Genomic DNA, 56,222 nt, shown 5'->3' on the forward strand with positions numbered 1-56,222 from the left:
CGCCACCCTCTGGAGGGGGTTTCGCCTTCGGCGTTTCGGCCTCGGCGACATTCACTACGTTAGCGGATTCCTTCGCGTCCTGCGAATTCGTCCCCACTCGCCGTGCGATTCCACGCCAATGAATTCGAGGCACACAAGTGCGCCCGAAGCTCCGGGTGGTGTCGTTGTGGTGAGTGACCGCCGATCGAAGGACCCGGACGAACCGGGCGTTCCGTCTCAAGCGGCTTGGGCTACGTTACGCAAGTGCGGCGGCGGAGTCAAGCTCCGCCGCCGCTCAAACGTGGAGAACCGGTCGACGTCAGTCGCCGGCCACCTCGACCGCCGCCAAGCTCTTCTTGCCGCGCCGCAGTACGAGCCAGCGGCCGTGCAGGAGGTCGGCAGCCTCAGGGGTCGCGTCCTCGTCTTCGATCTTGACGTTGTTCACGTACGCGCCGCCCTCCTTGATGGTGCGGCGGGCCGCGGACTTGCTGGCCACGAGCCCCGCTTCGGCGAACAGGTCGGCGACGCCGGCCAGCTCGGCGACCCGTGCGTGCGGAAGCTCGCCAAGGGCCGCTTCGAGGGTCCGCTCGTCGAGTCCGGCGAGTTCGCCCTGGCCGAAAAGCGCCTTGGAAGCGGCAACGACCGCGGCACACTGCTCGGCGCCGTGGACGAGCGTGGTGAGCTCCTCGGCCAGGGCGCGCTGGGCCGCGCGTGCCTGCGGACGTTCCTCTGTGAGCCGCTCCAGTTCCTCGATCTCCTCCCGCGACCTGAAGCTGAAGATCCGCAGGAACTTCGACACGTCACGGTCGTCGGCGTTCAGCCAGAACTGGTAGAAGGCGTACGGCGTCGTCATCTCGGGGTCGAGCCAGACCGTGCCGGTCTCCGTCTTGCCGAACTTCGTGCCGTCCGCCTTGGTGATGAGCGGGGTGGCCAGGGCGTGCACGGAGGCGCCCTCGACGCGCCCGATCAGGTCGATGCCGGCGGTCAGGTTCCCCCACTGGTCGCTGCCGCCGGTCTGCATGGTGCAGCCGTAGCGGCGGTAGAGCTCCAGGAAGTCCATGCCCTGGAGGATCTGGTAGCTGAACTCGGTGTAGCTGATGCCGGCCTCGGAGTTGAGTCGACGGGCCACGGCCTCCTTGGCGATCATCTTGTTGACCCGGAAGTACTTGCCCACGTCGCGCAGGAACTCGATGGCCGACATGCCCGACGTCCAGTCGAGGTTGTTGACCATCACGGCGGCGTTCGGGCCCTCGAAGGAGAGGAAGGGCTCGATCTGGGCGCGGATCCGCTCGACCCAGCCGGCGACGACGTCGGCGTCGTTCAGTGTCCGCTCGGCGGTCGGCTTGGGGTCGCCGATCAGACCGGTGGCTCCGCCGACGAGGGCGAGCGGCCGGTTGCCGGCCAGTTGCAGCCGGCGGATGGTGAGGATCTGCACCAGGTTGCCGAGGTGGAGGCTGGGGGCGGTCGGGTCGAAGCCGCAATAAACCGTGACCGGGCCGTCCGCGAACGCCTTGCGCAGTGCGTCCTCGTCGGTGGAAACGGCGATCAGCCCTCGCCACCGCAGCTCGTCGACGATGTCCGTCACGGTTCTCGTGTCTCCTAGAGTCGGTCGGTGCCTCGTACCCGTTCGTACGGAGTCTTTCCGAGACTACGCGTTCCGATCGACTGCTTTTGCCCGGCCGGGGGGGGCGCGGCAGCGCGGTGCGGGGGCGCCGCGCGTGTCCTTGGGGGATCAGGCTCCGGCGGACGGCTCGGCTCTCGGACTCAGCCGGTACGCGGAGACGGTCGGGTCACCGGCGAGGTAGAAGCGGTGCTGCCAGTCGTGGGCTTTGCTCACGCCCACCCGAGGACCGATCCGGATGAGTGCGGCCGGCACCGGCTCGCCCTCGGACAGCGTGAGCGGGCCGCCTGCCAGCAGGTCGGTGCCGTTGTGCTCCGACGTGATGCCGAGCGCCTGGCAGAAGTTCCCCGGACCCCGCGCCAGACGCGGCCCCTCGACCTTCGCCCCCCGCCGCTCGCGCGCCACGTCCTCCCCTTCGGTGACCCTGCCGGCCCTGAGGAGGACGGCCGTGGCGACGCCGTCCGCCCCGGTGACGACGTTGGCGCACCAGTGCAGACCATGGGAGCGGTAGACGTACAGATGTCCCGCGGGCCCGAACATGACGGCGTTTCGTGGCGTCCTGCCCCGGTAGGCGTGGGAGGCGGGGTCGGCCGCACCCGCGTACGCCTCGGTCTCCGTGATGGTGACGTGCACGGTCCCCTCAGGGGCCTCGTGGGTGAGGACGGCGCCGAGCAGCATGGGGGCGACTTCTTCGGCGGGGCGCGCGAGATCAGCGATGTTCACGCCGACCGCCGTGGCGTGCCGTGGCAGGGGTGGCCTCGGCCCCGGTCGGCTGCGGCGCGACCGGGCGGTCCTGCGACCTGTGTACGAAGGTTCGCCCCAACGGGCAGGGGGCAGCCTCCGGCGCCTGCCGGTCGAAGGAGGACCTGCGGAGTGGGGTGCTTTCGGCAGGGGCGATCATGCGGTACGAGAGTAATGGAACCGTTCGGGGTGGGGCCGCGTTCGTAGTGACCGGGGCAACCGCCAGATGAGGGAGAGGGACATCGTGGGCTTCAAGAAGCTGCTTGCGAGCTTGGGCGCCGGTGGCGCGTCGGTCGAGACGGTGCTCAACGAGCCGAACGTGGTCCCTGGCGGCGTTGTCCAGGGCGAGGTGCGGATCCAGGGCGGGTCGGTGCCGCAGCAGATCGAGGGGCTCTCGGTGGGCCTGCAGGCCCGTGTCGAGGTCGAGGGCCAGGACACGGAGTACAAGCAGGACATCGAGTTCCACCGGCAGCAGCTGGGCGGGGCGTTCGAGGTGCAGGCGGGTGCGGTGCACGTGGTGCCGTTCGGGCTGGAGGTCCCCTGGGAGACCCCGGTCACGACGTTCCTGGGACGGCATCTGACCGGCATGAACGTCGGCGTCACCACGCAGCTGGCGATCGCCCGCGCGGTGGACTCCGGTGACCTGGACCCGATCAACGTGCACCCGGTGCCGGCGCAGCAGGCGATCCTCGACGCGTTCGGCCAGCTGGGCTTCGGCTTCAAGAACGCGGACCTGGAGCGCGGTCACATCCACGGCACCCGACAGCGGCTGCCCTTCTACCAGGAGATCGAGTTCTTCGCGCCGCAGCAGTACCGTGGGCTGCAGCAGGTGGAGCTGAGCTTCGTGTGCGACGGCCACGAGATGGACGTCGTCCTGGAGATGGACAAGAAGCCGGGGCTGTTCAGCGAGGGCAGCGACGCCTTCCGCTCGTTCACGGTGGACATGAACACCTTCCACACGACCGACTGGGCCGGATATCTCAACCAGTGGCTGGCCGAGGTCGGCGGTAAGCGGAACTGGTTCTAGGATCGGCGGGCGAAGCGCGTTACGCGATCAGCAGGAGGTACCAGAGGTGACCGAGCAGAAGCGGCGGCCGCTGCCCCACGATTTCCATCCGCCCGTGCCGTCGTTCACGCTGGTGAGCGACGACATCGAGCCGGGTGGCACGCTCAAGGACGCCCAGGTCTACGCCGAGGGCAATGTCTCGCCGCATCTGCGGTGGGAGGGTTTCCCCGAGGAGACCAGGAGCTTCGCCGTCACGTGTTACGACCCGGACGCGCCCACCGGCAGCGGTTTCTGGCACTGGGTGCTCATCGACATCCCCGCGACGGTGACGGAGCTGCCCGCGGGCGCCGGCAGTGACGGCTTCAAGGGCCTGCCCGAGGGTGCGGTGCACATCCGCAACGACTACGGCACCAGGGACTTCGGCGGTGCCGCGCCCCCGCCCGGGGACGGCCCGCATCGTTATGTGTTCACCGTGTACGCGGTGGACCAGGAGAAGCTCGGGCCTGACGCGGACGCGTCGCCCGCCGTCGTCGGCTTCAACCTGCGGTTCCACGCGACCGCACGGGCCAACCTGATCGGCGAGTACGAGAACCAGCAGTAGTTCCGGGGCCCCGGCCGAGCGGCCGGGGCCCCGAAATCCCGTTGCGCCCCGGCGCTCCCGCATCGCAGTGTGGTGTCTGCCTGGTGACCTGACCGTCACCGGGGGTCGGCACCGCAGTGGCGGGGGCGCCGGGGCGTTGCGCTGTGCGGTTCTCGCCGCGTGACCTGCCCGCCGTCCGCCGGAGCCCGGTCATGCGCCCGGGTGTCCACGCCGATCGCCGCCCTCCGGGCGCCCGGGACCCCTCGGGGCCGGGCGCCCGGAGCGGCCGGCGGCGAAGGACCCGTGCCGGGGCGCCACCTTTTTTGATCCCTTTTTCCTGCGTTCGCTGTCACGTGCGGAAATTGCGTTGTCCGCTTACCTATCGCCCGGTCAGAGTGGAGCCACCTCGCCACCGGGGCGGGGTGGACCCGAGGGGTGGGCGACGTGGGTGAGACGTTGGTGCTGAACGCGACCTTCGAGCCGCTGTCGACTGTGTCGCTGCGGCGCGCGGTGGTGCTGGTGATGCAGGACAAGGCTGTGGTCGAGCAGGCCCATCCCGGGCTGCGGATCCGCGCGGCGGCGGTGGAGGTGCCGGTGCCGCAGGTGATCCGGCTCTGCAGATACGTGAGGGTGCCCTTCCGACAACGGGCGGCGTGGTCGCGGCGGGGCGTGCTGGTGCGGGACCGGCACCGGTGCGCGTACTGCGGTCGGCGGGCGACGACCGTGGACCACGTGGTGCCGCGGTCGCGCGGTGGCGGGGACACGTGGCTGAACACGGTGGCGTCGTGCGCGGAGGACAACCACCGCAAGGCGGACCGTACGCCGGAGCAGGCGGGGATGCGGCTGCTGACCCAGCCGTTCGAGCCGACCCCGGCGGACGCCTTGCTGCTGGCCCTGAACCTGAAGGACCGTGAGGGCGTACCCGGCCGGCTCGGGCTGCCGGCGTGAGTGCCGGGCCCCGTGGCGGTCGTCCGGTCACCTCAACAGGAGCTGGGCGATCGCCGCGAGGCCCACGACGACGATGACGGCGCGCAGCGCGGCAGGCGGCAGGCGGCGGCCGATGCGGGCGCCGAGGACTCCGCCCAGGGCCGCCCCGGCGGCGATGAGGGCGACAGCGATCCAGTCGAAGTCCGCGACGAAGAGGAAGAAGACCGCGGCGACGCCGTTGACGATCAGCGCGAGGACGTTCTTCGCCGCATTGATCCGCTGCCAGGACTCCTCGAGGAGCACCGCCATGAGGGAGAGGTACATGACCCCCTGCGCGGCGCCGAAGTAGCCGCCGTACATGCCGGCGAGGAGGAGTCCGCCGAGCAGTACGGCGCCGCCGTGTTCGGGGACGTGGCCGCCGTTGCCGGACCGGCGCGCCTGCAGGGCCCGGGAGAGCCGGGGTTGGACGAGGACGAGGACGAGGGCGAGCCCGATGAGGACGGGCACGATCGTGTCGAAGGCCTGGGAGGGCAGCGTCAGCAGCAGGGCGGCTCCGGCGAGTCCGCCGGCGAGAGCGGACGCGCCCAGCCGCAGCAGGCGGGCGCCCTGTCCGGCGAGTTCGCGCCGGTAGCCGATGGCGCCGCTGACGGAGCCGGGGACGAGGCCGAGGGTGTTGGACACGTTGGCGGTGACCGGTGGCAGCCCGACAGCCAGCAGGACGGGGAAGGTGAGGAGGGTGCCGGAGCCGACGACGGTGTTGATGGTGCCGGCCCCGATTCCGGCCGCGAACACGGCCAGGGCTTCCCAGTAGGTCACAGGCGCCTCCATGGTCGGTGCGGCTCTCCTCCCCCCGAGGGGACCGGGGGGAGCCGGAGCGCACGGATCATGTCATACGCCAAGGCGGCGGCAGCCGCGCCGCTCAGTCCTTGTCGAGCCGGGGGGCTTCGCGGCGGGTGCCGCCGTCGACGTTGCCGGAGCCGCTGCCGGGGGCGCCGGGGAGGTTGACGATGCCGCCGAGGCCCTTGAGGGCGTCGTTGAGCTCGCTGGGGATGATCCAGAGCTTGTTGGAGTCGCCCTCGGCGATCTTCGGGAGCATCTGCAGGTACTGGTAGGCGAGCAGCTTCTGGTCGGGGTCGCCCGCGTGGATGGACTCGAAGACGGTGCGGATGGCCTGGGCCTCGCCCTCGGCCTTGAGGGCGGCGGCCTTGGCCTCGCCCTCGGCTCGCAGGATCGCGGACTGCTTCTCGCCCTCGGCGGTGAGGATCTGGGACTGGCGGATGCCCTCGGCTGTGAGGATGGCGGCGCGCTTGTCGCGGTCGGCGCGCATCTGCTTCTCCATCGAGTCCTGGATGGAGGTGGGCGGCTCGATGGCCTTGAGTTCCACACGGTTGACGCGGATGCCCCACTTGCCGGTGGCCTCGTCGAGTACACCGCGCAGCGCGTGGTTGATCTCCTCACGGGAGGTCAGGGTGCGCTCCAGGTCCATGCCGCCGATGATGTTGCGGAGCGTGGTGACCGTGAGCTGCTCGATCGCCTGGATGTAGCTGGCGACCTCGTAGGTGGCGGCCCGCGCGTCGGTGACCTGGTAGTAGATGACCGTGTCGATGTTGACGACCAGGTTGTCCTGGGTGATGACCGGCTGCGGAGGGAACGGCACGACCTGCTCGCGCAGGTCGATGCGGTTGCGGATGGTGTCGATGAACGGCACCACGATGTTGAGGCCCGCGCTCAGGGTCCTGGTGTAGCGGCCGAAGCGCTCGACGATCGCCGCGCTTGCCTGCGGGATGACCTGGACCGTCTTGATGAGCGCGATGAAGACGAGCACCACCAGGATGATCAGGACGATGATGATCGGCTGCACGTCCACTCCCCCGCCGATTGCTGTGGCTACCTGTACGAAGACATGATCAAGTCTGTCAGACCCCGCGGCGCGGCGGGCCGGGTTCGGTGAATTCCCGTGCCCTCCACGGCTGCGGGGGCGGCGTCACACCACGACGGCCGTCGCGCCCTCGATCTCGACGACGTCCACGCTCTCGCCGGGTTCGAAGGCCCGTCCCGCGTCGAGGGCGCGGGCCGACCAGATCTCGCCGTTGAGCTTGATCCGGCCGCCGTGCTCGTCGACCCGCTCCAGGACGACGGCCTGACGGCCCTTGAGCGCGTCGACGCCGCTGCGCAACTCCGGGCGCTGCGCACGGCTGCGGTTGGCCAGCGGGCGTACGACGGCGACACCCGCGACGGAGACGATGACGAAGGTCAGCACCTGTGCGGTGATGCCGAAGCCGACACCGGCCGCGATCGCGGCCGCGACGGCTCCGACCGCGAACATCCCGAACTCGGGCATCGCGGTCACGACAAGCGGAATACCCAGCCCCACGGCGGCGATCAGCCACCACAACCAGTCGTCCACAGGCCCATGGTAAGGGCCTGCAGTCGATCCGTGACAGGGTGCGACGATTCTGCCCGACGCTTTTGGTGCGGCTCCGTGTGCGCCGGGCGGCTCAGCAGGTCATCAGCAGGTCATCAGCAGGTCACTTCGGCCCGGTACTTCGGCAGGTCACTTCAGGGGCAGTCCGCTGGCCGTCCAGCGGTCGCCCCGGCGCTCGACGACGAGCGGGAGGCCGAAGCAGAGGGAAAGGTTGCGGGAGTTGAGCTCGGTCTCCATGGAACCGGCGGCGACCAGCTTGCCCTGGCGGATCATCAGGACGTGGGTGAAGCCGGGCGGGATCTCCTCGACATGGTGGGTGACCATGATCATCGAGGGGGCGATCGGGTCGCGGGCGAGCCGGCCGAGGCGGCGGACGAGGTCCTCGCGGCCGCCGAGGTCGAGTCCGGCGGCGGGCTCGTCCAGCAGGAGGAGTTCGGGGTCGCTCATCATGGCGCGCGCGATCAGGGTGCGCTTGCGCTCGCCCTCGGAGAGGGTGCCGAACTTGCGGTCGAGGAACTCGCTCATGCCCAGGCGGTCGAGGAAGGCGCGGGCGCGGTCCTCGTCGACCTGCTCGTAGCTCTCCTGCCAGTGGGCGGTCATGCCGTACGCGGCGGTGAGCACCGTCTCCAGGACGGTCTGGCTGCGCGGCAGCTTCTCGGCCAGGGCGACGCCCGCGATGCCGATGCGCGGGCGCAGTTCGAAGACGTCGACGCCGCCCATCTTCTCGCCCAGGATCTGGACGGTGCCGGAGGTCGGGAAGAGGTAGCTCGAGGCGACGTTCAGCAGGGTCGTCTTGCCGGCGCCGTTGGGACCGAGGATGACCCAGCGCTCGCCCTCGGCGACCGACCAGGAGACCTGGTCCACCAGAGCCCGGCCGTCTCGGACCACGGATACGTCCACCAGCTCCAGAACATCGCTCATGAGCGTGTTGTCTCCCACTTCCCGATCGCACGTCTGCCGTCGCGAGCACCTGTAGGCGCCGCCCCCAGGAAATCTACGCCACGCCCGGGCCGCCCCAGTCCTTAGGCTGGGGGGATGCTCGACGAACCACGCTCAGGACGGCTGGCCGCCTGGGGAAATGCCCTGATTGCCGGACTTGCCGCACCTGATGACGCCGCTCAGGAAGTGATCGCCGACGATGCGGTCCACCGCATCTGCGGACTGCCCGGGGAGGACGGCCCGGTGGGGCTGACGCTGGGGCTGGGCCGGCTGCGCGCGCTCGGCGTCTGCGGGCTGCGGATCGCACTCCCGGTGCCCGGGCACCCGCTGGGGCTCAGCGGGCCGCCCGAGTTCAACGCGCGGGCGCAGGCGGCGGGTGAGGCGGTCATCGCCGTGGGCGGACCGGCCATCGGCCTGGTGCCGGAGGTCACGGAGGCCGGGCCGCAGGGGGACGTGCACGTGTCGGTGGAGTGGCAGTGCCTTCAGGTGCGGGACGCGCCGCCGGCGGACGTGCCCTCGCTGGGTGAGGCCGAGCGGGAGCTCGCGGAGGCGTTGAGGGACGCCACGGAGGCTCTGGCGCGGCTGGACGTGGCCGGCGGGGGCCCGGCGGCGCAGGCGGCTCTGGAGGCGTACCGGGCGCGAGCGGCGCGCGGACGGGAGGTGCTGGCGCCGGGGTATCCGCCGCGGGCGGTCCGGGTGCTGGAGCTGGCGCAGCGGGTGGGCGCGCTGATCGCGATCGCGACCGGCACCCGGGCCGAGCACGGGGCCGCGGTCAGCGCCTCGGAGATCGCCTCCCGTGCGGAGCTTCTGCGGCCGGTGGAGCGGACGGCGCGGCGGGCGCAGGTGGCGGCGTACAACGCGTACGTGGAGGAGGCCGAGCGGCGCCGCGGGTAGAGCCCGCTGTCCGGGAGGTGTTCCTCCGTGATGACACGCGCCGCGCGCCGCGACGGGCGCTCGCCGTGGCGGCTGTACGCGCTGACCCCTGTGCCGGGGAACGGACCGGCCCCGGGGCGGCGGAGCGCTCCGGGGCCGGTTGCACGGTCGCACGGCGGGGGGCCGTCCAGGTCAGCCGTTGACGCAGGCGTTCCCGAAGGCCGGGTTGAGCAGGCCGATGACGCTGATGGTGTTGCCGCAGACGTTCACCGGCACGTGCACCGGCACCTGGATCACGTTGCCCGAGACCACACCGGGGCTGTTCTTCGCGCCACCGGTGGCCTGGGCACCCCCGGTGTGAGCGGAGGCGGCACCCGCGCCGACCATGGCGAGGCTCCCGGCGACCATGGCGACGGCGGCGGCCTTGTGCAGGTTCTTCACGTTCTTGACCCTCCTTGCTCGGGTACCGCGGCAGTCGCCGCAGCACGCCATGGAGAACGGCCCAGGGACGGCCAGGTTGCGCCATCCGAGCGACATACACCCGACGGTATGAATCTCACTCCGGACGGCCCCCCAGCCGCTCGCCCTACCGCTAGTGCCCCGGTTCTCGCAGCGCCGGCCGCTCCCGTCGGGCCGTCCGCCCGCAGCCTCGGGCCGGCACCGGCGGCCGTGCGGACGCGCCACTCAGCCGCCGATGCCGTGCCGCACCGCCCACAGGGCGGCCTGGGTGCGATCGGAGAGGTCCAGTTTCATCAGGATGTTCGACACATGGGTCTTCACGGTCTTCTCCGAGAGCACCAGGGCCCGGGCGATCTCCCGGTTGGAACGGCCCTCGGCGATCAGCGACAGCACCTCGCGCTCCCGGTCGGTGAGGGTCCCCCCGCGGCCCTGGCCGTGGGTGGCCTCCTCCTGGGAGAGCAGGGCCTCGGCGACCTCCGGCTGCAGGAGCACGTGCCCGGCGTGCACCGAGCGGATGGCGCCGGCCAGCGCGTCCGGGTCCACGTCCTTGTAGACGTAGCCGGCCGCGCCCGCGCGCAGCGCCGGGACGACGGTGCGCTGCTCGGTGAAGCTGGTGACGACGAGGACGCGGGCCTTGCTGCCGTTGTCACGCAACCGGCGCAGGGCCTCGATGCCGTCGACCCCGGGCATGCGGACGTCCATCAGGATCACGTCGGGAGCGAGTTCGCCGGCGCGCTCCACGCCCTGCTCCCCGTCCGCTGCCTCACCCACCACCTCGATGTCGGGCTGCACCTCCAGGAAGGTCCGCAGACCGCGCCGGACCACCTGGTGGTCGTCGACCACCAGGACGCGAATGGGGCCGTCAGCCACCGGGCACCTCCATCTCGATCACGGTGCCTTTTCCGGGCGCCGAGTCCACCGTCAGTCCGCCGCCCACCGCGTCGGCCCTGTCCCGCATGGAGACGAGCCCCAGGTGCCGCCCGGCACGGCGCACCGCGGACGGGTCGAAGCCCCGCCCGTCGTCGCGCACCGTGAGCACCGCTCCCCTGCCGCGGCCCTCCAGGCGCACGGTCACGGAAGCGGCGTCCGCGTGACGCAGCGCGTTGTGCAGGGCTTCCTGGGCAACCCTCAGCAACGCCTCCTCCTGTGCGGCAGGCAGGGCGCGGACATGGCAGTGGGTGAAGGAGACGCGCGCCGAGTGCACCCGGTCCAGGACGCCGATCTGGGTGCGCAGGGTGGCCAGCAGGCCGTCCTCGTCCAGCGCGGCGGGCCGCAGTTCCACCACGACCGCGCGCAGCTCGTCGGCGGCCTCGGCTGCGAGCGCGGCGACCTGCCGCAGCTCCTCGCGGGCGCGTTGCGGATCGCGGGCCACCAGGGCAGCGGCGGCCTGGGCGGTCAGCCGCAGGGAGAACAGCTTCTGCGAGACGGCGTCGTGCAGCTCGTGGGCGATGCGGGCGCGCTCCCCGGCCAGCGTCAGCTCGCGGCTGCGCTCGTACAGGCGGGCGTTGGTCAGGGCGATGGCGGCGTGCGCGGCCAGCGTCCGCAGCAGTTCCTCGTCCTCCTCGGTGAACCCCTTGCCGTCCTCCGGGGCGCCGGACTCGCGGCGCTTGTCGGCGAGGAAGAGGGCGCCCAGGATCTCGTCGCCGTCGACCACCGGCATGCCGAGGAAGTCGGTCATCTGGGGGTGGGCGGCCGGCCAGCCGCCGAACCGGGGGTCTTCCTTCACGTCGGGCAGACGCTGGGGGGTGGCCTCGTGCAGCATCGCGGCGAGGACGCCGTGCTGCCGGGGCAGCGGGCCGATGGCCTTCCACTGCTCGTCGCTGACGCCGTCGACGACGAACTGGGCGAAGCCGCCGTGGTCGTCCGGCACGCCCAGGGCGGCGTACTCGGCGTCGAGTAGTTCCCGGGCGGACGAGACGATCGTCTGCAGTACCTCGCGCACTTCGAGGTGCCGGCTCATCGCGAGGACGGCCGCGCTCACCGCCTCGATGCCGCGTCGGGGCGATCTGCTGGACATGAGCTCACCGTACCGGCGGGGTGGGGCCGACGGGATCGGCCAGCTGACCGAGCGGCCCCCGTCCGGCGACCTAGGACGAAGTTCCTGTCGCCTCACCCTGCGACGCGGCTTGAGAAGGTGGGCTCGCCCTGGGCGCCGCCGGGCTCCGGGCACCCTCGTCGGGACGACCCTGTTCCCGAACGCCGTGGACGGAAGCCACGCTGCGGCGCCAGGGGGCTCGGCAGGCGCGCGGCGCCGTGGAGCGGGGCGCCGCACTCGGCACGGGCACGCGGAAGGCGGCGGTCCCCTCCTCGGGGAGCCGCCGCCTCCTCGTCGCGTACAAGGGGCCCCTACTTGCGCATGACCTCCGGCTCATGGCGGCGCAGCAGCCTCAGCACGAGGATGCCGCACACGAGCGCGATGCCGAGCAGGACGGCCATGTCGAAGCCCCACTGGCCCGCCGAGGGCTCCCACAGCGGGTCCAGGTCGCCGGGCTCGGCCGGGTCCCACGGCGGCATGAGGCGGCCGAGGTCGAGGGTGGCGCCGGCGGCGCCGACGGCCCAGCGGGACGGCATCAGCCAGGCCACCTGCTCCAGGCCGACCGTGCCGAAGATCTGGAAGAGGACGCCGGTGAAGACGACCTGGACGATCGCGAACATCACCAGCAGGGGCATGGTCTTCTCGGCGGTCCTCACCAGCGAGGAGATGACCAGGCCGACCATCATCGAGGTGAAGCCGAGCGCGATGACCACCAGGGTGATCTCCGCGGCGGGGAAGCCCTCGATGATCAGGCCCTCCTCGGGGAGCCGGCGCACCGACAGGCCGATGGCGCAGATGATGACGCCTTGCAGGGCGCTGATCAGACCCAGCACGAACACTTTGGAGAACAGGTACGCGGAGCGGGACAGGCCGGTGGCGCGTTCCCGTTCGTAGATCACCCGTTCCTTGATCAGCTCGCGGACCGAGTTGGCGGCGCCCGAGAAGCAGGCGCCGACCGCGATGATCAGCATGATGGTGCCCGCGTCGGCGTTGAACTTGCCCGCCTCGTCGGGCGGCGCCAGCCCGGACTTCGCCGGGATGACCACGCTCACCAGGCCGAGGACGGCCGGGAGGACCACCATCAGGGCCATGAAGCCCTTGTCGGATGCGATCACCGCCAGGTAGCGGCGGACGAGGGTGACGAACTGCGCCGGCCAGCGCTGCGGCTTGGGCGGCCTGGCCCGCTGCGGGGCCGCGCCTGCGGACTGCGGCGCGACGGCGTCCAGGTCCGCGGCGTAGATCTGGTAGTGCTGGGAGCCGCGCCAGCGACCGGACCAGTCGTAGTCGCGGTAGGTCTCGAAGGCGGAGAAGACGTCGGCCCAGGTTTCGTAGCCGAAGAAGTTCAGCGCCTCCTCGGGCGGGCCGAAGTAGGCCACGGCTCCGCCCGGCGCCATCACGAGCAGCTTGTCGCACAGGGCGAGTTCGGCCACCGAGTGGGTCACGACGAGCACGGTGCGGCCGTCGTCGGCGAGGCCGCGCAGCAGCTTCATGACGTCGCGGTCCATACCGGGGTCGAGGCCGGAGGTGGGCTCGTCCAGGAAGATCAGCGAGGGCTTGGTCAGCAGCTCCAGGGCGACGGATACGCGCTTGCGCTGGCCGCCGGAGAGCGAGGTGACGCGCTTGTCGGCGTGGACGTCCAGCTTGAGTTCGCGCAGCACCTCGTCGATGCGGGCCTCACGCTCCGCGGCCTTGGTGTCGCCGGGGAAGCGGAGCTTGGCCGCGTAGCGCAGCGCTCTGCGGATCGTCAGCTCCTTGTGCAGGATGTCGTCCTGCGGGACGAGGCCGATGCGCTGCCGCAGTTCCGCGAACTGCTTGTAGAGGTTGCGGCCGTCGTAGAGCACCTCGCCCTCTTCGGCCGGGCGGTAGCCGGTCAGGGCACGCAGCAGCGTCGACTTGCCGGAACCGGAGGGGCCGATGACGGCGATCAGCGACTTCTCGGGGACGCCGAAGGAGACGTCTTCGAGAATGGTCTTGGTGGTGCTGCCCTGCGGCACGCGGACGGTGAGCCGCCGCGCCGAGAAGGAGACCTCACCGGTGTCGACGAACTCCTCGAGCTGGTCACCGACCAGCCGGAAGGTGGAGTGCCCGACGCCCACGATGTCGTGAGGGCCGAGCAGGTGGCGCTGTATCGGCTGTCCGTTGACATAGGTGCCGTTGTGGCTGCCCAGGTCGACGATCTCGTAGCGGCCGTCGGGATGCGCCCGGAACTCCGCGTGAAAGCGGGAGACCTGGAGGTCGGAGACGACCAGGTCGTTCTCCAGGGCGCGGCCGATCCTCATGACGCGGCCGAGCACCAGGTGGTGGAAGGTCGTCGGGCTGCGGTCGCCGTGGAGGGGCGGTGCGGCGCCGCCGCCCGCGGGCCGGTGCGGGGACGGGATGTGCGCCTGCGGACTCCACTGGTCCGGCCGCGGGGCCGGCGAGGGCTGCGGCACGTGCGCGACGGACGGGCCGCTGTCCCAGCCCCCCTGCCCGGGCGGGGCCGAGGACTTCGGCGCCGCCTGCGCGTCGGGCCCGGGCCTGCGGGCCCGCTGCGGTCTGGCCAGCGCGGTGTCGGCGCTGTGGACGTCACCGCCGGCCGGAGCGCCGCCACTGAAAGCAAGCCGCGGGCCGTCGGCGGCGTTTCCGAGGGTGACGGCGGCCCCGGCGGTGACGTCGTAGGCATGGACGCGCTGACCCTGGACATAGGTGCCGTTGGTGCTGCCGAGATCCTCGATGACCCAACCGCGCTCGCCGCGCCGAAGGGTGGCGTGCCGCCAGGAGACCCGCGCGTCGTCGAGGACGACGTCGGACTGCGGATCCCGGCCCAGGCTGTACGACCTGGACGGATCGAGCTCCCAGGTCCGACCGTTCAGTTCGAGTACGAGTTCAGGCACCCCAAACCCCACAAAGTCGTCCCCCGGGTTGTCCCCCCATGGGGGAAGTCTAGAGATTGGACACACCGCGAGGAACTGTTCCGGGCACGCCGGCCCGCGCCATGTGGCGCCGGGGAGTGACGCGCACCTTCTTCCGAGAGGCCGTTGACGGCGCCGGAACACCACCGGAGAGTGGTAGGCGCGCGGGCCCGTGCGGCTCATGACGGATCGGGGCACCACGCTGCGCAGGCGGCACGGACGCGACACCTCGGGGGCGGGCATGACGGCGTACACCTCCACACCTTCGAACACGCCCGCGCGCGCGGTCCCGTGGGGCGGCGCGCTGCTCTCCGCGGTGGTCGCGGTGAGTTGGGCGTACCTGGGGATGGCGGCGACCGCCGCGCTGGGTCTGCACCTGCTCGGCGCCGACACGGCGGGCTCGCTGGGGCCGATGACGGCGGCCGTCGTCGCCATGGCGGTGGGCGGCAAGGTCGTCCCCTCCGGTGGCGTCGCGGTGTTCGGGCTGGGCGGCTCAGCCGGCGAGGCCCGGCTGGACCTCATGCCGCTGGGTGTCGGTCTGGTGGGTGCCCTGCTGCTGAGCTGGGTGTTCCTGCGGTCGCTGCGGAGTGGGGCGGGGCTGACCGTCTCGGGCGGTGAACTCGCCGTCCGGGCGGGGGCGGTGGTGGTGCTCTTCGTGGGAGTGCTCGGCGCGCTGGCGTGGGCCGGGCAGGACACCGTCGCCCTCGACGGCGCACGGCTGGGCGGGGACGAGGGCGGCGGTCCGGCGGACGGGCTTCCGGGCTTCGGTGACATCGGCGGCGGGCTCGGGGACGGGCTGCGGCATCTGATCGCCGCCAAGGCGTCGGTGAGCTTCCACGTCGCCACCGGCCGCACCTTGGTGGGCGGTCTGCTGTGGGTGTCGGCCGTTCTGCTGCTGGCGCTGCTCACGTCACGTCGTACGCCGCTGCCGCCCGCTGTGGAGGGACTGCACCGGGTCGTCCGGCCGGCGGCGTCGGCGCTGCGCTGGGTGCTGCTGCTGGCCGTGGTGGCGGGGTGCGCCGCCGCCGCATATGCGGCGGTGACGGGCGGCCAATCGGGCCGGATCGCCGGGGCGGCCCTCTTGGGGGCGCCCAACGGGGTGTGGCTGGCCGTGCCGCTCGGGCTCTTCGTGTCCTGGCGGGGCATGGCCACCGGGGAGCCGGCGAAGGTGCTGCCGGATCCCCTGGACCGGCTGCTGTCCTCGAGCGTGGAGGAGCCGGTGACGCCCGTCCGCCTGGCGGAGTACGACCAGCGGGTGTGGCTGCTGACCGCCGCCGCGGCGCTGATGATGCTGGCCGCGGGTGCGCTGGCGGCGGCCCGCACCCCGCTGTGGGGGGCGACGCGCGCCCGGTACGCGGGGCTGTGCGCGGTGCGCCTCGGCTCGGTCACGGCGGTCGCCTTCCCGCTGCTGGTGTGGGTGACCGGTGTCTCGGTGAACGCGGGCGTCTCGGTCTTCGGGGTGGACGCGGTGGGCGCCGGCGTGGACCTGCGAGGCAGCCTCCCCATGGCGTTCCTTGCGGGGGCCCTCTGGGGGGCCCTGGCGGGCGGCGCGGGGGCGCTGCTAACCCTGCTGACGGGGACGGCCGGGCGCCGGGTGTCCCCGTACGCGTTGCGCAGGGCGGCCGAGGCGGCGTCCGGGGAGAGCAGCGCACGCACCTACCCGGGCGTCGCCTACCGGCCCGGCCCGTACGTCCCGAGCCCCGGCTACGGCCCGCCGGACGCCGGGCCGAACCCCTACCGGCAGCCGCCGCGGCCCGCGGGGTCCGTCACCAGGGCACCTCTGCCGCCACCGTCACCGCCTCCACCGCCGCCACCGCCTCCCCCGGGGCCGCCGCGCGGCCCGTCGCGGGAAGGCCCGCCACCACCCGGTCCGCCCGGGGGACGCCGCTGAGCACGGACGACGTCCGCCAGGCGGGACACATGTCCGTCCCCAGCACGGTGCCCGATACGGTGGAGGCACCATGAACGACGCATCGCAGGCGACCGCTGCCACCGCCGCCAATGTGCCGACACTGCTGGTCAAGATCTTCGGTAAGGACCGGCCGGGGATCACCGCCGGGCTCTTCGAGACGCTGGCCCGCTTCCAGGTGAGCGTCATCGACATCGAGCAGGTCGTCACCCGGGGACGCATCGTGCTCTGCGCCCTGGTGCCCGCCCCCGAGGGGCGTTCGGTGGAGGGCGAGCTGCGGGCGACGGTGCACGCGTGGGCGGAGTCGATGCGCCTGCAGGCCGAGATCATCTCCGGCATCGGCGACAACCGGCCGCGCGGCGAGGGCCGCTCCCATGTGACGGTGCTCGGGCACCCGATGACGGCCGAGTCCACGGCGGCCATAGCGGCCACGATCACCGGCGTCGGCGGCAACATCGACCGCATCTTCCGGCTCGCGAAGTACCCGGTGACGGCGGTGGAGTTCGCCGTGTCCGGCGTCGCCACCGACACGCTGCGCCCGGCACTGGCCATGGAGGCCCACGAGCGCGGGGTCGACGTGGCCGTGGTGTCGGCGGGCCTGCACCGCAGGGCGCAGCGCCTCGTGGTCATGGACGTGGACTCCACCGTCATCCAGGACGAGGTGATCGAGCTCTTCGCGGCGCACGCGGGCTGCGAGGAGCAGGTCGCCGAGGTGACGGCCGCGGCGATGCGCGGCGAGCTGGATTTCGAGCAGTCCCTGCACGCGCGGGTCGCCCTGCTCAAGGGGCTCGACGAGTCCGTGGTGGACAAGGTCCGCCAGGAGGTGCGGCTGACGGCCGGGGCGCGCACGCTGATCCGCACGCTCAAGCGGCTGGGGTACCAGGTGGGCGTGGTCTCCGGGGGCTTCACCCAGGTCACCGACGACCTCAAGGAGCGGCTGTCGCTCGACTTCGCCGCGGCCAACACCCTGGAGATCGTGGACGGCAAGCTCACCGGCCGGGTCACCGGCGAGATCGTGGACCGGGCGGGCAAGGCCCGGCTGCTGCGGCGCTTCGCCGCCGAGGCAGGGGTGCCCCTGAGCCAGACCGTCGCCATCGGCGACGGCGCCAACGACCTGGACATGCTCAACGCGGCGGGTCTCGGCGTCGCTTTCAACGCCAAGCCGGTGGTGCGGCGGGCGGCGGACGCCGCGGTCAATGTGCCGTTCCTGGACACCGTGCTCTACCTGCTGGGCATCACGCGCGAGGAGGTCGAGGCGGCCGACGCCGGGGACGGCGCGGCCGGCGCCTGACCGGCGCGGCCCCTGGCACGGCATGGCCGTGGAGCGGGTGCTCCAAGCCTTTCCCGACGAGGTCCCCGCCCACAGGGGGCGGGGCGGCCCGGGGACCCGCACGGTCGGGAGACGCCTCAGTCGTGGGGCGACCAGAAGTCGACGAGGCGCCCGACGCCGTGCTCGACCGTCTTCCACGGTCCGGAGAAGGTGATCACCGCAATGGCCGCCGTCGGGAAGCCGGTGCGGTTCATCCGGGCGCGGGAGTCATTGTCGCTCTCCCCGGCGAGGGCGTCCGCAAGCGCGTGGACGGCCGGGTTGTGGCCCACCAGCAGCAGGTTTTCGACGTCCTCGGGAGTCTCGTCGAGCAGGGCGAGCAGGTCACCGAGGGTGGCGTCGTAGAGACGCTCCTCGTAGACGGTGCGGGGGCGGTGCGGGAGTTCGTGGGCGGCGAGCTTCCACGTCTCACGGGTGCGGGCGGCCGAGGAGCAGAGGGTGAGGTCGAACGGGATCCCCAGTTCGGCGAGCCTGCGACCGGCGACGGGTGCCTCCTTCCGTCCCCTTTCCGCCAGCGGTCGCTCGTGGTCGGGGACGTCGGGCCAGTCGGCTTTGGCGTGCCGGAGCAAGACGATCCGGCGGGGCGATGCAACTGCGCTCATGCTCCTCAGCTTTCCAGAAATCCGGCCGCCAGGCGCGGGCTGCGGAACGGATCGCGGATTCGCCGCGGGAGAGTCACAGCAGGTGCTGCACGAGCCGCGGAAGCCCTTCGCCGACGGCCTGCAGAAGCCGGCCGGCGGGCTCCGTGGCCGAGGCCTCGGCGGCCCCCGGGGCCGCGACCAGGGCCAGCAGCGCCGCGAAGGCGAGCGTGGGCAGGGCGAGCGCCCACCACGGCAGGCGCGTCTTCGTGCCGCCCCCGGCCGCCGGGCGGGCGGCGCGGTTTCGCGGGGTACGCGAGGGAACAGCCTGCGTGGACACGGGACGCCTCCATGGGTCAGCCGGGGTGCCGGAGCGCTGTCCGGCCGTGCACCACGACGCTACGGAAAGACGGCGCGCGGCCCCATCGGGTGGCCCACCCACGTGACCCTGACCCTGGCCCCCTAGGGAAGGTGGGGTTGTCCCCACCGTCGACCCCGGGGGCGGGGCATCAGCCCAGCTTGGCGCCGATGATCGCGATCACCGCGACCAGGGCGGGCACGGCCATCATGAGGCCGAAGATGATGAGGAGCTTCTTCTGCGGCTGCGGGGGGTTCGGCTCGAGCACGGGCATGCCGCCCAGTCTCCCATCCCACGGTGGCCCCCGCGTACGCGGGTGGTCAGAGTTCGTCCTCCACGGCGCGGTCGCGGCCGGCGGCCACGCCCGCGGCGATCTGCGGAACCATCAGCGCGAGCATGAGGGCCACGGGCAGGTCCCAGCCGCCGGTGTGCTGGTAGAGGGCCCCGACGAGGATCGGACCGGGGATGGAGAAGAGATAGCCGGTGCACTGCGCGAAGGCGGACAGCCGCACCACCCCGCCGCCCGTGCGCGAACGCATCCCGATCATGGTGAGGGCGAGGGGGAACGAGCAGTTGGAGATGCCCAGCAGCAGGGACCACACCCAGGGCGCGGCGGCCGGGGCGGCCCACAGGCCGCCGTAGCCGGCGATTCCGAAGAGGCCGAGGCCGACGGCGAGCCCGCCCTGGTGCCGCATCCGGCCGGCGAGCGCGGGCAGCACGAAGGAGAGCGGTACGCCCATCACCATGGTGACGGCGAGCAGCACTCCCGCGGTGGAGGCGGAGACCTCGGCGTCCCGGAAGATCTGCGGGAGCCACCCCATGGTGATGTACGCGCCCGTGGCCTGGAGACCGAAGTAGACGGCGAGCGCCCAGGCGGTACGGCTGCGGGCGATGCTGCCGGTCCCGGTCCCCTCCGCGGTGGGGGCCGCCGGGGCAACGGCGGGGGCGTGCTCCCGGTCCCGGACGAGAGCCAGCCAGGGCAGCACCGCGACGGCCGCGAGCGCCCCCCACGCCGCGAGGCCGAGCCGCCAGTCCCCGCCGAGGGCACGGGTGGCCGGGACGGTCGCCGCGGCGGCGAGGGCGGTGCCCAGTGACAGGGCCATCGAGTAGAGCCCGGTCATGGTGCCCACGCGGTCGGGGAACCAGCGTTTGACGACGACGGGCATCAGGACGTTGCCGACGGCTATGCCGCCCAGCGCGAGGGCGCTGGCGGCGAGGAAGAGCACCGTGCCGCCGGTGAAGGGACGCAGCAGGACACCCAGGGTGATCGCGGCCAGGCCCGCGCAGACCACGGCGCCGGGGCCGCGGCGTCGGGCGAGCCGGGGCGCGGCCACTCCGAACACGGCGAAACACAGCGCGGGGACGGAGGTGAGCAGGCCCGCGACGGTGCCGCTCATGCCGAGGCCGTCACGGACCTCCTCCAGGAGCGCGCCGAGGCTGGTGATGGCGGGCCGCAGATTGAGCGCGGCGAGCACCAGCGCGACCGCCACCAGGGTCCGGGTGCGCCGTGTGCCGCGCGCGCCGGTGGGGAGGTGTGCGGGTAGTGCGGGTATGACGGCACTTTCCGCGGCAGGGTCGAGCGTCGCTTCGTCGTCACGCATGCCGACCATCATAGGATGATGGGATGAATGAGAGCCCATGCCCCTGACCTCGCCTCGGCGCTCCGCCCTGGCCGACCAGGTGATCGCGCAGCTGCGCGCCCAGATCACCTCCGGTGAATGGCCGGTGGGGTTCCGGATCCCCACCGAGAACCAGCTGGTCGAGCAGCTCGGAGTGGCCCGCAACACCGTCCGCGAGGCGGTCCGGGCGCTGGCCCACAACGGACTGCTCGATATCCGGCAGGGGTCCGGCACGTATGTGCTGGCGACCAGCGAGCTGGCCGGGGTGATGCACCGCCGCTTCGCCGACTCCGATCCGCAGCACGTGGCCGAGCTGCGCAGCGCCCTGGAGGCGGCCGCGGCCGCGCTCGCCGCGCGGCGGCGCACGGACCGCGACCTGAAGCAGCTGGACGCGGCCCTGACCCGGAGGGAACGGGCCTGGGAGTCCGGCAGCGCCGACGCCTTCGTCGACGCCGACGCGGCACTGCACCTGTCCGTCGTGGCGGCCTCGCACAACGACGTGGTCGTCGAGCTCTACGCCGACCTCGGAGAGGTGCTGCGCGCCTTCCTGCGCGCGGACGTCGGCGAGGAGCTGCGCCCCGAGCAGCACGTGGACCATGCGCGGCTGGTCGAGGCGATCCGGGCCGGCGATCCGGAGGCCGCCTCCGGCGAGGCCTCGGCGCACGCGTTCAGCTGCCGCTTCAGCCCAGCTTCCCGCTGACCCAGATCTCCTGGATCTCCTTCCAGCACCGGTCGCTGAGGGTGACGGTCTGGGCAGGTCCGACCGGGACCGAAGCGCCGTCCACGTCGGGGTCCCACCATCGGAGGCACTCGATGTGCAGCTGGACGCGGTCCAGGTCAGGGTCGGGGTTGAAGCACACGGCGACGCCCTCGCCGCCCCGTACCGAGGTCCGGCACTCCGCGACGCCCGGCAGCCGTGCCGCGGCTCCGGCCGCCGCCGCGGCAGCCGGGCCCGCACCCGCGACCAGCACCGCGACCGCCGCCGCGGCGCACACACAGGCGGCCGCGCGCGGACGCACGTAGGCACGCACGATGCACGCCCTCCCTCCACTCACCCCCGGCTCCCCCGCACAGCCATCCTCGCGGCCAGGATGTGCGGCCACCCGGTCTGGTGGGCCGAATGAGGGACACGGCCCCGAACGCGCGTACGGCCCCGGCGTCACCCGAAGGCGGTGCCAGGGCCGTACGCGAAGGGGCCGTCGGCGGCCCGTGCGAGCGGGCGCCGAGCGGGTCGCGGACCACCGGTCGGCGCGGCTCCCCCGCACCTCGTTCGGTCCCGCCTCCCGCCTTCGCCGGCGGTGCGAGCGCTACGCGCCGATGGCGTGCAGACCGCCGTCGACGTGGACGATCTCGCCCGTGGTCTTGGGGAACCAGTCGCTCAGCAGCGCGACGACCCCACGGCCGGCCGGCTCGGGGTCGGAGAGGTCCCACTCGAGCGGGGAACGGTGGTTCCAGACGTCGGCGAGATCCCCGAAGCCCGGGATGGACTTGGCGGCCATGGAGCCGAGCGGACCGGCCGAGATCAGGTTGCAGCGGATGTTCTGCTTGCCGAGGTCCCGGGCGATGTAGCGGGAGGTCGCCTCCAGCGCCGCCTTGGCCGGGCCCATCCAGTCGTACTGCGGCCAGGCGAACTGCGCGTCGAAGGTGAGGCCGACGACCGAGCCGCCGTCCTGCATCAGCGGCAGGCAGGCCATGGTGAGCGCCTTCAGCGAGTAAGCGGAGACGTGCATCGCCGTGGCGACGGACTCGAACGGCGTGTTGAGGAAGTTGCCGCCGAGGGCGTCCTGCGGCGCGAAGCCGATGGAGTGGACGACGCCGTCGAGGCCGCCGAGCTCCTCGCGGACGACGTCGGCGAGCGAGGCGAGGTGCTCCTCGTTGGTGACGTCGAGCTCGATGACCTTGACCGGCTTGGGCAGCTTCTTGGCGATGCGCTCGGTCAGCGTGGGCCGCGGGAACGCCGTCAGGATGATCTCCGCGCCCTGCTCCTGGGCGAGCTTCGCCGTGTGGAAGGCGATGGAGGACTCCGTCAGCACGCCGGTGATGAGGATGCGCTTTCCAGCGAGAATTCCACTCATGATGCTCAGTGACCCATGCCCAATCCGCCGTCGACGGGAATGACGGCTCCGGTGATGTAAGCGGCTTCCTCGGAGGCGAGGAAGCGGACCGAGGCGGCGATCTCCTCGGGCTGCGCGTAACGGGCCAGCGGAACCTGGCCGACGATGTTCGCCCGCTGCTCGTCGGTGAGCACGCGAGTCATGTCGGTGTCGACGAAGCCGGGGGCGACCACGTTGACGGTGATGTTGCGGGAGCCGAGCTCGCGGGCCAGCGAGCGCGCGAAGCCGACGAGGCCGGCCTTGGACGCGGCGTAGTTGGCCTGACCGGCCGAGCCGAGCAGTCCCACGACGGAGGAGATCAGCACGATGCGGCCCTTGCGGGCGCGCAGCATCTTCCGTGCCGCGGCCTTGACCACGCGGAAGGTGCCGGTCAGGTTCGTGTCCAGGACGGACGTGAAGTCGTCGTCGGACATCCGCAGCAGCAGCTGGTCGCGCGTGACGCCGGCGTTGGCCACCAGCACCTCGACCGCACCCTGCTGTGCCTCGATCTCCCTGAACGCCTGCTCGACCTGCTCACCGTCGGTGATGTCGCACTTGACGGCGAAGAAGCCCTCCGGGGGCTCACCCGAGCGGTAGGTGACGGCCACCTTGTCGCCCGCGTCGGCGAACGCTCGGGCGATGGCGAGGCCGATGCCACGGTTTCCTCCGGTGACGAGAACCGAGCGGCTCAACGGATCACCCTTTCCCTAGAGGTGCTGGTACTCCAGAAAACTATCTGCCTACGTCGCGGTACGGGGAATCGACCCCCGACAGGGGCGTACGCGAGTCGCTGTCGAGTCTCTACAGAAAACCGCAGGCGGGCGGATTGTCAGAGCGGCATGATTCACTGCGGGAGACTTGGAGGACGTTGACGACTGGACAGAAGGGGAGGCCGTCGTGCCCCACGAGGTCGATCAGTCATTCCTGGCGCTGCCGCTCCGGGCGCTCGCCGACGCGGCGCTGGCACGCGCCCGCGCTCTGGGCGCCGAGCACGCCGACTTCCGCTTCGAGCGGGTGCGCAGCGCTTCCTGGCGGCTGCGGGACGGCAAAGCCTCCGGCTCGTCGGACAGCACGGACGTCGGCTATGCGGTGCGCGTGGTGCACGGCGGGGCGTGGGGCTTCGCCTCCGGCGTCGACCTGACGATGGACGCCGCGGCCCGGGTGGCCGGGCAGGCGGTGGCGATGGCGAAGCTGTCGGCCAAGGTGATCGCGGCGGCGGGCTCCGACGAACGCGTGGAGCTGGCGGCCGAGCCGGTCCACGCGGACCGGGTGTGGGTCTCCTCGTACGACATCGACCCCTTCGGGGTGCCCGATGCCGACAAGACGGGTCTGCTGTCCGAGTGGAGCGGGCGCCTGCTGGCCGCCGACGGCGTGTCGCACGTCGACGCCTCCTTGATGGCCGTCCATGAGAACAAGTTCTACGCGGACACCTCGGGGACGACCACGACCCAGCAGCGTGTGCGGATCCACCCCGAGCTGACCGCCGTCGCGGTGGATCCGCGGTCCGGGGACTTCGACTCGATGCGCACCCTCGCGCCGCCGGCCGGACGCGGCTGGGAGTACCTGACCGGCACCGGCTGGGACTGGGACGCGGAGCTCGCGGAGATCCCCGGGCTGCTCGCGGAGAAGATGGCGGCGCCGTCGGTGGAGGCGGGCTCGTACGACCTCGTGGTCGACCCCTCGAACCTCTGGCTGACCATCCACGAGTCCATCGGCCACGCCACCGAGCTCGACCGCGCGCTGGGCTACGAGGCGGCTTACGCGGGCACCTCCTTCGCCACCTTCGACCAGCTGGGCACGCTGCGGTACGGCTCCCGGCACATGAACGTCACCGGCGACCGCACCGCCGAGCACGGCCTGGCCACCATCGGCTACGACGACGAGGGGGTCGCCGGGCAGTCCTGGGACCTGGTGAAGGACGGCGTCCTGGTCGGCTACCAGCTCGACCGCAGGACCGCCCGGCTCACCGGCTTCGAGCGCTCCAACGGCTGCGCCTACGCGGACTCCCCCGGTCATGTCCCCGTGCAGCGGATGGCGAATGTGTCGCTGCAGCCCGCACCGGACGGGCCGTCGACCGAGGAACTGATCGGCGGCGTCGAGCGCGGCATCTACGTCGTGGGCGACCGCTCGTGGTCCATTGACATGCAGCGCTACAACTTTCAGTTCACCGGCCAGCGCTTCTTCAGGATCGAGAACGGCCGGCTGGCCGGGCAGCTGCGCGACGTCGCCTACCAGGCCACCACCACCGACTTCTGGGGCTCCATGGAGGCCGCCGGCGGGCCGCAGACCTACGTCCTGGGCGGCGCCTTCAACTGCGGCAAGGCCCAGCCCGGCCAGGTCGCCGCGGTCTCGCACGGCTGCCCCTCCGCGCTCTTCCGCGGCGTCAACATCCTCAACACCACGCAGGAGGCCGGTCGATGAGCTCCGTTTCCAAGCCCCACGAGATCGTCGAGCGCGCCCTGGAACTGTCCCGGGCGGACGGCTGCGTCGTCATCGCCGACGAGAGTTCCTCGGCCAATCTGCGCTGGGCGGGCAACGCCCTGACGACCAACGGTGTGACCCGCAGCCGCGCCCTGACCGTGATCGCCACGGTGAACGGCTCCCAGGGCACCGCCTCGGGCGTGGTGTCCCGCGCCGCGGTCACCGCGGACGAACTGGAGCCGCTGGTGCGGGCCGCCGAGGCGGCCGCGCGTGCCGCCGGGCCCGCCGAGGACGCCCAGCCGCTGGTCGAGGGGGTGCCGGCGAGCACCAGGTTCACGGAGGCGCCGGCCGAGACCTCCTCGGAGGTGTTCGCCGACTTCGCACCCGCCCTGGGCGAGGCCTTCGGCACGGCCCGGGCCGGCGGCCGGCGGCTGTACGGCTTCGCGTACCACTCCGTCACCTCCACCTACTTGGGCACCTCCTCGGGGCTGCGACTCCGTCACGACCAGCCGAGCGGCACCCTGGAACTCAACGCCAAGTCCGGGGACATGTCCCGCTCGGCGTGGGCCGGCGCCGCCACCCGCGACTTCACCGACGTCGACCCGGAGGCCCTCGACGCCGACCTCGCGCAGCGCCTGGCCTGGGCCGAGCGGCGGATCGACCTGCCGGCCGGACGGTACGAGACGCTGCTGCCCCCGTCTGCCGTGGCGGATCTGATGATCTACCAGCAGTGGAGCGCGGCCGCCCGGGACGCGGTGGAGGGCCGTACGGTCTTCAGCCGTCCCGGCGGAGGCACCCGGCTCGGCGAGAAGCTCTCGGAACTGCCGCTGACGCTACGCAGCGACCCGGCCGAACCTGGGCTGGAGTCGGCGCCGTTCGTGATCGCGCACGCCTCGAGTGACGCCGCGTCGGTCTTCGACAACGGCCTGCCGGTCGAGGCCACCGACTGGGTCAGCGAGGGCGTCCTCAGCCGGTTGTCCACCACCCGGCACAGCGCAGGTCTGACCGGACTGCCCTTCGCGCCTTCCGCGGGCAACCTGATCCTCGACGGCGGCGGCAAGCGGTCGCTGGAGGAGATGGTGGCGGACACCGAGCGCGGTCTGCTGCTGACGTGCTTGTGGTACATCCGCGAGGTGGATCCGGCCACCCTGCTGCTGACGGGGCTGACCCGGGACGGGGTCTACCTGGTGGAGGGCGGCGAGGTGACCGGTGTGGTGAACAACTTCCGGTTCAACGAGTCGCCGGTCGACCTGTTGGGCCGTGCTACCGAGGTGGGCCGCACCGAGCGGACGCTGCCGCGCGAGTGGAGCGACTGGTTCACCCGGGCCGCGTTCCCGGCGATGCGGGTCCCGGACTTCAACATGAGCTCGGTCAGTCAGGGCGTCTGACCGGGACGACGGGGGGCAGAGCAATGGACGAGAAGCGGACGGTCAAGGTCTCGAAGTTCTTGGCGCGGGTGCTGCGGCACGACCCGGCGTCGATCGGGATCACCCTCGACGCGGCCGGCTGGGTGGATGTGCACGAGCTGATCGCCGCGTCCCGCCGGGCGAGCCTCCCCCCGGCTTCGCCGGGAGGCGCCCCCGGTTTCTCGCGCGCCGACCTCGACCACGTCGTGGCCACCAACAACAAGAAGCGGTTCGCCTTCTCGGAGGACGGGCGGCGGATCCGGGCCAGTCAGGGGCACTCGGTCGAGGTCGACCTCGGACTGGCGCCGGCGGAGCCGCCGGCCGTCCTCTTCCACGGCACAGCGAGCGCCACCCTGCCGATCGTGCTGCGCGAGGGGCTCAAGCCGATGTCCCGGCAGGACGTCCACCTCTCCGCGGACGTGGAGACGGCCGTGCGCGTCGGTGCGCGGCACGGCCGTCCCGTGGTGCTGGCGGTGGACGCGGCGGGGCTGGCCGCCACGGGTCATGTCTTCCGGGTCAGCGCCAACGACGTCTGGCTCACCGACCTGGTGCCGCCGACGCATCTGCGGCCGCACGCCCACTGAGCGGCGCGCCCTTCCAGGGCGCGCCGCCGGTCAGGTCGCCGTCCGCCGCCTGCCGCGGATCGAGGCCCACAGCGGGGTGATCACGGCGACCACGAGGATCGCGCCGAGGATCTGCAGCACATGGCGGATCCAGTCGACGCCGCTGGTGTGCCGTACGCCGATCCATCCTGCGACAGCATTGCCCAGGAAGGCGCCGAGGATGCCGCAGATGATGGTCAGCCACCACGGGATGTCCTGCTTCCCCGGCAGGAGCAGCTTCGCCAGGAAGCCGAGCACGATGCCGACGATGATCGCCCAGATCCAGTTCATGCGGCCAGTCTCGGCGCGGTCCGGGTACGCCGCATGCCGAAGGCGGCCATACGCCGTAAGGCGGGTGCTGTCACACGGCGGCGGCCTCCCCGGTCTCCACTGCGACGGACTCGCGGCGTAACGTGGATCGTGCCGGATGCGGGTGGCTTCCGGCGCTTCGAGCAGGTGGTGGAACGTGATGCGGAAGCGGAGCGGTACTGAGGTTTTCCGGATCACCGGGACCGCGGCAGGGCTCACCGAGGACGTCCGCCGAAGGCAGCGGCGCTACATCATCTCGATGTCGATCCGCACCCTGTCGTTCATCCTGGCGGTCCTCCTGTGGCAGGTGTCGACCCCTCTGGCCTGGATCGCGCTCGTGCTCGGCCTGGTGCTGCCGTACGTCGCGGTCGTCATCGCCAACGCCGGGCGGGAGAACGCGCCGGGGCTGCCCCCGGCACGGATCGCGCCGCCGGCGCCGCCGGCACTCGGCCCCGGTGAAGCAGGGGCGCCGGCCGCATGGCATCCGGAGGATGGCGGACGCGCCCGCTCCGGTCGAAGCTGACGCGTTCGCCCTGCCCCTCCGCTGTCTCACCTCGTCCCGAAGCTCAAGAAAAGCTCAGATCAATCACGAGGATCCACTGCACTGCGGGCCTTTCCGCGTGACATACTTCGTACGCGCTCCGCATCCCCCGTCGGAGCGACGGACCGACGCCGGGCGGCTCCCCCCGTGGCTGCCCGGCGTCGCCATGTTTGGATGGGGCTCGTGAACGACGAATCGCCGATCTGCTCCGCCAAGGGTTGCCGCGCTCCCGCCGTGTGGGTGCTGGCCTGGAACAACCCGAAGATCCACACTCCCGAGCGCCGCAAGACCTGGCTGGCGTGCGGGGAGCACCGCGAGTCCCTGTCATCGTTCCTCGGTGTGCGCGGCTTCCTCAAGGACGTCGTGCCCCTCGAGGACTGGGAAGCGAACTCAGCCACCGATCGCTGACATAGGCCGCTCAGGCTGCAAAAACGCCGGATCATCCAACCCGGAACCCGCCTTCTTGCCCCACATCGCGGTACGCCACAACTCGGCGATCTCCTCGTCCGAACCGCCCGAGCGGAGCGCCGCGCGCAGATCGGTCTCCTCGCGCGCGAACAGGCAGTTGCGCACCTGGCCGTCGGCGGTGAGCCGGGTGCGGTCGCAGGCCCTGCAGAAGGGCCGTGTGACGGAGGCGATCACGCCGACCCTGGCTGGGCCGCCGTCCACCAGCCAGCGTTCGGCCGGGGCGTGACCGCGGGCCTCGTCGGGCTCGGCGGTCAGCGTGAAGCGGGTCCGCAGGCTCTCCAGGATCTCCTGTGCGGTGACCATGTCGCTGCGCTGCCAGCCGTGCTGGGCGTCGAGCGGCATCTGCTCGATGAAGCGCAGTTCGTAGCCCCCCTCCAGGGCCCAGGCCAGCAAGTCGGGAGCCTCGTCGTCATTGACGCCGCGCATCAGCACGGTGTTGACCTTGACCGGGGTCAGGCCGGCGGCCTGCGCCGCCTCCAGGCCGCGGATGACGTCGTCGTGCCGCTTGCGGCGGGTGAGGGTCTGGAAGACATCGGGGCGCAGGGTGTCCAGGGAGACGTTCACCCGGTCCAGCCCGGCCCCGCGCAGCGCGGGGGCGGTCCGGGCGAGGCCTATGCCGTTGGTGGTGAGTGAGAGCTTCGGACGAGGCTCCAGCTCCGCGCAGCGCTCGACGATGCCGACCAGGCCGGGGCGGAGCAGGGGCTCGCCGCCGGTGAAGCGGACGTCCTTGACGCCGAGCAGGGTGACGGCGATCCGCACCAGCCGGACGATCTCGTCGTCGGTGAGCAGCTCGGGCTTGCCGAGCCACTGCAGCCCTTCCTCGGGCATGCAGTAGGTGCAGCGCAGATTGCACCGGTCGGTCAGCGAGACCCGCAGGTCGGTCGCGACCCTGCCGTACGTGTCGATCAGCACGGCGCGCCTCCCCTTTGGGCCTGGTCGATGAGACGGCGGTGCCGTCCCGCTACTTCGCAGCCTACGGGACGGCACCGACGTTCAACAGGTTGTTCAATGTGCTCCCGCTCCGGTGAGGGACCGGACCTCCAGCTCCGCGTACTTGCGGTCCGCGTCCTCCTCCGGCTTGGACAGGAGCGTGCCCACCACGCCGAGAAGGAAACCGACGGGGATGGAGACGATCCCGGGGTTCTCCAGCGGGAACCAGTGGAAGTCCACGCCCGGGAACATCGCGGTCTCCTTGCCCGACACCACGGGCGAGAAGACGACCAGGAACACCGAGGTGACCAGACCGCCGTAGATGCTCCACAGCGCCCCGGTGGTGTTGAAGCGCTTCCAGAACAGGCTGTAGAGAAGCGTCGGCAGGTTGGCGGATGCCGCGACCGCGAATGCCAGGGCGACGAGGAAGGCGATGTTGAGCTTCCCCGCGAAGATGCCGAGCAGGATCGACACGGCCCCGATGGCGATCGCGGCGATCTTCGCCGCCGCGACCTCCTCCTTCTCGCTCGCCGTGCCCTTGCGGATGACGTTGGCGTACAAGTCGTGCGCGAAGGAGGACGAGGAGGCGAGGGTGAGCCCCGCGACCACGGCGAGGATGGTGGCGAAGGCCACCGCGGAGATCACCGCGAGCAGGATCGCGCCGCCCGTGGAGCCCGCGCCGCCGCCGATCTCCTGGGCGAGCAGCGGGGCCGCGGTGTTGCCGGCGGCGTTGGAGGTTGTGATCGTCTCCGGGGTGAGCAGGGCGGCGGCCCCGAAGCCCAGCGCGATCGTCATCAGGTAGAAGCAGCCGATGATGCCGATCGCCCAGTTCACCGAGGTGCGGGCGGCCCGGGCGGTGGGCACGGTGTAGAAGCGGATCAGGATGTGCGGCAGGCCGGCCGTGCCGAGGACGAGCGCCAGGCCCAGAGAGATGAAGTCGATCTTCGAGGTCGAGGTGACGCCGTACTTGAGGCCCGGCTCCAGGAAGGCCGCTCCCTTGCCGCTCTTCTCCGCGGCGGCGCCGAGCAGCGAGGACAGGTTCCAGTTGAACTTGGCGAAGACCAGGAAGGTGATCAGCAGGGTCCCGCCGATCAGCAGCACCGCCTTGACCATCTGCACCCAGGTGGTGCCCTTCATGCCGCCGATGGTCACGTACAGCACCATGACGACGCCGACCAGGATGACGATCAGACGGCGCGGACCCTCGCCGGTGATGCCGAGCAGCAGGGCCACCAGAGCACCCGCCCCCACCATCTGGGCCAGCAGGTAGAAGATGCTGACGACGATGGTCGAGATGCCCGCGGCCGTGCGCACCGGGCGCTGCCGCAGCCGGAAGGCGAGGGCGTCGGCCATGGTGAACCGGCCGGAGTTGCGCAGCGGTTCGGCGACGAGCAGCAGCGCCACCAGCCAGGCGACGAGGAAGCCGATGGAGTAGAGGAAGCCGTCGTAGCCGACGAGGGCGATGGACCCGGCGATGCCGAGGAAGGACGCGGCCGACATGTAGTCGCCGGAGATGGCGAGGCCGTTCTGGAAGCCGCTGAAGGAGCGGCCGCCGGCGTAGAAGTCGGTGGCGTCCTTGGTCTGGCGGCCCGCCCAGACGGTGATGGCGAGCGTCGCGACGACGAAGACCGAGAACAGGGTGATGATCAGCGGCCGGTGTTCGCTCGCCCCCACCGCGACCACCTGGACTCCCGTGGTGTGCAGCGCGGTCATGCGGTGGCCTCCGTGCTCTCGGTGTCGTCGGTGCCCCGGGCGCCGGGGCCTTCCAGGCGCGCCTTGATGGCGTCCGCGCGGGAGTCGAGCTTGGCGTTAGCGTGCCGCGAGTACCAGACGGCGATGCCGAAGGTGGTGGCGAACTGCGCGAGACCGAAGATGAGGGCGACATTGATGTGGCCCACCACCTTGGTGTCCATGAAGCCGCCGGCGTAGTTCGACAGCAGGACGTACAGCAGGTACCAGGTGATGAACGCGACCGTGAGCGGGAACGCGAACGAGCGGTACGAGCGGCGCAGTTGGGCGAACTCCGCGCTCGCCTGCACCTCGGCGTACGAGTCGGCAGACGGCGGACCGGAGCTTGCCGACGGTCGTGCGGGGTCCACGATGCCTCCTGTGGGGCGGAGTCTGAGGGGCGCGAGCACATGACGCGCCTCCGCCGGCGCACGGCGGCGCCGACGTGAGCTACGTCACGCAATGATCGGACCCGCGCATGGTAAATGCGCGACCACGGCCTTCGACAGAGGGCGGGAGTTGAGAACTGACTGTTCTTCGGCGACAGGATCGTGAGCTTTTTGCACCAATCCGTTGATAGCGCGCCGACGACGGCGAGAGCTTCTCTCGTCATGCACCCGTCCAGGGAACCCAGGCGCCTGGACAGGTCCTTGGACGATGGGTGATCCCATGGCTCCATTGCCGGGAGGGCGCGGCGCCCTCGCGAGACCCGTCGGTTCCACGGCCTCCTGCCCGGACGGCGGTTTCTGGGGCCAGGTCGGCTCCGACGGCGGCCAGGGCGAATCCGCCCCGTGGCGGGGCGGGCGTCCCACTCGACCCGCTCCTTTCTCCACCCCGCCTATCCGCGCGACCTCATACAGCCCCTTCGGGCGTCCGGGGGCGTCGGCCTGCGCCTTGGGCATCCACTGGCGACTGCTCCAGCCAGGCATGCGGATGCCGGCTCTTGACGAACGCGGCCGAGACCGCGGGCCGGCAGGATGACGAGGGCACTCGCCACGGTCGTCAGGCCCTCCGCGCAGTAGTCGCACGCGCCGTCGGACCACACGAAGGGCGCGACGACCAGGTCGCCGGGCTTCAGCCCGGGCACACGGGCACAGAAGGCGTCCGCGCGCACCCGCCCCGGCACCCGGCGGTGTGCCGGGGCGGGTGGCGGCAGGCGCTGTCGGCAACCGCCCGTATTGTGTTCCTCCATGCACGCGCCTCAGCTCCCGCAACCGTCGTGGCCCCAGGCCTACCCCGACGGATACGCCGTCGTGGACGTCGAGACGACAGGCCTCGGCCGCGATGACCGGATAGTGTCCGCGGCCGTCTACCGGCTGGACGCGCGCGGTGAGGTGCAGGACCACTGGTACACCCCCGTCAACCCGCAGCGGGACCCGGGTCCGGTGTGGATCCACGGCCTCACGTCGGAGACGCTGGCCGACGCCCCCCTCTTCGGCGAGGTCGCCGCCGAGCTGGCGGAACGGCTGTCGGGCCGGGTGTTCGTCGCCCACAACGCGGTCTTCGACTGGTCCATGCTCGCCCGGGAGTTCGCGCGGGCGGGCACCGTGGCGCGCGTACAGCACCGGCTGTGCACCATCGTGCTCTCCAAGGCCCTGGCGCTGCCGCTGCCCAACCACAAGCTGGAGTCCCTGGCGGCGCACTTCGGCGTCGTCCAGCAGCGCGCCCACCATGCGCTGGACGACGCGCGCGTGCTGGCGGAGGTGTTCCGCCCCAGCCTGCGCCAGGCGGCGGCGGACGGGCTCCCGTTGCCGCTGCACGCCTGCCGCCCCTTGACGGAGTGGGTCGACGCGGCCGTCCCCCGGCAGTCGGCTTCCGCGGGCTACGGCAGCACCTACCGGCCGATGAGCTGGCGGCCCTCACGGAAGCGGCCGGCCTGCCCCTATCCCAACCCAGGGCGGCTGGAGGCCGGGGGACGCCTCGTCCAGGGGATGCGGGTCGCCTTTTCGGGCGACACGAGCATCGAGCGCGAGTTGCTGGAGGACCGCGCCACCGAGGCGGGTCTGCATGTGTCCTCCTCGGTGAGCCGGCTGACCAGCCTCCTGGTGACCAACGACCCGGGCGCGCTCACCACGAAGGCCGTGCGGGCCCGGCAGCTCGGTACCCCGGTCGTCGACGAGCGCCGCTTCGCCGAACTGCTGGGGGACGTCGCCCCCGCTCCGGACGTCCACGGCTGACGCCGCCGTTCGAGTGGTGCGGAGGCGACGCACCCGGTCACCGATTGCCGGTCCTCGGCACGGCCCTCACCCTGGGCCCCATGGCCCGATGCGAGGTATGCGGAAACGACTACGCGATGAGCTTTGAGGTGCACGCCCAGGGAGCCGTGCACGTCTTCGACAGCTTCGAGTGCGCCATCCACCGGATGGCGCCCATCTGCGAGCACTGCCGCGTGCGGATCGTCGGCCACGGGGTCGAGGTCGACGGCCACTGGTACTGCGGGGGGCACTGCTCCAAGGCGGAGGGCCGCAGCGGCATCGTCGACCGGGTCGGCTCGCTGCCGGGTGGCGCCGGCTGATCCCGGTGGCCGCCGACCCCTGATCCGGGCGGACGCGCCGCATCGCGGGCGACCCCTGCGGAGAGCGTCCCGCGACCGAGTTGTACGGTCATGGGGTGTACCGCTTCCTGTTGTCCCGGCAGTGGGTGATCCTCACCCTCATCGCACTGCTGCTGATGCCCGTCATGGTCAAGCTGGGCTTCTGGCAGTTGCACCGCCACGAGCGCCGGGTGGCCAGCAACCACCTGATCGCGGACAACCTCGCGGCGAAGCCCGTGCCGGTGGAGTCGCTGACCGCCCCCGGCGCGGACGTGCCGAAGCGCGAGGTCTACCGCACGGTCACCGCGACCGGGCGCTACGACACCGCGCACGAGGTGGTCGCCCGCCAGCGCACCGCCGCGGACGGGGACAGCATCGGCTACCACGTGATCACCCCGCTGGTCCTGGCCGACGGCCGGTCGGTGCTGGTCAACCGGGGCTGGATCCCGGCCGGCTCCGACCTGAGGACGTTTCCGAGGGTTCCCGCAGCGCCGTCCGGCGAGGTCACCGTCACCGGGCGGCTGCGCCCGGACGAGACCACCGCGACGACCGGCATCCGGAACAAGGGCGGACTGCCCGACCGGATGATCATGCTGATCAACAGCGAGCTGGTGGCCCAGGACCTGCCGACCGCCGAGCGGCCGGTGGGCGGCTACCTCGAGTTGGCCTCGACGTCCCCCAGGCCCACCGGGCGGCAGCCCGAGCTGATCCCGGACCCCGACCACAGCAGCATCGGCATGCACATGGGCTACGCGATCCAGTGGTGGCTGTTCACCGCCATGGTGCCGGTCGGCTGGGCCGTCCTCGTCCGCCGGGAGCGCCGGGAGCGGCTCGCCGCCCGCGACACGGCGGCGCAGGCGGGCGGTACGGCCGAGCCCGCCGCCGCCGCTGCGGTCGCGTCGTCCTAGCCTCCGGGGCACCCTCGTAGGGCGGGATCCTCGCGGGACCGCGCGGGCAGCCGGCGGGGCCTCGCGGGATCCGCACGAGGGCGTACGGGGGAGAGACGGAGGCCGGCCGTGGCGGCACCGATCGAGGACTACGGGATCATCGGCGACCTGCAGACCGTCGGGCTGGTCTCCAGGAGCGGCTCCATCGACTGGCTGTGCCTGCCGCGCTTCGACTCCGGAGCGTGCTTTGCCGCGCTGCTGGGCGACGAGGAGAACGGCAACTGGCGGATCGCCCCGGCCTCGGCCCGGCGCGAGGAACCGTGCACGCGCCGCTCGTACCGCGAGGGCACCTTGGTGCTGGAAAGTGTGTGGGAGACGCACGAAGGCACCGCCAAGGTGATCGACTTCATGCCGCAGCGCGATCGCGCGCCGGATGTCATGCGCATCGTCGAAGGCGTGCGCGGGCGTGTGGCGATGACCATCGAGCTGCGGCTGCGCTTCGACTACGGGCGGGTCGTCCCCTGGATGCGCCGCACCGACGGCCACCGTGTGGCGATCGCCGGCCCGGACTCGGTGTGGCTGCGCGCCGAGCCCCAGGTGCCCGCGTACGGCAAGGACTTCGCGACCCACGCCGACTTCGCCGTCGCCGAGGGCGAGCGGGTGGCCTTCGTCCTGACCTGGCACCCCTCCCACGAGCGCCGGCCTCGCCTTGTCGACCCCTTCCGGGCACTGGAGCAGAGCTGCGCGGACTGGCGGGCCTGGTCGGCCAGGTGCCGTTACGACGGTCCCTGGCGGGACGCGGTGCTGCGTTCGCTGATCACCCTCAAGGCACTCACGTACGCGCCCAGCGGCGGCATCGTCGCGGCGGCGACCACCTCGCTGCCCGAGGAGATCCGCGGGGTGCGGAACTGGGACTACCGCTACTGCTGGCTGCGCGATGCGACGCTCACCCTGAACGTGCTGGTGGAGACCGGCTACCTCCAGGAGGCCTACCAGTGGCGCGACTGGCTGCTGCGCGCCGTCGCCGGCGACCCCGCAGACCTGCAGATCATGTACGGGCTTGCGGGCGAGCGCCGGCTGCCCGAGCAGGAGCTGGACTGGCTGGCGGGCTACGAGGCCTCACTGCCGGTCCGGATCGGCAACGCCGCTGCCCGGCAGCTCCAGCTGGACGTCTACGGCGAGGTCCTCGACTCGTTCTTCCTCGCCCGCAGCTTCGGGCTTCGCGACGGACCGCACGCCTGGGCGGTGCAGCGCGCGCTGATGGACTTCCTAAAGAGCAAGTGGCGCGATCCCGACGAGGGCCTGTGGGAGGTGCGCGGCGAACGACGGCACTTCGTGCACTCCAAGGTGATGGCCTGGGCGGCCGCCGACCGGGCGGTGCGCACGCTGGAGGCGCGGCCCCACCTCTTCGGCGACGTGGACTTCTGGCGGGCGATGCGCGGCGAGGTCCACCGAGAGGTCTGCCGCAGGGGTTTCGACCCCGAACGCAACACCTTCACGCAGTACTACGGCTCCAAGGAGCTCGACGCGGCGACCCTGCTCATCCCTCAGGTGGGCTTCCTGCCCGTCAGCGACAGCCGGGTGGTCGGGACGGTGGAGGCGGTACGCCGCGAGCTGGACCACGGCGGCTTCGTCCGCCGCTACACCCTGGAGGACAGCAGCGTGGACGGGCTGCCCGGCGGGGAAGGCGCTTTCCTGGCCTGCTCGTTCTGGCTCGCCGACGCCTTGCACCGCATCGGCCGCGCCGACGAGGCCCGACTGCTGTTCGAACGGCTGCTGGGCCTGTGCAACGACGTGGGTCTGCTGGCCGAGGAGTGGGATCCGGACGCGAAGCGCCAGCTCGGCAACTTCCCCCAGGCATTCAGCCACATCGGCCTGGTCAACACCGCGCTCACGCTGTCCGGCCGCGGAGGGGCACGATGACTCCGCGGACGCCGTGCTGACGGGCGGGCATGCCGTCCGCCGACCCGTTCAGCTGACGCGGGCAGCGCGGTGGGTGACGGCGCGCAGCCGCACCTCGGCGGGGAGCGGGGGAAGTCCGGCGCCGGCCCGGGCCCGCTCCAGGACGGCGGCGTCGAGTCCGGTGAGGACGTCGACGGGGACGGCGTTCGGGGACAGGGCGAGTTCCAGCCGCACACGGGGCGCGGTGGGCGTACCCGTCACCAAGGTGGTGGCGCAGTCGACGCCCGGAAGCTGCTCGGCATCGGCGGCGACGACCTCCTCCAGGGCGCGGCCGCGCAGCAGGGCCACGCCGTCGTCGTCGGCGTCCACCGCCACCCGGCGCAGTGTGCGGTCGCGCACCTGGGCGAGCAGCCACCACAGGGCGCACAGCACCGAAAGCGCCAGAACGGCGAGGACCACGGGCCACCACCATGAGGCGTCCGCGTAACGGGTCCGGTCGTCCTTGCTGAGCAGCACGTCGTCCGGTCCGCTGTACGGGCGTCGCAGCAGTCCTGTCGCGCAGCTCAGCACGACGGCGCCGACCAGCAGCAGGGCCAGCCCGGCGAGGGCGAGGACGACACGGTTGACCGCGGCGCGCACCGAGCCTCACCCCTGGCCCATGCGGCGGACGTGCAGCGTGAGGCGGAGCGGCCGGACGAGGCCCAGCTCACGCACGGCCTCGGCCAGGACAGCCGCCAGGTCGGCGCGGACCGCCTCTGTCGCGCGAAAGGCGATCACGGCGCGCACCGTGGCGGTGCGGCGGGTGACCGTCACCTGTGCCGAGCGCACGCCGGAGACCTCCACCGCGCGGTCGCGCAGGGAGAGTTCGGCGGCGCGGCGGTCGAGCCCGGCCCGTACGGGCCCTGTTGCGGTGCGCATGGTGAGCAGGTCGCGGAGCCCGGGGGTGGCGGCCAGCACGAGCAGCCACAGCCCGAGCACGACCGCGGCGCACGCCCCGGCGAGGATCCACGGGTCGTCCAGCGGACGGGTGGCCAGTGCGTCAGCGGTGTTGCGGCGCCAGGCCGCCGCGGGCCGCCCGGCGCGTACGGCGGCGATGTCGTAGAGCAGCAGCCCGGCGGCGACGGCCAGGAGGGCGGCGGCGATCGCGGCCGGGAGCCGGCGCGGGGACCAGAAGCGCCGCCGGTGGGCCGGGGGCGGCGACAGCGGCGCGGACGGCGCCGGCGCCGGCGCCGGGCGGAGCTCGCTCACCGGACTTTCGCCTCCCGCGCGAGGTGGACGGCCCGTGAGTGCAGCCGCTCGACCTCGACGGTCACCCCGAGGACCGCCGTGCCGGTCAGCTCCTGGACGCGGGCGATCACATGACGGCGGACCGATCGGCACACCGAGGCGATGTCCACCGGGTAGCCGAGTTCGACGCTAAGGCGCACGAACACCTGCTCGCGGTGGACGGAGACACCGGCCTGCTGCCGCGCGCCGCGCGGCACGTACTCCCCGCCCGGCGCGTCGGCGAGGGCCTCGCGGGCGGCCTGGGCGGCGATCTTCGCCAGCACGCGGTCGGCGAGGCGCAGCGAGCCGCGCTCCGCTGGGGCGAGCGGCGGCGCGGGAGGCGTCGGGGACGTCGGCACGGCTGCCGTCATCTGCGGGGCTCACCGCCTCCGGTCGCGCACGCGGAAGAACTCCCCGGGCTCCAGGTCGCCGTCGAGGAACCGCCCGGCGCAGAAGCCGACGGCGCCGAGGGCCGCCACCAGCAGGAAGGCCGCGAACCGCCGAAGTACCCGGCGAATCCGAGCGCCATCCCGACGATCAAGCCGAGCACGGCCATGCTCATCGTCCGCTCACGGCTCCCCTCCTGGAGACTTGTCACTGGACCCGCTGCTCCTGGTCGGTGTCGTCCGTGTCCTCGGGAAGCTTCACGTCGCCCACCGCGATGTTGACCTCGATGACCTCCAGGCTGGTCATCTGTTCCACGGCCGCGATGACGTTCTCCCGGACCGCGTGCGCCACCGCCACGATGGAGACCCCGTAGTCGACGACGATGTCCAGGTCGAGGGCGGCCTGCACCTCGCCGACCTCGGCCCGCACCCCCCGCGTCACGGACCTGCCGCCGGCACGCGGTCGCGGACCGCGCCGAAGCCGCGGGAGACGCCGGAGCCGAGGGCGTGCACGCCCTCCACGTCGCGCGCCGCGAGCCCGGCGATCTTCTCGACGACACCGTCCGCGATGGTGGTCCGGCCGCGCGTCGCGGGATCGCCCAGGGGCGCCCGCCGCCCCGGCGTGCCGTCGCCGGCCGGGCTGGTGCCCTTCTCCAGGGTCCGGCCCCCTTCCGCCTGCTGAGCGGTCTCGGTCATCGCACCTCTTCTCTTCGGATCTGCGGCGCAGGAGCGGTACGGGCCGCTCCGCGCCCCACACTAAGTGGGCACGCCCTTTCACGCCGCGAGGATGCGGCAATCAGGGACCTCGGGCGGCGGCCCGGCGCGGACAGCACGGTGGGCGAAGGAGGCGGCCGTCGACCGAGGACCGGTCGGCTGGTGCGCAGCCGAAATCCGGGCCGGTCGGCGGGCGGGAAGAACCGCCCGCACACCGGCCGCAGCCACCTGCACACCGCCGCTGACGACCGCTTCCACCGGACGCGCGCTTCCCTTCGGGCGGCGGCCGCGGACCGCCCTCACGCGGTCACGGCCCAGCCGGCCGCGGACCGGACGTCGCGGGCGGCTCACCGGCGCCGGCACGACTACTCGCCCACGCCCGCCAGGTCCCGCAGGCGGCGCCCCTGCGCAGCGCGCTCGGCGGCGCGCTGCTCCTCGTACGTCCGGCCGCAGGCCTCACGGAGCAGGGCCTTGGTCTCGATCAGCGCGTCGCGCGGCGCGGCCAGCAGGGCGCCCACCAGGTCCTTGACGGTGGCGTCCAGCTCGGCCGCCGGGACAAGAACGTTGGCCAGGCCGATGGCCGTGGCTTCCGAGGCGTCGACGAAGCGCCCCGTGGCGCAGATCTCCAGCGCCCGGGCGTAGCCGACCAGCTCGGTCAGCGGCTTGGTGCCGGCGAGATCGGGTACCAGGCCCAGGCTGGTCTCGCGCATCGCGAACTGCGCGTCGTCGGCGACGACGCGCAGGTCGCAGGCGAGGGCCAGTTGGAAACCGGCCCCGATGGCATGCCCTTGCACAGCGGCGATGGTAAGGATGTCGTTCCGCCGCCACCAGGTGAAGGCCGACTGGTACTCGGCGATCGTCGCGTCGAGCTCGCCCTCCGAAGCGCGGGCGAGGTCGAGGAACGACGGCTCGCCGTCGAAGCCCTCCGGCGTGAAGGCCTGCCGGTCCAGCCCCGCGGAGAACGACAGCCCCTCCGCACGCAGCACGACGACCCGTACGCTGCCCGGAAGCAGCCGGCCGGCCTCGACCAGGGCCCGCCACATGGCAGGGGACTGGGCGTTGCGCTTGACCGCGTTGCACAGGGTGACGGTGGCGACATGACCCTCCGCCACGAGTCGTACGCCGTCGCGTTCCAGCAGCACAGTGGGGTCGGACATCGGGCACCTCCGGGCGATCCGCAGTCTGGATTACCGAAGAGTAACCACCCGGTCGACGCTTTCCCACGACCGGGTGGCCCTGCCACGACTGAGCACCGCTGCGCCAGGCGCACCGCTGCTGTCAGGCCGTGGAAACCTTCTTGCCCCGTGTCGCTCCGCCGCGCCCGCGCAGGGTCACGCCGGACTCACTGAGCATCCGGTGGACGAAGCCGTACGAACGGCCGGTCTCCTCGGCCAGCGCCCGGATGCTTGCTCCACCGTCGTACTTCTTCTTGAGGTCTGCCGCGAGCTTTTCGCGCGCGGCGCCGGTCACCCGGCTGCCCTTCTTCAGAGTCTCGGCCACCCGTGCCTCCTCTAGGGAAGTGCGCTCTGTGACTCTCATGATCACCCCTAGGAGACTTCCTGGCCACCCATTCGGCAAGGTCCGTGTGACAACATCCGGCGCAGCATTGACGCGGGCATGCGGCGACACAGGGGTGGAATCCGACATTCCGCCCGGCGCGTGCGGGATCTTTTCGAGGCGCGGCGGAAAAAGGGCAGGTCATCAGGGCGGGCGCGGAGCGGCCCCCTGCGAGGCGGCTGATCGATCCGTACGTCCGGTTTTTCGCACGATTCCCACGCCGCAGTACGAGTCCGTATCACACAGATGAAGGATCACCCGTCGGCCGAATGATCCCGTGGAGTGATCCACACGGATGATCCGCCACGGGTGCCGGTGGGTCAGGCGAGCGCGACGAGGTCGGCGTAGTCCTGGCCCCACAGGTCCTCGACGCCGTCGGGCAGGAGGATGATGCGCTCGGGTTGCAGCGCCTCCACCGCGCCCTCGTCGTGGGTGACGAGAACGACCGCGCCCGTGAAGGTGCGCAGCGCGCCGAGGATCTCCTCGCGGCTGGCCGGGTCGAGGTTGTTGGTGGGCTCGTCGAGCAGCAGCACATTGGCGCTGGAGACGACGAGGGTGGCCAGCGCGAGCCGGGTCTTCTCGCCGCCGGACAGCACGCCGGCGGGCTTGTCCACGTCGTCGCCGGAGAAGAGGAAGGAGCCGAGGATCTTGCGGACGGCCACCAGGTCCATGTCGGGCGCCGCGGAGCGCATGTTCTCCAGCACGGTCCGGTCGGGGTCCAGGGTCTCGTGCTCCTGGGCGTAGTAGCCGAGCTTGAGGCCGTGGCCGGGGACGACCTTGCCGGTGTCGGGCTGCTCCACACCCGCCAGCAGCCGCAGCAACGTCGTCTTGCCGGCTCCGTTGAGACCGAGGATGACGACCCGGGAGCCCTTGTCGATGGCCAGGTCGACGTCGGTGAAGATCTCCAGCGAGCCGTACGACTTGGACAGGCCCTCGGCCGTCAGCGGGGTCTTGCCGCACGGCGCGGGGTCGGGGAAGCGCAGTTTGGCGACCTTGTCGGACTGCCGCACCTCCTCGAGACCCGAGAGCAGTTTGTCGGCGCGGCGTGCCATGTTCTGCGCGGCCACGGTCTTCGTGGCCTTGGCGCGCATCTTGTCGGCCTGGGCGTTGAGCGCCGCCGCCTTCTTCTCGGCGTTGGCGCGCTCGCGCTTGCGGCGCTTCTCGTCGGCCTCGCGCTGGGTGAGGTACTGCTTCCAGCCCATGTTGTAGACGTCGATCTGGGACCGGTTGGCGTCGAGGTAGAAGACCTTGTTGACGACCGTCTCGACCAGGTTGATGTCGTGGGAGATGACGATGAAGCCGCCGCGGTAGGTCTTGAGGAAGTCCCGCAGCCACAGGATGGAGTCGGCGTCGAGGTGGTTGGTCGGCTCGTCGAGCAGCAGGGTGTCGGCGTCCGAGAACAGGATGCGGGCCAGCTCGACCCGGCGGCGCTGACCGCCGGACAGGGTGTGCAGCGGCTGGGCGAGCACACGGTCCGGCAGGCCCAGGGCGGCGGCGATGGTGGCGGCCTCGGCCTCGGCGGCGTAGCCGCCCTTGGTGAGGAACTCGGTCTCCAGGCGGGCGTACTTCTTCATCGCGTTGTCGCGGGTGGCGCCCTTGCCGTTGGCCATCCGGTCCTCGTTCTCGCGCATCTTGCGCAGGACGGTGTCCAGGCCGCGGGCGGAAAGGATGCGGTCCCGGGCCAGGACGTCGAGGTCGCCGGTGCGCGGGTCCTGGGGCAGATAACCGACCTCGCCGGACCGCGTGACGGTGCCGGCGGCGGGCAGGCCCTCGCCCGCGAGCACCTTGGTGAGGGTGGTCTTGCCGGCGCCGTTTCGGCCGACCAGGCCGACACGGTCGCCGCGGGCGATCCGGAAGGAGGCGGACTCGATGAGGACGCGGGCTCCGGCGCGCAGCTCGATGCCGGTGGCAGTAATCACGGGAAGAAGCTCCTGGGCGTGCGGACGGCAGTCGGACGTGTGGTCGCGGTGGTCGCGGGTCGGACGCCGTCTAATGCGTGCGGATCACTGCCATGGCCTCAGTCTACCGGGGGCGGCACGGGTGCCCGGCAAGTGACTTTCGAGCCAGGGGCCGGGCGGGGGCCGGGCGGGGGCCGCACGGCGCCGCAAGGGAACCAAGACTCCGCAGGGGCCTCAAGAGGGTCGGAGAGGAAGAACCGTCGATAATCGGAGGTATGCAGTTCGACGACGACGCATCGCTCGACACGTCCCAGGTGGAGGATCGGCGAAGCGGCGGACGGTTCGGTGGCGGCCGGTTGGTGGGGGGCGGCCTCGCCGGACTGATCGTCCTGGTGATCGGGCTGATCTTCGGTATCGGTCCCGACCAGCTGGGACTGACCTCCGACCCTCCGGGCCAGGCCCCGGGGCACCGCCTCGGGCTCGGACCTCGCCGCGGGCTGCCGCACCGGCGCGGACGCCGACTCGCGCCAGGACTGCCGCATGGTCGGGGTGGTCAACAACGTGCAGGCGTACTGGGCGTCGGAGTTCCGCGAGCGCGGCATGAGCTACGAACCCGCGCCGACCGTCTTCTTCGACCAGCCGATCCGCACCGGGTGCGGGGTCGCCGACCCGGCGTCGGGGCCGTTCTACTGCCCGGTGGACCGCAAGGTCTACCTGGACCTGGACTTCTTCTCGACCCTGACCAGCCGCTTCGGCGCTCAGGGCGGGCCGTTCGCCGAGAGCTACGTCGTCGCCCACGAGTACGGTCACCACGTGCAGAACCTGCTGGGGACCCTGGGCCAAGCGCAGGACCGGCTCACCGGGCCGGGCAGCAACGCGGTGCGCGTGGAGCTGCAGGCCGACTGCTACGCGGGCGTATGGGCGCACAACGCCACACGGACTCCGGACGAGGACACGGGCGGCCCGATGATCAGCGCCCTCGACGAGGAGGACATCCGCAGGGGGCTGGACGCGGCCGCGGCAGTCGGCGACGACGCGATCCAGTCCCGGGTGCAGGGTCGGGTGGCCCCGGAGTCCTGGACCCACGGCTCGTCCGCCCAGCGGCAGCAGTGGTTCGCCACCGGGCTGAACGCCGGCGACCCCGTCGACTGCGACACATTCGGGCACTGACCGGCCGGAATGTCCGCGGGCGGGGGCATTGTCATACCCCCCTGCCAGACTGAGATCCATGTCACACAGGCCGTCAGTCCCGGAAGGGGAGAGTGATCACCATGGCTCGCGAGGCGACCGCGCCCACCGTCTGCCCGACGCTGCGCTACAAGGACGCGAAGGCCGCCGTCGCCTTCCTCGAGGAGGCGTTCGGATTCACCGAAGTCGCGGTCCACGCAGGCGCGGACGGCACGGTGCAGCACGCGGAGCTGGCGTACGGAAACGGCGTGGTGATGCTCGGCAGCGAGCGGTCGGGCACGGCGTTCAGTCAGGTAGCCGCGGAGCTGGGCCCCTCGTCGGTCTACGTGGTCGTAGCGGACGCCGACGCCCATCATGAGCGCGCCGTCGCCGCCGGAGCCGAGATCGTGCTCCCGCTCACCGACCACGACTACGGGTCGCGGGATTACACGGCCCGCGACCCGGAGGGCAATCTCTGGTCCTTCGGCACCTACGCGCCGCGGCTGCCGACGTAGCCCCTGTCACACACCGGTGTGCACCTGGAAGGCGGCCCTGCGGATCATCTTGGCCAGGGCAGGGTCGGGGTGCGCGGCGGCGAGCGCGACCAGCACCTGGACGGTGCGGGGGTGGCCCGCGTGGCGCAGCTCCTCCAGCAGGCGGGTGACCGAGCCCTGGACGGCCGTCTCGAGGTGGCTCACCAGCAGGTGGCTCTCGCCGTGGTCGACGACGGCCGCGGCGGTGTCCACCCACAGCCAGGTGGACTCCTCGCGAGTGAGCAGCGCGGCGACGTCCTCCGGGTCCGCGCCTTCGTGCTCGGCGAGCCACAGCAGCGCATAGGGGCGCAGACCGGCCTCGTCGGCCACGGCGCGGACGGAGGGCTCCGCGGGGCCGCCGACGACCCGCAGCGCCTCGAAGGCCAGGGCGCGCAGCAGGGCGTCGTCGCCCCGCGCCACGTCCAGGAACTCGCCCACGGCCTGGGCCACCGGACGGGCGGCCAGCCACGCCTTGTACTCGTCGCGGGCGGCGCCGGGCGGCATTCCGATGCATGCCTTGAGCATGTCTTCCGCGGAATGCTCGAAGTGCCCGGCGGGGCCCTGCGCGGCCACGCAGATCTGCTCCAGCTTCACCCACACCGCCCAGCTGCCGAGGGCGGTGATGGTGACCTCGCCGGGGTGGGCCGGGTCACGGGGCCGAAGGGCGCCGACGCGTGCGAGCGCGTCCAGCGTCCAGTCCAGCAGCGCGGGCAGTTCGTCGCGGCCGCCGCCGGCCGGGGGCTCCTGGCGCTCCGTGCGCAGCTCGGCCACGCGCTGCCGCAAGAGGTCCAGCAGGACGGCCACGGCGACGGGACCGGAGGAGAGGTGGAGCAGGGAGAGCAGCTGCGGGGCGGCCTCGACGACCTCGGCGACGAGGGAGGGGTCGACGTCGGCGCACTCCGGCTCGAGCGCGGCCGGGTGCGCGAGCGACCACGCGTCGAAGAGCGCGACCCAGCCGCGCAGCACGGCGGTGTCGTCGCGGTCCCAGGCGCGCAACCGCCAGCCGGGCCGGGCCGTTCCCCCTTTGTGCAGCTCGATCAGGCCCGTCAGCCGGGCCCGGTCCCAGGCCGTGCGCACCTGCCGCTCGGTCATGCCCAGGGCGGCGACGGCCCGCCGCACGTCGGGGTCCCGCAGTATCCCGGCGCTACCGGGGGCGGCGGCGGTCTGCGCGTCGGCCCAGCGGGCCAGCCTCACGGCGTCCGAGAGTTCGGTGCGCGCACGGCGGGCGAGCTCGGGCAGCGCCGGGATTCCCTCCGGCGGCCGCGGCGGGCGGCTTCGCCGCACTGTGGCGGCGCGGCGCGCGGTGGCGAGTGGCCTGCGCGGGACAAGACGCAGCGGAGTGTCTCGCGGGATACGGGACGTCACGGGAGCAGTCTTGCGGGTGAGCACCCGGAAACCCAAACGAGCATCCCCGAAGCGCGACAGATCGTGCCGGACTTTGTGGGATAGATGTGCCTTTTCTCAGACATAAGGATTGCGTGAGCGAGGCGTCAGAGGAGGGGGGTGAGGAAGCGCCGGAGGGCCTCCTCGTAGGTTGCCGGGTTGGCGTTCCACATGGCCGCGTGCGAGGCGCCGCTGACGGCGTGCAGGGTCACCAGGTCCGGGCGGTACCGTGCGAGTCGGCGGGACGGCCCCCACGGGGCGAGCGAGTCGTCGGGGCCGTGGAAGACGAGTGCCGGGACGTCCAGCCGCGAGGGGTGGGCGGCCTCGGCGATGCGCTCCGCGTGCAGGCCGGTACGGCCCTCGGCGGCACGGACGCCCAGCGGCAGCAACGCGCGGGGCGCGCCTCGCGCGGCGGCGACGGCACGGATCGTGGTCTGCCAGTCGAGCACCGGGGAGTCCAGGACCAGTCCCGACACCAGCGCGCGCAGTTGGGAGTGGCAGGCCGCCCGGAGCGCCATCGTCGCGCCTGTGGACCAGCCGAGCAGCACCAGCCGACGGGCGCCGTGCCGGACGGCGTAGCGCATGGCCGCGTCGAGGTCGCGCCACTCGGAGTCGCCGAGGTGGCCGATACGGTCCCATGAGCGCGGCGCTCCGTCGTCGTTGCGGTAGGAGAAGGCCAGCACGGGCAGCCGCAGGTCGGACAGGAACGTCATGAGGTTCATGCCGAGCTCGCGGGACGTGCCGAGGCCATGTGCGAGGACGACCCACGTGTCGCGGTCCCCGGGCACCAACCACGCCGGCAGCAAGCCGAGTTCGGCGGGGATCGCGGCGTCCTGGAACTGCAGGCCGAGGGCCGACCCGGGGGTGCCGATGTGCACCTGCGGGGTCAGCCGCAACTGGTCGCCCGCCGCTACGCCGCCGCGGTTGATGTGCAGCAGACGGCGGGTCACCGAGTCCGGGGCCGTCGAGAGCACCTCGCCGACGGTGGCGTGCGCCCCCGCGCCGATGAGGCCGTGCACACCGCGCCGGGCGGTGCCCAGCGTCCGGCTGAGAGTGATGTTCTCCGCGGTCACGGCGTGGACGGTGAGCGGGTCCGGGTCCACGCCATGGGCGGTCGGCCTCAGGGCAAGCTCGGAGACATGCCGCCCGGCCGCCACGGCGGCCGCCCCGGCACCGAACGCTGTCGTGGCGGCGAGTGCCGCCGCGGTGGTGAGGCGCATCGCTTCCAGTTTCCGCGCGCTCACCCCTGGCGGCCAGTGGGCGGGGCCGTCCGAGTCCGTTCAGGTCCGTCCCTGTTCCGCAGCCGTCCCGGCTCAGTCCCGCTCGTCCTCGTGGGCCTCGCGGGGCCTGGGGATGTCGGGGAGGGCCGTCCGGTGCTCGCTGTAGCCGTGAGGGCCGGACCCCGCGTGGCCGTCGCGCTCTTCCCCGCGGAGCTCGCGGGCCTCGTCGGCGCCCTGCTCCGAGTGCCCTTCGTCCTGCGGGAGCTCTCCCACCGCCTCGTTCGCGGACCGCCCGTACTGGCGCAGCTTCTCGGCGACCCTGGCGAGTTCGCGTTTGGACAGCAGCGAGGGCGAGAACCCGGCGACCGAGCGGGCGGCGAGCCAGACCTGGCACATCCACTCCAACTGGGCCGTACGGTCGTAGGCCTGCGCGAGATCATCGCCGTAGACGATGGTGCCGTGGTTGCGCAGCAGGCAGCCGGTGCGGTCGCGCAGCGCGCGCAGCACGTTGGCGGCCAGTTCCTCGCTGCCGTAGGTCGCGTAGTCGGCGACGCGTATCCGGCCGCCCAGCGCCGCGGCCATGTAGTGGATGGCGGGCAGTTCGTACAGGAGCGTGGAGACGGCGGTGGCGTGCACGGCGTGCGTGTGCACGACGGCGCCCGCGTCGGTGTGCCGGTAGATCGCCAGGTGCATCGCCAGCTCGCTCGTCGGGCGCAGCGTGCCGAGCACCTGCTCGCCGTCCAGGCCGACCCCGACCGTGTCGTCCGGGCCGAGGCGGTGGTAGGGCACCCCGCTGGGGGTGACGAGCACGAGGTCGTCGCCCAGCCGCACCGAGACATTGCCGGACGTACCGACCACGAGGCCGTCGTCCACGGAGCGGCGGGCCGTGTCCAGCAGTTCCGCCCAGGCCCGCGCCACCGTGTTCCGCACCGACATCCGTGCCACCTCCGAGCGTTGATCCTGACAGGTTGGCCGTTGCAGCCCGCTCTCGGGGCACAGTAACGTCCCGGCACACCTTCCGGACCGACCACGCACGGGAATTGCAGGAGCACCATGACCACCGTCAACGGCGGCATCTCCTTCTGGTACGCGACGTCAGGGATCCCCGTGCCGCGCGAGCCCCTGCCCGGCGACACCGCCGCCGACGTGTGCATCGTCGGTGGCGGTTACACCGGACTGTGGACCGCCTACTACCTGAAGAAGGCCGTGCCCTTCCTGCGGGTCGTCGTCCTGGAGCAGCGCTTCTGCGGCTACGGCGCCTCCGGCCGCAACGGCGGCTGGCTCTACAACGGCTTCGCCGGCCGCGACCGCTACGCCGCGCTGCACGGACGTGAGGCAGCCGTCGCCCTGCAGCGCGCGATGAACGCGACGGTGGACGAGGTGATCCGGGTCGCCGCCGAGGAGGGCATCGACGCGGACATCCACAAGGGCGGGGTGCTGGAGGTCGCGTACTCCCCCGCACAGTTGGCGCGGCTCAAGGCGTTCCACGAGACCGAGGTCGCCTTCGGCGAGAAGGACCGCCTGCTGCTGGGCGCGGCCGAGTCCGCCGCACGCGTCCGGGTCGCCGGGACGGCCGGCGGCACGTGGACGCCGCACGGAGCGCGCATCCACCCGGTGAAGCTGGTCCAGGGGCTGGCCCGGGCGGTGGAGGCGCTCGGCGTCGTCGTCCACGAGTCGACCCCGGTGACCGAGATCCGGCCGAAGCACGCGGTCACGCCGTTCGGGACGGTGCGCGCCCCCTACGTCCTGCGCTGCACGGAGGGCTTCACCGCCTCGCTCAAGGGCCAGAAGCGGTCGTGGCTGCCGATGAACTCCTCGATGATCGTGACGGAGCCGCTGCCCCGGGAGGTCTGGGACACCATCGGCTGGGAGGGCCGGGAGGCGCTCGGGGACATGGCGCACGCGTACATGTACGCGCAGCGCACCGCCGACGACCGGATCGCCGTCGGCGGCCGCGGGGTGCCGTACCGCTTCGGCTCGCGCACGGACAACGACGGCCGCACGCAGGCCGAGACGGTGGAGGCGCTGCGCGAGATCCTTGTGCGCTTCTTCCCCGCGACGGGGCGGGTGGCGATCGACCACGCCTGGTCCGGGGTGCTGGGAGTGCCGCGCGACTGGTGCGCGACCGTCGAGCTGGACCGTTCCACCGGCCTCGGCTGGGCCGGTGGCTACGTCGGCAGCGGCGTCGCGACGGCGAACCTCGCGGCGCGGACGCTGCGCGACCTCGTCCAGCTGGATTCCGGCCAGGCGCACGGAACGGAGCTGACGGCCCTGCCCTGGGTGCACCACCGCGTACGCCGCTGGGAGCCCGAGCCTTTCCGCTGGATCGGGGTGCACGGACTGTACGCGGCCTACCGCGCCGCCGACCGGCGGGAACAGGCAGGGCGCAGCGCACAGACCGACCCCGTCGCCCGCATCGCGGACCGCGTCTCGGGCCGCCACTGACAGGAGTACCGGGGCGGTTGGCCGGCGCCGACGCACCAGGCGCCGACGTGCCCGGTACCGGCGGGCGCGCGCCGTGCCGCACGTGCCGGTGCCCGGGACGCGGACGCACGGGGGCGAGGTGGCGGGGCCTGGGCCGGTTCGCGGTGGGCGGGCGGGTGCGTGGCGGGCGTCCAGGCTCCGGAAGGGGCCCGGTCGGCCGCGGGTCTCCGTCTCGTCGCCGTGGTGGAGTCAGCCACCACCCCTCCGCCGGGCGGTGAGCTCGCCTGCCCTGACCGGCGTCCGCGGTACGGCGGAAGAGGGCCCGATCCTGCGTGTCGTCGCATCCGGAAGGTGCGCCGACGGACCCCCGGGGGACCCGCCGTTCCCGCGCTGTGCCGCCCGTCGTGCGGCGGTGCGCCGGACCGGGTTCCCACGGGTGACCCGGGTCTCCTCCGGAGCGCCCTGAAGGGCCGACCGAAGCACATGAAAAGGAGCGAAAACCGGGCGAAGTACAGCGCGGGCCACGCCCTCCGCACACCCCGGCACCGCCGCGCCGCCCCTCGTTCACCTTCCGTTCATCCGAACTCCGTACGGTCGCCACGCCACTGTCCGATCGAACGAATGCCTGGGTCAATGGAACACATCACGCTCCTGATCGGAATCGTGATCATTACCGCACTCGTGTTCGACTTCACGAACGGTTTCCACGACACCGCCAATGCGATGGCGACCACCATCTCCACTGGCGCCCTGAAGCCCAAGACGGCGGTGGCCATGTCCGCCGTACTCAACCTCGTCGGTGCCTTTCTCTCCGTCGAGGTGGCCAAGACGATCTCCGGCGGCATCCTCGACGAGAGCACGGGCATCAAGCCCGAAGTGATCTTCGCAGGGCTCGTCGGCGCGATCGTCTGGAACCTGCTGACCTGGCTGGCGGGCCTCCCCTCCAGCTCCTCCCACGCTCTCTTCGGCGGCCTCATCGGCGCCTCCATCGCCTCGGCCGGATTCGACTCGGTCAACGGCGACGCGGTCGTCATGAAGGTCCTGATCCCGGCCGTCTGCGCCCCGGTGGTCGCCGGTGTCGCCTCGATGCTGGCGACCCGCCTGACCTACCGCCTCGGCCGCAACGCCGACCCGGCCGCCACGGCCAAGGGCTACCGGGCCGGACAGATCGCCTCGGCCGGCCTCGTCTCGCTCGCCCACGGCACCAACGACGCTCAGAAGACCATGGGTGTCATCACCCTCGCCCTGATCGCCGGCAACGTCGTCGCCCCCGACTCCGACCCGCCGCTGTGGGTCATCGTCTCGGCCGGCACGGCGATAGCACTCGGCACCTTCATCGGTGGCTGGCGGATCATCCGCACCATGGGCAAGGGCATCACCGACATCCAGCCGCCGCAGGGCTTCGCCGCCCAGACCGGTGCCGCGACCGTCATCCTGGCCTCCTCGCACCTCGGCTTCTCCCTCTCCACCACCCAGGTCTGCTCCGGCTCCGTCATGGGCGCGGGCCTCGGCCGCAAGGGCGGTGTCGTCCGCTGGAGCACGGCGGGCCGCATGTTCGCCGCGTGGGGGCTCACCCTGCCGGCCGCCGCTCTGGTCGGCGCGGGTGCCGCGCGCCTGGCCGATCAGGGCGACTGGGGCGTCACGATCGTCGCCGTCCTGGCGCTGGCCGCGTGCACCGCGATCTGGCTCGCCTCCCGCCGCAAGCCCGTCGACCACACCAACGTCAACGACGCCCACGACGAGGTCGAGGAGCCGGGCGTCATCACCACGGCGATCACCGCCGTGATCCCGCCGCCCGCGGGCCTGACCGCGACCGGCGCCGACACCGACCCCGCCCCGGCCTCCGCCTGACGGCGGCGCCGCACCGGCCCCGGAAGGAAGCACCATGCACATCGACTGGGCTGCCCTCGGCTCCGTCTTCGGCGTCAGCCTCGCCGTGACCGTCGGACTCGTCGGCCTGTTCACCCTCGGCATCCTCGGCCTGTCCAAGCAGGGCGGCGCCGGCAGCGGCGAGGCCGGAGCCCCTGCCGCGGGCGGCGGCACCGCTCTGGCCCGCGCCGGCGCCTACCTGTCCTTCGCGCTCTGCGCGGCGGCGGTGGCGTACGGGATCTATCTGATCGTCGCCTGAGGTCCCGGGGACCCCGTCGCCGGTGACGTCACCCCAGCTCCCGGCCTTCTGGCCATGAGCTGGGGTTTCCTCTTCTCCACAGGCTGTCGCGGTGAGTTGACGGGCCGAAGCGAGGCGTGGTGGTATCGGAGGCGCCAAACGGCGGCAGGAGAGGAAGTCCGGTGCGAATCCGGCGCGGTCCCGCCACTGTCACCGGGGAGCGGACCCCCGCCCATGGCCACGGCCCCGACAAGGGCTGGAAGGCCGGGGGTGCCGCCGATCCGGGAGCCAGGAGACTCTCGTCGCCGGTCACGTCGAACCAGGGCGCGGACCCTGAGTGAGGACTCCTGCGATGCGCGGCTCCGGCCGTTCACCTGACAGCGGCGCCGTGGCGCCGTGCGCCTTCGCCGCGGGCGCCGCCCTGGGCTGGCTCGCCGACCTCGCCCTCGCCGACCCGCGCCGCGGCCACCCCGTGGCGGTGTTCGGCAGCGCCGCCGCCGGGCTGGAGCGCATGCTGTGGCGCGACCACCGCGGCCGGGGCGCCCTGCACACCGCGCTGTGCGCCGGCGGCGCGGTGGCGGCGGCGGCAGCGCTGCAGCGCGCGGTACGCCGTTCCGGCGCCGCCTCCGTCGCCCTGACGACGGCGGCGACCTGGGCGGTGCTCGGCGGGACCTCCCTCGTCCGGGAGGCCCGCGCCATCGGTGCCGCCCTGTCCGCCGGCGACACGAAGGCGGCGCGCGAGCGGCTGCCCCGTCTGTGCGGCCGCGACCCGCTGGCGCTGGACGAGGCGCAGTTGGCGCGGGCGGTCGTGGAGTCCGTCGCGGAGAACACCTCGGACGCCGTCGTGGGCGCCCTGGTGTGGGGCGCGCTGGGCGGCGTCCCGGGGCTGGTGGGCTTCCGGGCGGTCAACACCCTCGACGCGATGGTGGGCCACAAGTCGCCGCGGCACCGGCGCTTCGGCTGGGCCGCGGCCCGGCTGGACGACGCGGCCGGCTACCCCGGGGCCCGGCTGACCGCCGCCCTCGCGGTACTCGCCGGGCCCGACCCCCGCGGGGCGTGGCGGACCTGGCGCAGGGACGGCGGCCGGCATCCCAGCCCCAACGCGGGGCCGGTCGAGGCCTCGTTCGCGGGGGCGTTGGGCGTACGCCTCGGGGGCACGCTCGCCTACGGCGGGCGGGTGGAGCACCGGCCCGTGCTCGGGGCGGGGAACCGCCCGGTCCAGGTTCGGGACATCGAACGGGCGGCCCGCCTGTCGCGGCGGGTCGGCGCGCTGGCGCTGGCCGTCACGGTGGGCGGCCGTCTGGCGTGGGGCGCGGTCGCCCGGAGTCGGAGGGGGCAGGTATGAGGGGCGGGGGCCTGCTGGTCGCCGGGACGACGTCGGACGCCGGCAAGAGCGTCGTCACTGCGGGGATCTGCCGGTGGCTGGTGCGGCAGGGCGTGTCCGTGGCGCCGTTCAAGGCGCAGAACATGTCGCTCAACTCGTACGTGACCCGCGAGGGCGCCGAGATCGGCCGGGCCCAGGCGATGCAGGCCCAGGCGGCGCGCGTGGAGCCCTCGGCCCTGATGAACCCGGTGCTGCTCAAGCCCGGCGGGGACCGGACGAGCCAGGTCGTCCTGCTGGGCCGCCCCGTGGGCGAGATGAGCGCGCGCGGCTACCACAACGGGAGCCGCGCGGAACTGCTGCGCACCGTCACGGACTGCCTGGAGGAGCTGCGCGGCCGGCACGACGCGGTGATCTGCGAGGGCGCCGGCAGTCCGGCCGAGATCAACCTGCGGCAGGGCGACATCGTCAACATGGGCCTGGCGCGGGCCGCCCGGCTCCCGGTGGTCGTGGTCGGCGACATCGACCGGGGCGGGGTCTTCGCCTCCTTCTTCGGGACGACGGCGCTGCTCGCGCCCGAGGACCAGGAGCTGGTCTGCGGCTACCTGGTCAACAAGTTCCGCGGCGACGTGTCCCTGCTGGAGCCGGGGCTCGAGATGCTGCGCGCGCTGACCGGGCGGCGCTTCTACGGGGTGCTGCCGTTCCGGCACGGCCTGGGCATCGACGAGGAGGACGGGCTGCGCATCTCGCTGCGCGGCGCCGTGCGCGAGTCGGACACGGCGCCGCCGCACGGCGAGGACGTCCTGCGGGTCGCCGTGGCGGCCGTCCCGCTGATGTCGAACTTCACCGACGTGGACGCGCTCGCCGCCGAGCCCGGTGTCCTCGTCCGCTTCGCCGACCGGCCGGAGGAGCTCGCCGACGCCGACCTCGTGGTGCTGCCCGGCACCCGGGGCACGGTCCGCGCATTGGAGTGGCTGCGGCAGCGCGGCCTGGCCGACGCGATCCTCCGCCGGGCCGCCAAGGGCCGCCCGGTGCTGGGCGTGTGCGGGGGCTTCCAAATGCTGGCCGAGACGATCGAGGACGACGTCGAGTCGCGGGCGGGCACGGTCCCCGGGCTCGGGCTGCTGCCGGTGCGGGTCCGCTTCGCCGCGGAGAAGACCCTGGCCCGACCTTCCGGAAAGGCGTACGGCGAACCCGTCGAGGGGTACGAGATCCACCACGGCGTCGCCGATGTGCGGGGCGGCGACGAGCCCTTCCTGGACGGCTGCCGCACCGGCGCGGTCTGGGGCACCCACTGGCACGGTTCCCTGGAGAGCGACGGCTTCCGCCGTGCCTTCCTGCGCCGGGTCGCGCAGGCCGCGGGACGGCGCTTCGTCCCCGCGCCCGACACCTCCTTCGGCGCGCTCCGCGAGGAGCAGCTGGACAGGCTGGGCGATCTGATCGAGGAGCACGCCGACACCGGCGCCCTGCTCCGCCTGATCGAGCAGGGCCCCCCTGCCGGGCTGCCCTTCGTCCCCCCGGGGGCACCGTGAGCACCCCACCGCCGCCCCGGAGCCGGGCCGTCCGTGAGCACCGCCGCAATGTCCGTTCGACCCAGGAGGCCGCGTGAGCACCCCTTACCCCTTCACCGCGATCGTCGGGATGGCGGACCTGCGGCTGGCGCTGCTGCTGAACGCGGTCAGCCCCGCGGTGGGCGGTGTGCTGGTGCGGGGTGAGAAGGGCACCGCCAAGTCCACCGCCGTGCGGGCGCTGTCGGCGCTGCTGCCGGCCGTCGAGGTCGTCCCCGGCTGCCGCTTCGGCTGCGACCCGGCGGCAGCGGACCCGGCGTGCCCGGACGGGCCGCACGGCCCTGACGCGGGCTCCGAGAGCCGGCCGGCGCGCATGGTGGAGTTGCCGGTCGGCGCGTCCGAGGACCGTCTCGTCGGCGCCTTGGACATCGAACGGGCCCTGGCGGAGGGCGTGAAGGCCTTCGAGCCGGGACTGCTGGCCGACGCGCACCGCGGTGTGCTCTACGTGGACGAGGTCAACCTCCTCCATGACCACCTGGTGGACCTGCTGCTGGACGCGGCGGCCATGGGCGCCTCCTACGTGGAGCGGGAGGGCGTGTCGGTGCGTCACGCCGCGCGCTTCCTGCTCGTCGGCACCATGAACCCCGAGGAGGGCGAGCTGCGGCCGCAGTTGCTGGACCGCTTCGGCCTCACGGTGGAGGTCGCGGCGTCGCGGGAGACCGACGAGCGGGTGGAGGTCGTCCGGCGGCGCCTCGCCTACGACGCGGACCCGGCCGGCTTCGCCGCCGCCTGGCAGGCGGAGGAGCGGGAGCTGCGGCAGCGCATCGCGACGGCGCGCGCGCTGCTCCCGTCGGTCTCGCTGGGCGACGGCGCGCTCCGCCAGATCGCGGCGACGTGCGCGGCCTTCGAGGTGGACGGGATGCGCGCGGACATCGTCATGGCGCGCACGGCGACCGCGCTCGCTGCCTGGGGCGGGAGGTCCGCGGTGACCGACGCGGACGTGCGCCGGGCGGCGCTGCTCGCGCTGCCGCACCGGCGCCGCCGCAATCCCTTCGACGCCCCGGGACTGGACGAGGACAAGCTCGACGAGACCCTGGAGCGCAACCGCGGCCGGGACGACGACCCGGACCCGGGCCCGGACGGCGGCGGGCCTGACGGCGGTGGTCCTGGCGGCGGTGGTCCTGACGGGGGCGGTGGCGGCGGCGCCCCGGACGCCTCCCCCGACACCTCACCGGACATCGCACGGCCCCGGGAGCCCGCGGATCCCGGACCCCAGGCGGAGGGCGCGGACGCCGCACCCGGCGCAGGGGACCGGGCCGCGGCGCCCGCGGCCGAGCCGTTCACGGCCCGCGCCCTGACCGTGCCCGGCCTCGGGGAGGGCGCGGCCGGCCGCCGCTCCCGGGCCCGCACCGCGCACGGCAGGACGACCGGCGCCCGGCGCCCCCGAGGCGCCCTGTCCAAGCTCCATCTGGCGGCCACCGTGCACGCCGCGGCCCCGCACCAGCGGGCGCGGGGGCGCGGCGGCCCGGGCCTGGTGATCCGCCGGGACGACCTGCGCGAGGCGGTCCGCGAGGGCCGCGAGGGCAACCTCGTGCTCTTCGTCGTCGACGCCTCGGGATCGATGGCCGCCCGGCAGCGAATGAGCGCGGTCAAGGGCGCGGTGCTGTCGCTGCTGCTCGACGCCTACCAGCGGCGCGACAAGGTCGGCCTGATCACCTTCCGCGGCGCGACGGCGGAGCTGGCCCTGCCGCCGACCTCGTCGGTCGACGCGGGCGCGGCGCGCCTGGAGAAGCTGCCGACCGGCGGCCGCACCCCGCTGGCCGCCGGGCTGCTGAAGGCGCACGAGGTGCTGCGCGTGGAGCGGCTGCGGGACGCCTCGCGCCGCCCGCTGCTGGTCGTGGTCACCGACGGACGGGCGACCGGCGGCCCCGAGCCGGTCCGCACGGCCGGGCGCGCGGCGCGGCTGCTGGCGGCCGAGGGCACCGCCGCGGTGGTCGTCGACTGCGAGTCGGGGCCGGTGCGGCTGGGGCTCGCGGGCGAGCTGGCGCGCGAACTGCACGGTGCCGCCGTGACATTGGAGGAGCTGCGCGCGGACAGCGTCGCGGCACTGGTACGGGATGTACGGAGGGCCGCGTAATGCCACAGGGACAGCCGAGCGTCGTGCCGCAGGACGGCCTCACCACCCGTCAGCGCCGCAACCGGCCGCTGGTGATGGTGCACACCGGCACCGGCAAGGGGAAGTCCACCGCCGCCTTCGGTCTGGCGCTGCGGGCCTGGAACCAGGGCTGGCCTGTCGGGGTGTTCCAGTTCGTCAAGTCCGCCAAGTGGAAGGTCGGGGAGGAACGGGCGCTGCGCGTGCTCGGTGACTCCGGCGAGGGCGGCACCGTCGCCTGGCACAAGATGGGCGAGGGCTGGTCCTGGGTGCAGCGGGACATCTCCGAGAGCGAGGAGGCCGCGCGCGAGGGCTGGGAGCAGGTCAAGCGGGACCTTGCCGCCGAGACCTACCGGCTGTACGTGTTGGACGAGTTCGCCTACCCGCTGCACTGGGGGTGGATCGACACCGGCGAGGTGGTCTCGGTGCTCCGCGACCGGCCCGGCACCCAGCACGTCGTCATCACCGGACGCAACGCGCCGGCTCCGCTGCTGGACTT

The 56,222-nt window shown here is 72.6% G+C and carries 53 protein-coding genes, 4 pseudogenes and 1 riboswitch (1 of these 58 running past the window's edge); of the genes and pseudogenes, 25 read left to right on the forward strand and 32 right to left on the reverse strand.

Features of this window, described 5'->3' with window-relative positions:
* Positions 1-298: 298 nt before the first annotated feature.
* Positions 299-1,564: a tyrosine--tRNA ligase gene (tyrS, locus tag ACRWND_RS11385; protein ID WP_431948577.1), complete on the reverse strand. Its 1,266-nt coding sequence runs from the start codon at positions 1,562-1,564 to the stop codon at positions 299-301.
* 147 nt (positions 1,565-1,711) lie between these two features.
* Positions 1,712-2,323 (reverse strand): DNA-3-methyladenine glycosylase, encoded by a 612-nt coding sequence (locus ACRWND_RS11390; protein WP_431948578.1) that lies wholly within the window; start codon positions 2,321-2,323, stop codon positions 1,712-1,714.
* A 262-nt stretch (positions 2,324-2,585) separates the two neighbouring features.
* Here ACRWND_RS11390 and ACRWND_RS11395 point away from each other — a divergent pair, with 262 nt between their 5' ends.
* The 3 genes from ACRWND_RS11395 (at position 2,586) to ACRWND_RS11405 (ending at position 4,875) form a co-directional block, all read left to right on the forward strand.
* Complete coding sequence (locus tag ACRWND_RS11395) at positions 2,586-3,368, forward strand: sporulation protein (RefSeq protein ID WP_431948654.1); 783 nt, start codon at positions 2,586-2,588, stop codon at positions 3,366-3,368.
* A gap of 46 nt (positions 3,369-3,414) precedes the next feature.
* Entirely contained in the window at positions 3,415-3,948 is a 534-nt protein-coding gene (locus ACRWND_RS11400; RefSeq protein ID WP_431948579.1) for a YbhB/YbcL family Raf kinase inhibitor-like protein, read from the forward strand.
* 423 nt (positions 3,949-4,371) lie between these two features.
* Entirely contained in the window at positions 4,372-4,875 is a 504-nt protein-coding gene (locus ACRWND_RS11405; RefSeq protein ID WP_431948580.1) for an HNH endonuclease, read from the forward strand.
* Between the two features lie 27 nt (positions 4,876-4,902).
* On the opposite strand, the gene ACRWND_RS11410 is transcribed toward ACRWND_RS11405, so the two are convergent.
* The 4 genes from ACRWND_RS11410 to ACRWND_RS11425 form a co-directional block, all read right to left on the reverse strand.
* Positions 4,903-5,670 (reverse strand): sulfite exporter TauE/SafE family protein, encoded by a 768-nt coding sequence (locus ACRWND_RS11410; protein WP_431948581.1) that lies wholly within the window; start codon positions 5,668-5,670, stop codon positions 4,903-4,905.
* 103 nt (positions 5,671-5,773) lie between these two features.
* Complete coding sequence (locus ACRWND_RS11415; RefSeq protein ID WP_431948582.1) at positions 5,774-6,715, reverse strand: SPFH domain-containing protein; 942 nt, start codon at positions 6,713-6,715, stop codon at positions 5,774-5,776.
* A gap of 123 nt (positions 6,716-6,838) precedes the next feature.
* Entirely contained in the window at positions 6,839-7,261 is a 423-nt protein-coding gene (locus ACRWND_RS11420; protein WP_431948583.1) for an NfeD family protein, read from the reverse strand.
* A gap of 147 nt (positions 7,262-7,408) precedes the next feature.
* A complete protein-coding gene (locus ACRWND_RS11425; RefSeq protein ID WP_431948584.1) occupies positions 7,409-8,200 on the reverse strand; it encodes an ABC transporter ATP-binding protein in 792 nt (263 codons plus the stop codon).
* A 114-nt stretch (positions 8,201-8,314) separates the two neighbouring features.
* On the opposite strand from ACRWND_RS11425, the gene ACRWND_RS11430 reads away from it, so the two are divergent.
* Positions 8,315-9,112, forward strand: coding sequence for a hypothetical protein (locus ACRWND_RS11430; RefSeq protein WP_431948585.1), 798 nt, complete (start codon positions 8,315-8,317; stop codon positions 9,110-9,112).
* 171 nt (positions 9,113-9,283) lie between these two features.
* Here ACRWND_RS11430 and ACRWND_RS11435 read toward each other — a convergent pair whose 3' ends face one another.
* The 4 genes from ACRWND_RS11435 to ACRWND_RS11450 form a co-directional block, all read right to left on the reverse strand.
* A complete protein-coding gene (locus ACRWND_RS11435; RefSeq protein ID WP_431948655.1) occupies positions 9,284-9,532 on the reverse strand; it encodes a chaplin in 249 nt (82 codons plus the stop codon).
* A 243-nt stretch (positions 9,533-9,775) separates the two neighbouring features.
* Complete coding sequence (locus ACRWND_RS11440) at positions 9,776-10,420, reverse strand: response regulator (RefSeq protein WP_431948586.1); 645 nt, start codon at positions 10,418-10,420, stop codon at positions 9,776-9,778.
* On the reverse strand, positions 10,413-11,567 hold the full coding sequence (locus tag ACRWND_RS11445; protein ID WP_431948587.1) for a GAF domain-containing sensor histidine kinase: 1,155 nt from the start codon (positions 11,565-11,567) through the stop codon (positions 10,413-10,415). Before ACRWND_RS11445 ends, ACRWND_RS11440 begins: the two co-directional genes overlap by 8 nt.
* 329 nt (positions 11,568-11,896) lie before the next feature.
* Complete coding sequence (locus ACRWND_RS11450; protein ID WP_431948588.1) at positions 11,897-14,458, reverse strand: FHA domain-containing protein; 2,562 nt, start codon at positions 14,456-14,458, stop codon at positions 11,897-11,899.
* 199 nt (positions 14,459-14,657) lie between these two features.
* Here ACRWND_RS11450 and ACRWND_RS11455 point away from each other — a divergent pair, with 199 nt between their 5' ends.
* Positions 14,658-16,367 (forward strand): streptophobe family protein, encoded by a 1,710-nt coding sequence (locus tag ACRWND_RS11455; RefSeq protein ID WP_431948589.1) that lies wholly within the window; start codon positions 14,658-14,660, stop codon positions 16,365-16,367.
* Between the two features lie 70 nt (positions 16,368-16,437).
* On the forward strand, positions 16,438-17,676 hold the full coding sequence (serB, locus tag ACRWND_RS11460; RefSeq protein ID WP_431948590.1) for a phosphoserine phosphatase SerB: 1,239 nt from the start codon (positions 16,438-16,440) through the stop codon (positions 17,674-17,676).
* Between the two features lie 116 nt (positions 17,677-17,792).
* On the opposite strand, the gene ACRWND_RS11465 is transcribed toward serB, so the two are convergent.
* The 4 genes from ACRWND_RS11465 to ACRWND_RS11480 form a co-directional block, all read right to left on the reverse strand.
* The gene (locus ACRWND_RS11465) at positions 17,793-18,314 is read right to left on the reverse strand and encodes a SixA phosphatase family protein (RefSeq protein ID WP_431948591.1); all 522 of its coding nucleotides are present in this window, start codon (positions 18,312-18,314) and stop codon (positions 17,793-17,795) included.
* A 73-nt stretch (positions 18,315-18,387) separates the two neighbouring features.
* Positions 18,388-18,630 (reverse strand): hypothetical protein, encoded by a 243-nt coding sequence (locus tag ACRWND_RS11470; protein WP_431948592.1) that lies wholly within the window; start codon positions 18,628-18,630, stop codon positions 18,388-18,390.
* Positions 18,631-18,799: 169 nt separating this feature from the next.
* Entirely contained in the window at positions 18,800-18,922 is a 123-nt protein-coding gene (locus ACRWND_RS11475) for an SGM_5486 family transporter-associated protein (RefSeq protein ID WP_431948593.1), read from the reverse strand.
* Between the two features lie 46 nt (positions 18,923-18,968).
* Positions 18,969-20,249 carry a CynX/NimT family MFS transporter gene (locus ACRWND_RS11480; protein ID WP_431948594.1) on the reverse strand — a complete coding sequence of 427 codons (1,281 nt, stop codon included), beginning with the start codon at positions 20,247-20,249 and terminating at the stop codon, positions 18,969-18,971.
* A gap of 37 nt (positions 20,250-20,286) precedes the next feature.
* On the opposite strand from ACRWND_RS11480, the gene ACRWND_RS11485 reads away from it, so the two are divergent.
* Positions 20,287-20,967 (forward strand): FadR/GntR family transcriptional regulator, encoded by a 681-nt coding sequence (locus tag ACRWND_RS11485; protein ID WP_431948595.1) that lies wholly within the window; start codon positions 20,287-20,289, stop codon positions 20,965-20,967.
* Here ACRWND_RS11485 and ACRWND_RS11490 read toward each other — a convergent pair.
* From ACRWND_RS11490 to fabG, 3 genes are all read right to left on the reverse strand, one after another.
* Positions 20,948-21,298, reverse strand: coding sequence for a hypothetical protein (locus tag ACRWND_RS11490; protein WP_431948596.1), 351 nt, complete (start codon positions 21,296-21,298; stop codon positions 20,948-20,950). The genes ACRWND_RS11485 and ACRWND_RS11490 overlap by 20 nt on opposite strands.
* Positions 21,299-21,574: 276 nt before the next feature.
* On the reverse strand, positions 21,575-22,342 hold the full coding sequence (fabI, locus tag ACRWND_RS11495) for an enoyl-ACP reductase FabI (RefSeq protein ID WP_431948597.1): 768 nt from the start codon (positions 22,340-22,342) through the stop codon (positions 21,575-21,577).
* A 5-nt stretch (positions 22,343-22,347) separates the two neighbouring features.
* Complete coding sequence (fabG, locus tag ACRWND_RS11500; RefSeq protein WP_431948598.1) at positions 22,348-23,052, reverse strand: 3-oxoacyl-[acyl-carrier-protein] reductase; 705 nt, start codon at positions 23,050-23,052, stop codon at positions 22,348-22,350.
* A 205-nt stretch (positions 23,053-23,257) separates the two neighbouring features.
* Here fabG and ACRWND_RS11505 point away from each other — a divergent pair, with 205 nt between their 5' ends.
* Genes ACRWND_RS11505 through ACRWND_RS11515 form a run of 3 tightly spaced genes read left to right on the forward strand, consistent with a single transcriptional unit; the run spans position 23,258 to position 26,771 of the window.
* A complete protein-coding gene (locus tag ACRWND_RS11505; RefSeq protein ID WP_431948599.1) occupies positions 23,258-24,781 on the forward strand; it encodes a TldD/PmbA family protein in 1,524 nt (507 codons plus the stop codon).
* Complete coding sequence (locus ACRWND_RS11510) at positions 24,778-26,169, forward strand: metallopeptidase TldD-related protein (protein ID WP_431948600.1); 1,392 nt, start codon at positions 24,778-24,780, stop codon at positions 26,167-26,169. The genes ACRWND_RS11505 and ACRWND_RS11510 overlap by 4 nt, the downstream gene beginning before the upstream one ends.
* Before the next feature lie 23 nt (positions 26,170-26,192).
* Positions 26,193-26,771: an RNA 2'-phosphotransferase gene (locus tag ACRWND_RS11515; RefSeq protein WP_431948601.1), complete on the forward strand. Its 579-nt coding sequence runs from the start codon at positions 26,193-26,195 to the stop codon at positions 26,769-26,771.
* A gap of 30 nt (positions 26,772-26,801) precedes the next feature.
* On the opposite strand, the gene ACRWND_RS11520 is transcribed toward ACRWND_RS11515, so the two are convergent.
* Positions 26,802-27,080, reverse strand: coding sequence for a GlsB/YeaQ/YmgE family stress response membrane protein (locus tag ACRWND_RS11520; protein WP_431948602.1), 279 nt, complete (start codon positions 27,078-27,080; stop codon positions 26,802-26,804).
* A gap of 178 nt (positions 27,081-27,258) precedes the next feature.
* Here ACRWND_RS11520 and ACRWND_RS11525 point away from each other — a divergent pair, with 178 nt between their 5' ends.
* Both ACRWND_RS11525 and ACRWND_RS11530 read left to right on the forward strand, forming a co-directional pair.
* Positions 27,259-27,621 (forward strand): DUF3099 domain-containing protein, encoded by a 363-nt coding sequence (locus ACRWND_RS11525; RefSeq protein WP_431948656.1) that lies wholly within the window; start codon positions 27,259-27,261, stop codon positions 27,619-27,621.
* A gap of 192 nt (positions 27,622-27,813) precedes the next feature.
* Complete coding sequence (locus ACRWND_RS11530; RefSeq protein ID WP_431948603.1) at positions 27,814-28,047, forward strand: hypothetical protein; 234 nt, start codon at positions 27,814-27,816, stop codon at positions 28,045-28,047.
* On the opposite strand, the gene moaA is transcribed toward ACRWND_RS11530, so the two are convergent.
* The 3 genes from moaA to ACRWND_RS11545 all read right to left on the reverse strand — a co-directional run bounded on the left by moaA (position 28,030) and on the right by ACRWND_RS11545 (position 31,136).
* Positions 28,030-29,019 (reverse strand): GTP 3',8-cyclase MoaA, encoded by a 990-nt coding sequence (gene moaA / locus ACRWND_RS11535; protein ID WP_431948604.1) that lies wholly within the window; start codon positions 29,017-29,019, stop codon positions 28,030-28,032. The two genes, ACRWND_RS11530 and moaA, sit on opposite strands and share 18 nt — an antisense overlap.
* Positions 29,020-29,112: 93 nt before the next feature.
* The gene (locus ACRWND_RS11540; protein ID WP_431948605.1) at positions 29,113-30,750 is read right to left on the reverse strand and encodes a solute symporter family protein; all 1,638 of its coding nucleotides are present in this window, start codon (positions 30,748-30,750) and stop codon (positions 29,113-29,115) included.
* Positions 30,747-31,136: a DUF485 domain-containing protein gene (locus tag ACRWND_RS11545; RefSeq protein WP_431948606.1), complete on the reverse strand. Its 390-nt coding sequence runs from the start codon at positions 31,134-31,136 to the stop codon at positions 30,747-30,749. Before ACRWND_RS11545 ends, ACRWND_RS11540 begins: the two co-directional genes overlap by 4 nt.
* Positions 31,137-31,955: 819 nt before the next feature.
* On the opposite strand from ACRWND_RS11545, the gene ACRWND_RS11550 reads away from it, so the two are divergent.
* The 4 genes from ACRWND_RS11550 to ACRWND_RS11565 all read left to right on the forward strand — a co-directional run bounded on the left by ACRWND_RS11550 (position 31,956) and on the right by ACRWND_RS11565 (position 36,108).
* Positions 31,956-32,942, forward strand: a complete 987-nt coding sequence (locus ACRWND_RS11550; protein ID WP_431948607.1) for a DEDDh family exonuclease — start codon at positions 31,956-31,958, stop codon at positions 32,940-32,942.
* An 80-nt stretch (positions 32,943-33,022) separates the two neighbouring features.
* On the forward strand, positions 33,023-33,280 hold the full coding sequence (locus ACRWND_RS11555) for a hypothetical protein (RefSeq protein WP_431948608.1): 258 nt from the start codon (positions 33,023-33,025) through the stop codon (positions 33,278-33,280).
* A 95-nt stretch (positions 33,281-33,375) separates the two neighbouring features.
* Entirely contained in the window at positions 33,376-34,206 is an 831-nt protein-coding gene (locus tag ACRWND_RS11560; RefSeq protein WP_431948609.1) for an SURF1 family cytochrome oxidase biogenesis protein, read from the forward strand.
* 108 nt (positions 34,207-34,314) lie between these two features.
* Entirely contained in the window at positions 34,315-36,108 is a 1,794-nt protein-coding gene (locus tag ACRWND_RS11565) for a glycoside hydrolase family 15 protein (RefSeq protein ID WP_431948610.1), read from the forward strand.
* Positions 36,109-36,156: 48 nt separating this feature from the next.
* Here the strand turns inward: ACRWND_RS11565 and amaP are convergent, their stop codons facing one another.
* The 8 genes and pseudogenes from amaP to ACRWND_RS11605 all read right to left on the reverse strand — a co-directional run bounded on the left by amaP (position 36,157) and on the right by ACRWND_RS11605 (position 41,929).
* Entirely contained in the window at positions 36,157-36,726 is a 570-nt protein-coding gene (gene amaP, locus ACRWND_RS11570) for an alkaline shock response membrane anchor protein AmaP (RefSeq protein ID WP_431948611.1), read from the reverse strand.
* Between the two features lie 6 nt (positions 36,727-36,732).
* Entirely contained in the window at positions 36,733-37,335 is a 603-nt protein-coding gene (locus tag ACRWND_RS11575; protein WP_431948612.1) for a DUF6286 domain-containing protein, read from the reverse strand.
* Positions 37,332-37,724, reverse strand: coding sequence for an Asp23/Gls24 family envelope stress response protein (locus ACRWND_RS11580; protein ID WP_431948613.1), 393 nt, complete (start codon positions 37,722-37,724; stop codon positions 37,332-37,334). The genes ACRWND_RS11575 and ACRWND_RS11580 overlap by 4 nt, the downstream gene beginning before the upstream one ends.
* 9 nt (positions 37,725-37,733) lie before the next feature.
* Positions 37,734-37,915, reverse strand: a pseudogene (locus tag ACRWND_RS11585) (hypothetical protein).
* A 32-nt stretch (positions 37,916-37,947) separates the two neighbouring features.
* A pseudogene (locus ACRWND_RS11590) lies at positions 37,948-38,435 on the reverse strand (Asp23/Gls24 family envelope stress response protein).
* Positions 38,436-38,818: 383 nt separating this feature from the next.
* Positions 38,819-39,610 carry an enoyl-CoA hydratase/isomerase family protein gene (locus ACRWND_RS11595; RefSeq protein WP_431948614.1) on the reverse strand — a complete coding sequence of 264 codons (792 nt, stop codon included), beginning with the start codon at positions 39,608-39,610 and terminating at the stop codon, positions 38,819-38,821.
* 121 nt (positions 39,611-39,731) lie between these two features.
* Entirely contained in the window at positions 39,732-39,953 is a 222-nt protein-coding gene (locus ACRWND_RS11600) for a helix-turn-helix domain-containing protein (RefSeq protein WP_018560612.1), read from the reverse strand.
* A gap of 377 nt (positions 39,954-40,330) precedes the next feature.
* Positions 40,331-41,929: an ABC-F family ATP-binding cassette domain-containing protein gene (locus ACRWND_RS11605; protein WP_431948615.1), complete on the reverse strand. Its 1,599-nt coding sequence runs from the start codon at positions 41,927-41,929 to the stop codon at positions 40,331-40,333.
* Positions 41,930-42,183: 254 nt separating this feature from the next.
* Here ACRWND_RS11605 and ypfJ point away from each other — a divergent pair.
* Both ypfJ and ACRWND_RS11615 read left to right on the forward strand, forming a co-directional pair.
* Positions 42,184-43,078, forward strand: a pseudogene (gene ypfJ, locus ACRWND_RS11610) (KPN_02809 family neutral zinc metallopeptidase).
* Between the two features lie 101 nt (positions 43,079-43,179).
* Positions 43,180-43,590: a VOC family protein gene (locus ACRWND_RS11615; protein WP_431948616.1), complete on the forward strand. Its 411-nt coding sequence runs from the start codon at positions 43,180-43,182 to the stop codon at positions 43,588-43,590.
* Between the two features lie 6 nt (positions 43,591-43,596).
* Here the strand turns inward: ACRWND_RS11615 and ACRWND_RS11620 are convergent, their stop codons facing one another.
* The 3 genes and pseudogenes from ACRWND_RS11620 to ACRWND_RS11630 form a co-directional block, all read right to left on the reverse strand.
* Positions 43,597-44,973, reverse strand: coding sequence for a hypothetical protein (locus tag ACRWND_RS11620; protein WP_431948617.1), 1,377 nt, complete (start codon positions 44,971-44,973; stop codon positions 43,597-43,599).
* A gap of 125 nt (positions 44,974-45,098) precedes the next feature.
* Positions 45,099-46,211 carry an alpha/beta hydrolase gene (locus tag ACRWND_RS11625; protein ID WP_431948618.1) on the reverse strand — a complete coding sequence of 371 codons (1,113 nt, stop codon included), beginning with the start codon at positions 46,209-46,211 and terminating at the stop codon, positions 45,099-45,101.
* A 288-nt stretch (positions 46,212-46,499) separates the two neighbouring features.
* Positions 46,500-47,147: pseudogene (locus ACRWND_RS11630) on the reverse strand (class II aldolase/adducin family protein); the annotation flags it as partial.
* Positions 47,148-47,264: 117 nt separating this feature from the next.
* Between ACRWND_RS11630 and ACRWND_RS11635 the strand changes: the two are divergent.
* The 7 genes from ACRWND_RS11635 to cobO all read left to right on the forward strand — a co-directional run.
* Positions 47,265-48,656 carry an NAD(P)/FAD-dependent oxidoreductase gene (locus ACRWND_RS11635; RefSeq protein WP_431948619.1) on the forward strand — a complete coding sequence of 464 codons (1,392 nt, stop codon included), beginning with the start codon at positions 47,265-47,267 and terminating at the stop codon, positions 48,654-48,656.
* Positions 48,657-49,268: 612 nt separating this feature from the next.
* The gene (locus ACRWND_RS11640) at positions 49,269-50,486 is read left to right on the forward strand and encodes an inorganic phosphate transporter (protein ID WP_431948620.1); all 1,218 of its coding nucleotides are present in this window, start codon (positions 49,269-49,271) and stop codon (positions 50,484-50,486) included.
* Positions 50,487-50,520: 34 nt separating this feature from the next.
* The gene (locus tag ACRWND_RS11645) at positions 50,521-50,763 is read left to right on the forward strand and encodes a hypothetical protein (protein ID WP_431948621.1); all 243 of its coding nucleotides are present in this window, start codon (positions 50,521-50,523) and stop codon (positions 50,761-50,763) included.
* Between the two features lie 151 nt (positions 50,764-50,914).
* Positions 50,915-51,040: riboswitch (cobalamin riboswitch) on the forward strand.
* Between the two features lie 54 nt (positions 51,041-51,094).
* The gene (locus tag ACRWND_RS11650; RefSeq protein ID WP_431948622.1) at positions 51,095-52,087 is read left to right on the forward strand and encodes a cobalamin biosynthesis protein; all 993 of its coding nucleotides are present in this window, start codon (positions 51,095-51,097) and stop codon (positions 52,085-52,087) included.
* Entirely contained in the window at positions 52,084-53,595 is a 1,512-nt protein-coding gene (locus tag ACRWND_RS11655; protein ID WP_431948623.1) for a cobyric acid synthase, read from the forward strand. Before ACRWND_RS11650 ends, ACRWND_RS11655 begins: the two co-directional genes overlap by 4 nt.
* 73 nt (positions 53,596-53,668) lie before the next feature.
* Positions 53,669-55,708: a putative cobaltochelatase gene (locus ACRWND_RS11660; RefSeq protein ID WP_431948624.1), complete on the forward strand. Its 2,040-nt coding sequence runs from the start codon at positions 53,669-53,671 to the stop codon at positions 55,706-55,708.
* Positions 55,708-56,222: the 5' portion of a cob(I)yrinic acid a,c-diamide adenosyltransferase gene (gene cobO / locus ACRWND_RS11665; protein ID WP_431948625.1), read on the forward strand. The gene runs 82 nt beyond the window's last position; the window shows 515 of its 597 coding nt (coding positions 1-515); it begins with the start codon at positions 55,708-55,710; its stop codon lies beyond the right edge, outside the window. The genes ACRWND_RS11660 and cobO overlap by 1 nt, the downstream gene beginning before the upstream one ends.

The organism is Actinacidiphila sp. bgisy167 (genome assembly GCF_965342175.1).
Taxonomy (GTDB): Bacteria; Actinomycetota; Actinomycetes; order Streptomycetales; family Streptomycetaceae; genus Actinacidiphila.

Bases quoted from the DNA above. Each gene is read 5' to 3' on its own strand.
- ACRWND_RS11445 (WP_431948587.1), bottom strand. From the start codon at position 11,567: ATGTCCAGCAGATCGCCCCGACGCGGCATCGAGGCGGTGAGCGCGGCC.
- ACRWND_RS11520 (WP_431948602.1), bottom strand. From the start codon at position 27,080: ATGAACTGGATCTGGGCGATCATCGTCGGCATCGTGCTCGGCTTCCTG.
- ACRWND_RS11595 (WP_431948614.1), bottom strand. From the start codon at position 39,610: ATGTCCGACCCCACTGTGCTGCTGGAACGCGACGGCGTACGACTCGTG.
- ACRWND_RS11640 (WP_431948620.1), top strand. From the start codon at position 49,269: ATGGAACACATCACGCTCCTGATCGGAATCGTGATCATTACCGCACTC.
- ACRWND_RS11530 (WP_431948603.1), top strand. From the start codon at position 27,814: ATGGGGCTCGTGAACGACGAATCGCCGATCTGCTCCGCCAAGGGTTGC.
- ACRWND_RS11650 (WP_431948622.1), top strand. From the start codon at position 51,095: ATGCGCGGCTCCGGCCGTTCACCTGACAGCGGCGCCGTGGCGCCGTGC.
- ACRWND_RS11550 (WP_431948607.1), top strand. From the start codon at position 31,956: ATGCACGCGCCTCAGCTCCCGCAACCGTCGTGGCCCCAGGCCTACCCC.
- ACRWND_RS11425 (WP_431948584.1), bottom strand. From the start codon at position 8,200: ATGAGCGATGTTCTGGAGCTGGTGGACGTATCCGTGGTCCGAGACGGC.
- ACRWND_RS11525 (WP_431948656.1), top strand. From the start codon at position 27,259: ATGCGGAAGCGGAGCGGTACTGAGGTTTTCCGGATCACCGGGACCGCG.
- ACRWND_RS11430 (WP_431948585.1), top strand. From the start codon at position 8,315: ATGCTCGACGAACCACGCTCAGGACGGCTGGCCGCCTGGGGAAATGCC.
- ACRWND_RS11655 (WP_431948623.1), top strand. From the start codon at position 52,084: ATGAGGGGCGGGGGCCTGCTGGTCGCCGGGACGACGTCGGACGCCGGC.
- ACRWND_RS11645 (WP_431948621.1), top strand. From the start codon at position 50,521: ATGCACATCGACTGGGCTGCCCTCGGCTCCGTCTTCGGCGTCAGCCTC.
- ACRWND_RS11540 (WP_431948605.1), bottom strand. From the start codon at position 30,750: ATGACCGCGCTGCACACCACGGGAGTCCAGGTGGTCGCGGTGGGGGCG.
- ACRWND_RS11615 (WP_431948616.1), top strand. From the start codon at position 43,180: ATGGCTCGCGAGGCGACCGCGCCCACCGTCTGCCCGACGCTGCGCTAC.
- ACRWND_RS11580 (WP_431948613.1), bottom strand. From the start codon at position 37,724: ATGACGGCAGCCGTGCCGACGTCCCCGACGCCTCCCGCGCCGCCGCTC.
- ACRWND_RS11465 (WP_431948591.1), bottom strand. From the start codon at position 18,314: ATGAGCGCAGTTGCATCGCCCCGCCGGATCGTCTTGCTCCGGCACGCC.
- ACRWND_RS11510 (WP_431948600.1), top strand. From the start codon at position 24,778: ATGAGCTCCGTTTCCAAGCCCCACGAGATCGTCGAGCGCGCCCTGGAA.
- ACRWND_RS11455 (WP_431948589.1), top strand. From the start codon at position 14,658: ATGACGGATCGGGGCACCACGCTGCGCAGGCGGCACGGACGCGACACC.
- ACRWND_RS11475 (WP_431948593.1), bottom strand. From the start codon at position 18,922: ATGCCCGTGCTCGAGCCGAACCCCCCGCAGCCGCAGAAGAAGCTCCTC.
- ACRWND_RS11625 (WP_431948618.1), bottom strand. From the start codon at position 46,211: ATGCGCCTCACCACCGCGGCGGCACTCGCCGCCACGACAGCGTTCGGT.
- fabI (WP_431948597.1), bottom strand. From the start codon at position 22,342: ATGAGTGGAATTCTCGCTGGAAAGCGCATCCTCATCACCGGCGTGCTG.
- serB (WP_431948590.1), top strand. From the start codon at position 16,438: ATGAACGACGCATCGCAGGCGACCGCTGCCACCGCCGCCAATGTGCCG.
- ACRWND_RS11485 (WP_431948595.1), top strand. From the start codon at position 20,287: ATGCCCCTGACCTCGCCTCGGCGCTCCGCCCTGGCCGACCAGGTGATC.
- ACRWND_RS11555 (WP_431948608.1), top strand. From the start codon at position 33,023: ATGGCCCGATGCGAGGTATGCGGAAACGACTACGCGATGAGCTTTGAG.
- ACRWND_RS11515 (WP_431948601.1), top strand. From the start codon at position 26,193: ATGGACGAGAAGCGGACGGTCAAGGTCTCGAAGTTCTTGGCGCGGGTG.
- ACRWND_RS11480 (WP_431948594.1), bottom strand. From the start codon at position 20,249: ATGCGTGACGACGAAGCGACGCTCGACCCTGCCGCGGAAAGTGCCGTC.
- ACRWND_RS11635 (WP_431948619.1), top strand. From the start codon at position 47,265: ATGACCACCGTCAACGGCGGCATCTCCTTCTGGTACGCGACGTCAGGG.